The organism is Brevundimonas sp. (genome assembly GCF_035627475.1).
GTDB lineage: Bacteria > Pseudomonadota > Alphaproteobacteria > Caulobacterales > Caulobacteraceae > Brevundimonas.
In genome coordinates this window covers 1-55,360 of record NZ_DASPLR010000029.1, presented here as the reverse complement: position 1 = coordinate 55,360, position 55,360 = coordinate 1, and the positions used below count along the sequence as shown (strand labels likewise).

Annotated in this window: 54 protein-coding genes (1 of these 54 cut by a window edge); 25 read left to right on the top strand and 29 right to left on the bottom strand. The window is 68.9% G+C overall.

What is annotated here, in order from left to right; all coding sequences use genetic code 11:
* Positions 1-2,052, bottom strand: partial view of a TonB-dependent receptor plug domain-containing protein gene (locus VEA62_RS07715; protein WP_324820256.1) — the 5' portion only. Its footprint begins 36 nt before the window's first position; the window shows 2,052 of its 2,088 coding nt (coding positions 1-2,052); it begins with the start codon at positions 2,050-2,052; its stop codon lies beyond the left edge, outside the window.
* Between the two features lie 177 nt (positions 2,053-2,229).
* On the opposite strand from VEA62_RS07715, the gene VEA62_RS07710 reads away from it, so the two are divergent.
* Entirely contained in the window at positions 2,230-3,243 is a 1,014-nt protein-coding gene (locus tag VEA62_RS07710) for a TraB/GumN family protein (protein WP_324820254.1), read from the top strand.
* A gap of 82 nt (positions 3,244-3,325) precedes the next feature.
* Here the strand turns inward: VEA62_RS07710 and tldD are convergent, their stop codons facing one another.
* Genes tldD through VEA62_RS07690 form a run of 4 tightly spaced genes read right to left on the bottom strand, consistent with a single transcriptional unit; the run spans position 3,326 to position 6,530 of the window.
* Entirely contained in the window at positions 3,326-4,756 is a 1,431-nt protein-coding gene (gene tldD / locus VEA62_RS07705) for a metalloprotease TldD (RefSeq protein ID WP_324820252.1), read from the bottom strand.
* A gap of 51 nt (positions 4,757-4,807) precedes the next feature.
* Positions 4,808-5,557: a head GIN domain-containing protein gene (locus VEA62_RS07700; protein WP_324820250.1), complete on the bottom strand. Its 750-nt coding sequence runs from the start codon at positions 5,555-5,557 to the stop codon at positions 4,808-4,810.
* An 11-nt stretch (positions 5,558-5,568) separates the two neighbouring features.
* Complete coding sequence (locus VEA62_RS07695) at positions 5,569-6,141, bottom strand: DUF1700 domain-containing protein (RefSeq protein WP_324820248.1); 573 nt, start codon at positions 6,139-6,141, stop codon at positions 5,569-5,571.
* Entirely contained in the window at positions 6,138-6,530 is a 393-nt protein-coding gene (locus VEA62_RS07690; RefSeq protein ID WP_324820246.1) for a PadR family transcriptional regulator, read from the bottom strand. The genes VEA62_RS07695 and VEA62_RS07690 overlap by 4 nt, the downstream gene beginning before the upstream one ends.
* Positions 6,531-6,771: 241 nt before the next feature.
* On the opposite strand from VEA62_RS07690, the gene coxB reads away from it, so the two are divergent.
* The 12 genes from coxB (at position 6,772) to VEA62_RS07630 (ending at position 17,402) form a co-directional block, all read left to right on the top strand.
* Complete coding sequence (coxB, locus tag VEA62_RS07685; protein ID WP_324820244.1) at positions 6,772-7,797, top strand: cytochrome c oxidase subunit II; 1,026 nt, start codon at positions 6,772-6,774, stop codon at positions 7,795-7,797.
* Positions 7,798-7,821: 24 nt separating this feature from the next.
* Positions 7,822-9,486 carry a cytochrome c oxidase subunit I gene (gene ctaD / locus VEA62_RS07680; protein WP_324820242.1) on the top strand — a complete coding sequence of 555 codons (1,665 nt, stop codon included), beginning with the start codon at positions 7,822-7,824 and terminating at the stop codon, positions 9,484-9,486.
* A 75-nt stretch (positions 9,487-9,561) separates the two neighbouring features.
* Entirely contained in the window at positions 9,562-10,530 is a 969-nt protein-coding gene (locus VEA62_RS07675; protein ID WP_324820240.1) for a heme o synthase, read from the top strand.
* 5 nt (positions 10,531-10,535) lie between these two features.
* Positions 10,536-10,709, top strand: coding sequence for a hypothetical protein (locus tag VEA62_RS07670; RefSeq protein ID WP_324820239.1), 174 nt, complete (start codon positions 10,536-10,538; stop codon positions 10,707-10,709).
* A gap of 10 nt (positions 10,710-10,719) precedes the next feature.
* The gene (locus VEA62_RS07665) at positions 10,720-11,283 is read left to right on the top strand and encodes a cytochrome c oxidase assembly protein (RefSeq protein ID WP_324820237.1); all 564 of its coding nucleotides are present in this window, start codon (positions 10,720-10,722) and stop codon (positions 11,281-11,283) included.
* Between the two features lie 52 nt (positions 11,284-11,335).
* A complete protein-coding gene (locus tag VEA62_RS07660; RefSeq protein WP_324820235.1) occupies positions 11,336-12,244 on the top strand; it encodes a cytochrome c oxidase subunit 3 in 909 nt (302 codons plus the stop codon).
* Entirely contained in the window at positions 12,241-12,633 is a 393-nt protein-coding gene (locus VEA62_RS07655) for a DUF983 domain-containing protein (RefSeq protein WP_324820233.1), read from the top strand. Before VEA62_RS07660 ends, VEA62_RS07655 begins: the two co-directional genes overlap by 4 nt.
* A complete protein-coding gene (locus tag VEA62_RS07650) occupies positions 12,623-13,378 on the top strand; it encodes an SURF1 family protein (RefSeq protein ID WP_324820231.1) in 756 nt (251 codons plus the stop codon). Before VEA62_RS07655 ends, VEA62_RS07650 begins: the two co-directional genes overlap by 11 nt.
* A gap of 50 nt (positions 13,379-13,428) precedes the next feature.
* Positions 13,429-14,643, top strand: coding sequence for a pitrilysin family protein (locus VEA62_RS07645; RefSeq protein WP_324820229.1), 1,215 nt, complete (start codon positions 13,429-13,431; stop codon positions 14,641-14,643).
* 66 nt (positions 14,644-14,709) lie between these two features.
* Positions 14,710-15,300: a GNAT family protein gene (locus VEA62_RS07640; protein ID WP_324820227.1), complete on the top strand. Its 591-nt coding sequence runs from the start codon at positions 14,710-14,712 to the stop codon at positions 15,298-15,300.
* 45 nt (positions 15,301-15,345) lie between these two features.
* On the top strand, positions 15,346-17,013 hold the full coding sequence (locus VEA62_RS07635) for a bifunctional diguanylate cyclase/phosphodiesterase (RefSeq protein WP_324820225.1): 1,668 nt from the start codon (positions 15,346-15,348) through the stop codon (positions 17,011-17,013).
* The gene (locus tag VEA62_RS07630) at positions 17,010-17,402 is read left to right on the top strand and encodes a hypothetical protein (protein ID WP_324820223.1); all 393 of its coding nucleotides are present in this window, start codon (positions 17,010-17,012) and stop codon (positions 17,400-17,402) included. The genes VEA62_RS07635 and VEA62_RS07630 overlap by 4 nt, the downstream gene beginning before the upstream one ends.
* Here the strand turns inward: VEA62_RS07630 and VEA62_RS07625 are convergent.
* Positions 17,399-17,968, bottom strand: a complete 570-nt coding sequence (locus tag VEA62_RS07625; protein ID WP_324820221.1) for a YqgE/AlgH family protein — start codon at positions 17,966-17,968, stop codon at positions 17,399-17,401. The genes VEA62_RS07630 and VEA62_RS07625 overlap by 4 nt on opposite strands.
* Positions 17,969-18,096: 128 nt before the next feature.
* Here VEA62_RS07625 and VEA62_RS07620 point away from each other — a divergent pair, with 128 nt between their 5' ends.
* Both VEA62_RS07620 and VEA62_RS07615 read left to right on the top strand, forming a co-directional pair.
* The gene (locus VEA62_RS07620; protein WP_324820219.1) at positions 18,097-18,582 is read left to right on the top strand and encodes a peroxiredoxin; all 486 of its coding nucleotides are present in this window, start codon (positions 18,097-18,099) and stop codon (positions 18,580-18,582) included.
* A 53-nt stretch (positions 18,583-18,635) separates the two neighbouring features.
* A complete protein-coding gene (locus tag VEA62_RS07615; protein ID WP_324820217.1) occupies positions 18,636-19,043 on the top strand; it encodes a very short patch repair endonuclease in 408 nt (135 codons plus the stop codon).
* Here VEA62_RS07615 and VEA62_RS07610 read toward each other — a convergent pair.
* The 5 genes from VEA62_RS07610 to VEA62_RS07590 all read right to left on the bottom strand — a co-directional run bounded on the left by VEA62_RS07610 (position 19,040) and on the right by VEA62_RS07590 (position 23,774).
* A complete protein-coding gene (locus tag VEA62_RS07610; RefSeq protein WP_324820215.1) occupies positions 19,040-21,025 on the bottom strand; it encodes an ATP-binding protein in 1,986 nt (661 codons plus the stop codon). The two genes, VEA62_RS07615 and VEA62_RS07610, sit on opposite strands and share 4 nt — an antisense overlap.
* A gap of 65 nt (positions 21,026-21,090) precedes the next feature.
* A complete protein-coding gene (locus VEA62_RS07605) occupies positions 21,091-22,128 on the bottom strand; it encodes a quinone-dependent dihydroorotate dehydrogenase (protein WP_324820213.1) in 1,038 nt (345 codons plus the stop codon).
* Positions 22,119-22,475 carry a DUF952 domain-containing protein gene (locus VEA62_RS07600; RefSeq protein WP_324820211.1) on the bottom strand — a complete coding sequence of 119 codons (357 nt, stop codon included), beginning with the start codon at positions 22,473-22,475 and terminating at the stop codon, positions 22,119-22,121. Before VEA62_RS07600 ends, VEA62_RS07605 begins: the two co-directional genes overlap by 10 nt.
* Entirely contained in the window at positions 22,472-22,975 is a 504-nt protein-coding gene (locus VEA62_RS07595) for a SixA phosphatase family protein (RefSeq protein ID WP_324820209.1), read from the bottom strand. The genes VEA62_RS07600 and VEA62_RS07595 overlap by 4 nt, the downstream gene beginning before the upstream one ends.
* A gap of 58 nt (positions 22,976-23,033) precedes the next feature.
* Positions 23,034-23,774 (bottom strand): methyltransferase domain-containing protein, encoded by a 741-nt coding sequence (locus VEA62_RS07590; protein ID WP_324820207.1) that lies wholly within the window; start codon positions 23,772-23,774, stop codon positions 23,034-23,036.
* Between the two features lie 44 nt (positions 23,775-23,818).
* Between VEA62_RS07590 and gloB the strand changes: the two genes are divergently transcribed.
* Positions 23,819-24,547 carry a hydroxyacylglutathione hydrolase gene (gene gloB, locus VEA62_RS07585; RefSeq protein ID WP_324820206.1) on the top strand — a complete coding sequence of 243 codons (729 nt, stop codon included), beginning with the start codon at positions 23,819-23,821 and terminating at the stop codon, positions 24,545-24,547.
* On the opposite strand, the gene VEA62_RS07580 is transcribed toward gloB, so the two are convergent.
* The 7 genes from VEA62_RS07580 to VEA62_RS07550 all read right to left on the bottom strand — a co-directional run bounded on the left by VEA62_RS07580 (position 24,544) and on the right by VEA62_RS07550 (position 29,808).
* Positions 24,544-25,293, bottom strand: coding sequence for a DUF4908 domain-containing protein (locus tag VEA62_RS07580; protein WP_324820204.1), 750 nt, complete (start codon positions 25,291-25,293; stop codon positions 24,544-24,546). The genes gloB and VEA62_RS07580 overlap by 4 nt on opposite strands.
* A gap of 99 nt (positions 25,294-25,392) precedes the next feature.
* A complete protein-coding gene (phbB, locus tag VEA62_RS07575) occupies positions 25,393-26,118 on the bottom strand; it encodes an acetoacetyl-CoA reductase (RefSeq protein ID WP_324820202.1) in 726 nt (241 codons plus the stop codon).
* A gap of 172 nt (positions 26,119-26,290) precedes the next feature.
* On the bottom strand, positions 26,291-27,349 hold the full coding sequence (locus tag VEA62_RS07570) for an NAD(P)-dependent alcohol dehydrogenase (protein WP_324820200.1): 1,059 nt from the start codon (positions 27,347-27,349) through the stop codon (positions 26,291-26,293).
* A 67-nt stretch (positions 27,350-27,416) separates the two neighbouring features.
* On the bottom strand, positions 27,417-27,965 hold the full coding sequence (locus VEA62_RS07565; RefSeq protein ID WP_324820198.1) for a hypothetical protein: 549 nt from the start codon (positions 27,963-27,965) through the stop codon (positions 27,417-27,419).
* Between the two features lie 109 nt (positions 27,966-28,074).
* Positions 28,075-28,446 carry a GFA family protein gene (locus VEA62_RS07560; RefSeq protein WP_324820196.1) on the bottom strand — a complete coding sequence of 124 codons (372 nt, stop codon included), beginning with the start codon at positions 28,444-28,446 and terminating at the stop codon, positions 28,075-28,077.
* Positions 28,443-29,195 carry a DUF72 domain-containing protein gene (locus VEA62_RS07555; protein WP_324820194.1) on the bottom strand — a complete coding sequence of 251 codons (753 nt, stop codon included), beginning with the start codon at positions 29,193-29,195 and terminating at the stop codon, positions 28,443-28,445. Before VEA62_RS07555 ends, VEA62_RS07560 begins: the two co-directional genes overlap by 4 nt.
* A gap of 25 nt (positions 29,196-29,220) precedes the next feature.
* Positions 29,221-29,808, bottom strand: a complete 588-nt coding sequence (locus tag VEA62_RS07550) for a TetR/AcrR family transcriptional regulator (RefSeq protein ID WP_324820192.1) — start codon at positions 29,806-29,808, stop codon at positions 29,221-29,223.
* Between the two features lie 152 nt (positions 29,809-29,960).
* On the opposite strand from VEA62_RS07550, the gene VEA62_RS07545 reads away from it, so the two are divergent.
* Positions 29,961-30,260, top strand: a complete 300-nt coding sequence (locus VEA62_RS07545; protein ID WP_324820190.1) for a CC_3452 family protein — start codon at positions 29,961-29,963, stop codon at positions 30,258-30,260.
* Here the strand turns inward: VEA62_RS07545 and VEA62_RS07540 are convergent.
* The 8 genes from VEA62_RS07540 to VEA62_RS07505 form a co-directional block, all read right to left on the bottom strand.
* The gene (locus tag VEA62_RS07540) at positions 30,257-31,618 is read right to left on the bottom strand and encodes a glutamate--cysteine ligase (RefSeq protein ID WP_324820188.1); all 1,362 of its coding nucleotides are present in this window, start codon (positions 31,616-31,618) and stop codon (positions 30,257-30,259) included. The two genes, VEA62_RS07545 and VEA62_RS07540, sit on opposite strands and share 4 nt — an antisense overlap.
* Positions 31,619-31,672: 54 nt before the next feature.
* Positions 31,673-32,131: an ion channel gene (locus VEA62_RS07535; RefSeq protein WP_324820186.1), complete on the bottom strand. Its 459-nt coding sequence runs from the start codon at positions 32,129-32,131 to the stop codon at positions 31,673-31,675.
* Positions 32,132-32,162: 31 nt separating this feature from the next.
* On the bottom strand, positions 32,163-32,882 hold the full coding sequence (locus VEA62_RS07530) for a 16S rRNA (uracil(1498)-N(3))-methyltransferase (protein ID WP_324820184.1): 720 nt from the start codon (positions 32,880-32,882) through the stop codon (positions 32,163-32,165).
* Positions 32,883-32,898: 16 nt separating this feature from the next.
* Positions 32,899-34,062 carry an acyl-CoA dehydrogenase family protein gene (locus VEA62_RS07525; RefSeq protein ID WP_324820183.1) on the bottom strand — a complete coding sequence of 388 codons (1,164 nt, stop codon included), beginning with the start codon at positions 34,060-34,062 and terminating at the stop codon, positions 32,899-32,901.
* Positions 34,063-34,250: 188 nt separating this feature from the next.
* Positions 34,251-36,035, bottom strand: coding sequence for an acyl-CoA dehydrogenase C-terminal domain-containing protein (locus VEA62_RS07520; RefSeq protein ID WP_324820181.1), 1,785 nt, complete (start codon positions 36,033-36,035; stop codon positions 34,251-34,253).
* A gap of 4 nt (positions 36,036-36,039) precedes the next feature.
* Complete coding sequence (locus VEA62_RS07515; protein WP_324820179.1) at positions 36,040-36,525, bottom strand: MerR family DNA-binding transcriptional regulator; 486 nt, start codon at positions 36,523-36,525, stop codon at positions 36,040-36,042.
* Between the two features lie 174 nt (positions 36,526-36,699).
* Complete coding sequence (locus VEA62_RS07510) at positions 36,700-37,122, bottom strand: DoxX family protein (protein ID WP_324820177.1); 423 nt, start codon at positions 37,120-37,122, stop codon at positions 36,700-36,702.
* Between the two features lie 281 nt (positions 37,123-37,403).
* Positions 37,404-38,819 carry a protein adenylyltransferase SelO gene (locus tag VEA62_RS07505; protein WP_324820175.1) on the bottom strand — a complete coding sequence of 472 codons (1,416 nt, stop codon included), beginning with the start codon at positions 38,817-38,819 and terminating at the stop codon, positions 37,404-37,406.
* A 226-nt stretch (positions 38,820-39,045) separates the two neighbouring features.
* On the opposite strand from VEA62_RS07505, the gene nhaA reads away from it, so the two are divergent.
* From nhaA to VEA62_RS07490, 3 genes are all read left to right on the top strand, one after another.
* On the top strand, positions 39,046-40,257 hold the full coding sequence (gene nhaA, locus VEA62_RS07500; protein WP_324820173.1) for a Na+/H+ antiporter NhaA: 1,212 nt from the start codon (positions 39,046-39,048) through the stop codon (positions 40,255-40,257).
* 233 nt (positions 40,258-40,490) lie between these two features.
* Positions 40,491-43,097 (top strand): TonB-dependent receptor, encoded by a 2,607-nt coding sequence (locus tag VEA62_RS07495; protein ID WP_324820171.1) that lies wholly within the window; start codon positions 40,491-40,493, stop codon positions 43,095-43,097.
* Between the two features lie 147 nt (positions 43,098-43,244).
* Complete coding sequence (locus tag VEA62_RS07490) at positions 43,245-43,775, top strand: hypothetical protein (protein ID WP_324820170.1); 531 nt, start codon at positions 43,245-43,247, stop codon at positions 43,773-43,775.
* A 24-nt stretch (positions 43,776-43,799) separates the two neighbouring features.
* Here VEA62_RS07490 and VEA62_RS07485 read toward each other — a convergent pair whose 3' ends face one another.
* A complete protein-coding gene (locus VEA62_RS07485; protein WP_324820168.1) occupies positions 43,800-46,889 on the bottom strand; it encodes an efflux RND transporter permease subunit in 3,090 nt (1,029 codons plus the stop codon).
* A gap of 8 nt (positions 46,890-46,897) precedes the next feature.
* Positions 46,898-48,046, bottom strand: a complete 1,149-nt coding sequence (locus VEA62_RS07480; protein ID WP_324820305.1) for an efflux RND transporter periplasmic adaptor subunit — start codon at positions 48,044-48,046, stop codon at positions 46,898-46,900.
* 229 nt (positions 48,047-48,275) lie between these two features.
* Between VEA62_RS07480 and lepA the strand changes: the two genes are divergently transcribed.
* Positions 48,276-50,084, top strand: a complete 1,809-nt coding sequence (gene lepA / locus VEA62_RS07475) for a translation elongation factor 4 (protein ID WP_324820166.1) — start codon at positions 48,276-48,278, stop codon at positions 50,082-50,084.
* Between the two features lie 15 nt (positions 50,085-50,099).
* Here the strand turns inward: lepA and VEA62_RS07470 are convergent, their stop codons facing one another.
* On the bottom strand, positions 50,100-50,795 hold the full coding sequence (locus VEA62_RS07470) for a Crp/Fnr family transcriptional regulator (protein WP_324820164.1): 696 nt from the start codon (positions 50,793-50,795) through the stop codon (positions 50,100-50,102).
* Between the two features lie 134 nt (positions 50,796-50,929).
* Here VEA62_RS07470 and VEA62_RS07465 point away from each other — a divergent pair, with 134 nt between their 5' ends.
* The 4 genes from VEA62_RS07465 to VEA62_RS07450 all read left to right on the top strand — a co-directional run bounded on the left by VEA62_RS07465 (position 50,930) and on the right by VEA62_RS07450 (position 54,862).
* On the top strand, positions 50,930-51,745 hold the full coding sequence (locus VEA62_RS07465; RefSeq protein ID WP_324820162.1) for an NYN domain-containing protein: 816 nt from the start codon (positions 50,930-50,932) through the stop codon (positions 51,743-51,745).
* Between the two features lie 160 nt (positions 51,746-51,905).
* The gene (gene dcm / locus VEA62_RS07460; RefSeq protein WP_324820160.1) at positions 51,906-53,108 is read left to right on the top strand and encodes a DNA (cytosine-5-)-methyltransferase; all 1,203 of its coding nucleotides are present in this window, start codon (positions 51,906-51,908) and stop codon (positions 53,106-53,108) included.
* The gene (locus tag VEA62_RS07455; protein WP_324820158.1) at positions 53,101-53,586 is read left to right on the top strand and encodes a very short patch repair endonuclease; all 486 of its coding nucleotides are present in this window, start codon (positions 53,101-53,103) and stop codon (positions 53,584-53,586) included. The genes dcm and VEA62_RS07455 overlap by 8 nt, the downstream gene beginning before the upstream one ends.
* Positions 53,567-54,862: an MvaI/BcnI family restriction endonuclease gene (locus tag VEA62_RS07450; RefSeq protein WP_324820156.1), complete on the top strand. Its 1,296-nt coding sequence runs from the start codon at positions 53,567-53,569 to the stop codon at positions 54,860-54,862. Before VEA62_RS07455 ends, VEA62_RS07450 begins: the two co-directional genes overlap by 20 nt.
* The last annotated feature ends 498 nt before the right edge of the window (positions 54,863-55,360 follow it).

Here is a 55,360-nt window from a genome sequence, read left to right as displayed (position 1 = left end):
CCGCGGGTCGATGTAGCGGTGCTCGACGAAGGCGATGGGGCGGGCCGGGGTGCGGTCGGCATAGACCGTCCGCTCGACGTCGAAGTCGTTCCAGATGTTGACCTGGGCCCGGATGGCCAGGGTCGCGGTCGGCTTGTACTCCGCCCAGGCCTCGAAATAGTCGTGCCCCCGCCAGCCCGAGGTCTGGTCCGGATCGAAGCTCTTCTGGCCGAGGATCGGTATGTAGGTCGCGCCCCACTGCAGCTTCCAGCTGGTGATGTCCTGCTCGAACGAGATCGCCGCCTGGCTGGCGCGAACATTCGAGATCGGCCGTGTTTCGCCCGTGGTGGGATCGGTGACCTCGGTGTGGTTCCAGGTATTGCGGAAGCGGAACATGCCCCCCGACACGCCCAGCCTGTCCGTCGGTACGGCCACGGTCAGGGCCAGCTGGTCGAGGGCGCCGTCGCCGATATTGCCTACCGCCGACAGGCCCTGGTCCAGCGGGATCACGTCGATGGCGTCGGTGATCTCGTCGTGGCGCAGGCCGATGCTGACGATGCCGTCGCCCCAGAAGCGGCGCTCGTAGATCAGTTCGCTGATCCAGCGCTGCTCGGGCTCCAGATCGACGTTGCCGCCGAACACGGTCTCGTCGTCTAGGTCGGCGGAGGCCGCGAAGTCGCCGAAGTCCAGCTGGCCGACCTCGCGCTCGAAGCGCAGGCGGACCTGGTTGTCAGCCATCGGCGTCCAGGTGGCCAGGAACCGGGGCTTGGCGAAGAAGAAGCTCTTCTCCTGCTCTGCGTCGCCCGACTGGCTGATGGTCGAGGTCTCGAGCCGCAGCCCGCCTTCGAGCGTCAGTTCTGGCCGGACCCGCCACGTCCCCTTGCCGAACGCCTCGCCACGCGTCTCCTCGACCTTGACCGAGGCGGAGGGCAGGGGCACCGGGACGCCCCCGACGGTGAAGGCCTGGTCCACCTCGAGCATGTTGTAGGCGACCTCGCCCCCGGTCTCGAAGGTCAGGGCGGCCGACCGCTCGAACCGCACCAGGGCGCGCAGGATGGATTCCGAGGCCTCCCCCTGGGCGGTGAACGCCTGTTCCGGTTCGTCGACCGCGCCGAGCCGCGTCCGCGAGGTCGACAGGGAGTCGAACGAGTTCCACTCGTGAATCAGGCGGGTTTCCAGGTTGAGCCGCGAGCTCAACGGCCGGGTGTAGACGGCCCCCACCTCGCCGCCGTCGCCGTCCTCCTCGTAAAGGCTTTCGCGGCGGACATCGGTGGCGGTCTGCAGGTTGATCGCCTGGAAGTCGTTGACGCCGTAACGGGCGGTCAGGTCGATCTTGCCGCCGAACATGGGGCTCGAATAGTTGCCCCGAATCGACTGTCCGCCGCCCCAGGAATCGTTGAAGTAGTCCTCGCGCCGCGTGACATTCCCGTTGGCGTCGGTGCGGACCACCGGCCCGACGCCGTTGGCGTCGCTGATCGAGACGCCGTCGCTGAGCGTCACGCCCCAGGTGCGTTCGCCCTCGCGGGCCGTGAACTGGTAGGAGCCGTTGAACGCATCGTGGCCGCCCTCGAACAGGAAGCCCTGCAGGGTGAGGATCGACTGGCGGGTGTTCTCCGTCTTCAGGATCACGTTCACCACCACCGAATAGCCCTGCATGTCGATGCCGGGCGCGCCGCCGCGAATCAGCTCGATCCGCTCCACCTGGCCGGCCGGGGTGCGCGACAGCACGTTGGAGCCGGTGTCGTTCTTGGACGCGGGGCGGGCGTTGTTGATCAGGATATTGCCCACCGCGCCCTCGAAGCCGCGGCTGCCAGAGCCGTCGTTGACCGAGAAGCCAGGCACGCGGGACACCATGTCGAGCGCCGTGTTGGGCCGCTGGTCGGCGAAGAAGTCCGGCGTGAAGACCAGCACGCCCTGCTGGGCGGCGTCGATCTGGGGGGCCTGACCGGCCGGGCCGGTGGGAACCGGGGCCTGGGCGACCTGCGGATCGGGACCGTCCGAGGCCGTCTGGGCCGCGGCCACGCCTCCGGTGAGAAGGATGGCGGTCGTGGCCAGAAGGATGGTCTTCGTCATTGCAGGATTCCCCTCGTCGTGTGACGAAGGTGTGGCGGTTTGACGCGACCGGCTCCAGTTACAAGACGGCAAGGTGGATTAAAAAGCGGACAGCATTACAGAGATGTCATGTTGGTGTTCTGATAAAGGCGGATATTGTTCTCTCTATACTGGAAACGGCAGGTAATCGTGAAATCAATGTTAGCGCTATTTTTTGGCCTGACCGTGATCTGGTCGGCCCCACAGGCGGCCCGGGCCCAGACGCCGGACGATCAGGAGGCGGTGGCGGTCGAGGACGTGGTGGTGCTGGCCAGGCGGTCGGGCGCGCCGATGTGGACCGTCACGCGGGGCGACAGCACCCTGATCCTCGTGGGAGCCATCACCGGCATTCCCCGCGACCTCGATTGGCGCCCCGACGATCTGGAGGCGGCCGCGGCCCGGTCGCAGCTGATCCTGACGCCGCAGGTCGGGGAGGCGTCGCTGACGGACCTGTTCCGCGTCATCTGGCGCATGCGAACCATCGCCCGCATGCCGCGGGGCCAGACCACCGCCGACTATCTGGCCCCGGAGTGGCAGGCCCGGCTGGATGCGGTGATGGCGGATGAGCGAAACCAGGGCTGGCGTGAAAAGAGCCTGCTGATCCTCGGCTTCGACCTCATGCAGGACAAGGCGGGCTACACCGGCAGACGGGGCGGCGACGACGCCATGGACGTGATCCGCCGCGCCGCGCGTCGGGCGCGGGTTACGACCCGGCCGGTCGGGACCGTGCGGGGCGACGAGTTGATCGACAGTCTGATCGAGGCCCCCCAGTCGGCCCATGTTCCCTGCGTCGAGCAGGCCATCGCCGCGGCCGAACAGGGACCGGACGCGGCGCTGGAGCGGGCCGAGGACTGGCGCGCCCGGCGCGTCGCCGAGGTCGTCGCCTCGCCCATAGACCGGGCCCTGAACCAGTGCTGGCCCTGGGGCGACCCCGAGATCGCGCCGCAACTGCATCAGCAATGGGCGGCGGCGATCGAGACGGCGCTCATCTCGCCGGGCGTGACCATGGGCGTGGCCCCGCTGCGCCTGCTGGCCGAAGAGGGCGGGGTTCTGGACGGGCTGGAGGCGCGCGGCTTCGAGGTGGAGGGGCCGGAGTGGAGAGCGGATGCCGCCCCCGCCGCCGCGGCAACCGCTCCGGACGGTCCGCAGAATCCGGAAACACCGGCGGGCTGATCCAGTCCCGCCGGGCGGGCGACGACGGACCGTTCGTCAGGCCATGCCGGCGCCCGTCTGCGTCAGTCCCGTTGCGGAGCCGTCAGAGCGCCGTGCCCCCCACCGTCAGCCCGCCGATCTTCAGGCTGGGCTGGCCTATGCCGACGGGGACGCCCTGACCGGCCTTGCCGCAGACCCCCACGCCGGGGTCAAAGGCGAAGTCGTCGCCGATCATCTGCACGTGCTGCAGCGCCGTGGCCCCGTCGCCGATCAGGGTGGCGCCGCGCACCGGAGCGGTGATCCGGCCGTCCTCGATCAGATAGGCCTCGGTGCACTGGAAGACGAATTTGCCGTTGGTGATATCGACCTGCCCGCCGCCGAAATTGGCCGCATAGAGGCCACGCTTCGTCGAGGCGATCATGTCGGCCTGCGAATCCTTGCCGCCCTCCATGAAGGTGTTGGTCATGCGCGGCATAGGCATGTGGGCGAAGGATTGTCTCCGCCCGTTGCCGGTCGCCCGCGCGCCCAGCTGGCGCGCCGACAGCCGGTCGTGCATCAGCCCGACCATGATGCCGTCCTCGATCAGCACGGTGCGCGAGGTCGGCGTGCCCTCGTCGTCGATGCTCAGCGAGCCTCGGCGTCCGGCGATGGAGCCGTCGTCGACGACGGTGACGCCGGGGGCGGCGACGCGCTTGCCCATCATGCCGGTGAACACCGAAGAGCCCTTGCGGTGGAAATCGCCCTCGAAGCCGTGGCCGATGGCCTCGTGCAGCAGCACCCCAGGCCAGCCTGCACCCAGCACGACGTCCATCTCGCCCGCCGGACAGTCGACGGCCTCGAGGTTGACGAGGGCCTGGCGCAGGGCCTCGTCGACCTGCGCCTGCCAGCGTGCGGGCGCGATCCAGGTTTCGAAGCCGGCGCGGCCCCCGGCCCCGGCCGAGGCGCTCTCGCGGCGGCCGTCCTTCTCGACCGTGACCGAGACGTTCAGCCGGACGAGAGGGCGGATGTCCGTGACGCGACGGCCGTCGCCCCGCAGGATCTCGATGTTGCGGCGTTCGCCGACGAGGCTGGCGGAGACCTGGACCACCCGCGGATCTCGGGCGCGGGCCCAGGCGTCGATTTCGGTCAGCAGGGCGATCTTGTCGGAGAAGGCGGGCGAGGCGAGCGGGTCGACGGCGTCGTAGAGTTTCTGATTCGTGGCGCGCGGGGCCTCGGCGGTGAGGCCGGCATGGCCGGCCTTGGCCAAGGCCGCGCTGTCGGCGGCGCGGCGGATGGCGGGGCCGCTGATCTCGTTGGCGTGGGCATAGCCCGCGGTCTCGCCGGCCACCACGCGCAGGCCGAACCCCTCGGCGGCGTCATAGGCCGCGGATTTCAGGCGGCCGTCGTCGAAGACCAGCGATTCCAGTTCGGACCGCTCGAGGAACAGTTCACCGTCGTCGGCCCCGGCCAGGGCGTCCTGAAGAATGGAAAGCGCCTCGTCGGCGGCGACTTCGGCGGAGTCTAGGATGGTGGGCGGCTCGGCGTGCAGGGTCATGCCGCTCAGATAGGGGGTGAGGCCGGCGAAGTCACCGGCCTCACCCGGTCGTCAGCGCTGATAGACGTCGCCCGACCCGGAGATGTTCTGGGTCACGCTGGCCGGACGGCGGGTCAGTTCGACATCGCCCGAGCCTGAGATGGAGATTCGGGCGCCGCCGGTGGGGCCGACGGCCGCTTCGCCGGAACCGGAGATCTCGACGTCGGCGTCACGGGTCTCGAGAGCGGACAGGTCCGCCTCCCCGGAGCCGTGGATGTCGAGCTCGACGGCCTCCGTCCGGCCCGCGGCTGTGACGTCGCCCGAGCCCTGGATGGTGAGCATCATGTCCGGCTGGTCGTAGTTGCGGATCTGGAGGTCGCCGGAGCTGGACAGGCTGAAGTTGCGGACCGATGGGGCGGTGACGGTGATCCTGAGCCGGTCCGTGTTGTGCCAGCCGAACACGACCACTTCGACATTGTCGTCATTGTCGAAGGTCAGCCGGCCATCGCTGAGGCGGAGGCCCTCCACCTGGTTGCGGGGGCCCGTCACGACGACCGAGGCCTCGTCGCCCTGGACGTAGGTGACGTCGGCCGCGACCTCGACGTCGAGGCGGTCGCCGCCCGTCCAGGCGAGGGTGCGGGTGACGCTGGGGCCATCGTCGGCCCGCTCGAAACGGACGGTCTCGTCGTGTCCGTCGTCGCGGAAGGTCCAGCTCCAGCCATGGCGGGCGAGGTCGTTGCCGCCGAGGGCGGCGGCCCCGCCCAGGGAGGCGGCGCAGAGCACCAGGCTCGCGCCGGTGATGATCAGAAGGGTGCGGATCATGCGATCTCTCCTCAGGCCTGGGCTTGGGGTTCAAGGGCCGGCTTGAGCAGCCGGTAGTGAAGGCGGGCGTACCAGACGGTCGCGTTGACCAGCAGGATGGTGACGACCGCGGTGAGCGCTCCGATCGCTGTGGCGCCGGCCATCATGCCCAGGCCGGCCAGAATGGCCGCCAGCGGCCCGCCGGGGAATCCGGCGAACGGGCCAGCCACCATCACCGCGCCACCGCCTATGAACACGCCGATGGCGGCCATGAAGAAGCCGAACAGCGCGCCGACGACGCCCATGGCGATGGGCAGCAGGATCAGGATGTCGATCGCGCCCAGCCCCAGCACCGCGAACACGGCGGCGGCGGCGGCGGACGGGTTCTTCTCCTGGTCCCAGCGACGGGCGCCGGCCTCGGCGCGCAGCTCGCGGGCCAGGCGGTCGGGATCGCCGAGGGCCGCGGCGACTTCCGCCTCGGTCCGTCCGGCGGCGGCTCCGTCCTCGAAATGCATCTCGTAGTCCGAGGCGATCTCGGCGGCGGCGGCGGTCGGCATGCCGACGAGGCCTCGCCTCAACCGGCCCATGAATTCGGCGCGGGTCATTGTTCAGCTCCCCTTTCTGCGGTCTTCGCAGCGTTCTTGCCGACGGGCGGGGCCGGTTTGGCCTCCGCGTCGGCGTTCATGACGTCCTCGACGGCGGTGACGAAGGCGCGCCACTCGGCGGTCTGCGCTTCCAGGGCGCGACGGCCCGCGTCGGTCAGGCGATAGTATTTGCGCGACGGCCCGGAGGACGATTCGACCATATAGGTCTCGACCTGGCCGTCGGACTGCATCCGTCGCATCAGCGGGTAGATCGTCCCCTCGCCCATGTCGATCGCGTCCGACAGGGTCGAGGCGATCTCGTAGGCGTAGCTGTCGTGGCGGTTGAGAAGGGCCAGCACGCACAATGTGAGCACCCCCTTCTTCAGCTGGATTTCAATGGTTTCAGGCACCTCGGCATCTCCTTTGATGTTCAAGGGGTATCGCAAGGTATCTGTTAGTGCAAGGTAGCTGGTGAAACATGACAGCGATTTAATCCGGCGACGGAGACCGGCTGCGGCGTCCAATCGCTTGGCAATCGCCGGGGAGGGCGATATGGACCCCGCCAAGAACCGCCGTGGACCTCCGTCCCGGCGCCTGCTTGCGATTCACTCGCAAGCGATTGCGACAGAACGGTTTATGAGGATGTCTCGCATGGGGATGGGCACGCGGGCCCGGGGTCTGATCGGCGGCGGCATGACCGCGCTGGCCCTGGCTCTTTTCGCCGCCGCACCGGCCGCGGCTCAGGAACTGGTCGGTCAGCCGACCGACGGCGCCGTCGGGCTCCAGCCGGCCGCCTCGCCGCTGAAGGTCGAGGCGCACATGTTCCATGACGCCATCCTGATGCCGATCATCACCTTCATCTGCCTGCTGGTGCTGGGCCTGATCGTGTGGATCGTCATCCGCTACAACAAGAAGTCCAATCCGGTTCCGGCGAAGTGGAGCCACAACACCCTGGTCGAGGTGATCTGGACCGTCGTGCCGGTCCTGATCCTCGTCTTCATCTCGCTGTTCTCGTTCCGCCTGCTGTTCAACTACCACGACATGCCGAAGCCGGACCTGACCGTGAAGGTGACGGGCAACCAGTGGAACTGGGCCTACGAATATCCGGACCAGGCGATCCCGGAATACATCTCCAACATGCTGCCGGAAGAGGAAGTCGCCCAGCGCGGCATGCCCCACAGCCTCTACCGCCTGGCCGCCGATGAGCCGATGGTGGTGCCGGTGGGCGCCACGGTGCGTCTGCTGGTGACCGGCGCCGATGTCATTCACGCGGTCGCCCTGCCGGCCTTCGGCCTGAAGACCGACGCCGTCCCCGGCCGCGTCAACGAAACCTGGTTCAGGGCCGACCGGCCCGGCGTCTACTACGGCCAGTGCTCGGAACTGTGCGGCGTCGACCACGCCTTCATGCCGATCCAGATCAACGTCGTCTCGCGCGCCGAGTTCGCGACCTGGGTCGCGTCCAAGGGCGGTTCGATGACGCCGCGCACCGCGGCGCAAGCCCCGGGCGGCACGGTCGCGCAGATCGCGGCCGGCACCACCGGCGCCGTCGCCACGCGCAACGTCTCCTCCGGACCGATGCGGGCCGCTTCGGACGCCGTGGCCGGCCAGTCGGCCCCCGCTCCGGCCGCCCCGGCCCCCGCCGCCCCCGTCCCCGCCGCCGCTCCGGCCGCCCAGTAACGATACGCGAGAGCCCCAAAGACCATGGCCACCGCAGCCGCGAACCTCGCCCACGACCACGACGGGCATCACGACCACAAGCCGGGTTTCTTCACCCGCTGGTTCCTGTCGACCAACCACAAGGATATCGGGACCCTGTACCTGATCTTCGCCATCATGGCGGGGATCGTCGGGGGCGCCCTGTCCGGCCTGATCCGCTGGGAACTGGCCGAGCCGGGCATGCAGGTGTTCATCGCCGGCGGTCTGGTGGAACAGCTCGGCTTCGTTGAGGCGAGCAAGCACGGCTACAACGTCACCGTCACGGCCCACGCCCTGATCATGATCTTCTTCATGGTCATGCCGGCGATGATCGGCGGCTTCGGCAACTGGTTCGTGCCGATCATGATCGGCGCGCCGGACATGGCCTTCCCGCGCATGAACAACGTGTCGTTCTGGCTGCTGGTGGCCGCCTGGATCCTGCTGTGCACCTCGATGTTCGTCGACGGCGGCCCGGGCAAGGGCTTCGGCGGCGGCTGGACGGCCTATCCGCCGCTGTCGACCATGGGTCACACCGGCCCGGCCTTCGACCTGGCGATCTTCTCGCTGCACGTCGCGGGCGCCAGCTCGATCCTCGGCGCCATCAACTTCATCACCACCATCTTCAACATGCGCGCGCCGGGCATGACCCTGCACCGCATGCCGCTGTTCGCCTGGTCGGTGCTGGTCACCGCCTTCCTGCTGCTGCTGTCGCTGCCGGTTCTGGCCGGCGCCATCACCATGCTGCTGGCCGACCGCAACTTCGGCACCAGCTTCTTCGATCCCGCCGGCGGCGGCGATCCGGTCATGTACCAGCACCTGTTCTGGTTCTTCGGCCACCCCGAGGTGTACATCCTGATCCTGCCGGGCTTCGGCATGATCTCGCACATCGTCTCGACCTTCTCGAAGAAGCCGATCTTCGGCTACCTCGCCATGGCCTACGCCATGGTCGCCATCGGCTTCGTCGGCTTCATCGTGTGGGCCCACCACATGTTCACGGTCGGCATGAGCGTAAACCTGCGGGCCTATTTCGTGGCCGCGACCATGATCATCGCGGTGCCGACGGGGGTGAAGATCTTCAGCTGGATCGCCACCATGTGGGGCGGCTCCATCAGCTTCAAGACGCCCATGCTCTGGGCCATCGGCTTCATCTTCCTGTTCACCGTCGGCGGCGTCACCGGCGTGGTCCTGGCCAACGCCGGCATCGACTACACCCTGCATGACACCTACTACGTCGTGGCGCACTTCCACTACGTGCTGTCGCTCGGCGCCGTCTTCGCCATCTTCGCCGGCTTCTACTACTGGTTCGAGAAGATGTTCGGCGTGAAGTACAACGAGTTCCTCGGCACGCTGCACTTCTGGATCATGTTCGTCGGCGTGAACATCGTGTTCTTCCCGCAGCATTTCCTCGGTCTGCAGGGCATGCCGCGCCGCTATGTCGACTACGCCGACGGCTACGCCTTCTGGAACCAGGTCTCGTCGGTGGGCTATGTGATCACCATCATCGGGGTCGCGGTCTTCCTGATCATGCTGGTCGAGGCCGCGGTGCGCCGGCGCAAGGGCGTCGACAACCCGTGGGGCGAAGGCGCCACCACGCTGGAGTGGACCCTGTCCTCGCCGCCGCCGCACCACCAGTTCAACGAACTGCCGGTGGTCAAGAACGACGAGCACTAGGTCCGGCCAGCCCGGAACTGACACTCGGGGCCGCTCTTTCATCCGAAAGGGCGGCCTCTGGGTTTTTGAAAGCCAATGACCAAGCCCATCGCCGCCCCGACGATCTCAACGGCCCAGCCGGAAGACTTCTTCCAGCTGCTGAAGCCGCGCGTGATGTCGCTGGTGATCTTCACCGCGGTCACGGGGCTGGTGGTCGCGCGCGGCGATATCGGCTGGCTGACGGCGGCCATCGCGGTCCTGTGCATCGCCGTCGGCGCGGGCGCGGCGGGCGCGCTGAACATGGCCCTTGAGGGCGAGACCGACGCCCTGATGCGCCGCACGCGCGGCCGGCCGGTGGCGGCGGGGCGCGTGTCGAGAAGCGACGCCCTGACCTTCGGGGTCGTGCTCTCGATCTTCTCGGTCATGCTGCTGGGCATGGCCGCCAACTGGCTGGCGGGGGGGCTGCTGGGCCTGACCATCGTCTACTACGCCGGCTTCTACACCCTGTTGCTCAAGCGGCGGACGCCGCAGAACATCGTCATCGGCGGGGCCGCCGGCGCCTTTCCGCCCGTGATCGGCTGGGCCGCCGCGACCGGATCGGCGCCGTGGCAGGCCTGGCTGCTGTTCCTGATCATCTTCCTGTGGACCCCGCCGCACAGCTGGGCGCTGGCCCTGTATTCGGCCGGCGACTACGCCAAGGCCGGAATCCCGATGATGCCCGTCGCGCGCGGCGCACGGTCGACCCGGCTGCAGATCCTGCTCTACAGCCTGGTCTTCGTGCCCGTGGCCATCGCCCCCGGGCTGACCGGGCTCGGCGGACCGGTCTATCTGGCGGTGTCTGTGGCCGGCGGGATCGGCTTCCTGTGGCTGGCGGCGCGGCTGTGGCGCTCGCGGGCGGGCGACCAGCCGGACAAGGCCGAGGCCGTGGGGCGAGAGGCCGCATTGTATGATGTCCGGGCGGAGGCCAAACCGGCCCGGAACCTGTTCGCGTTCTCGATCCTGTACCTGATGGCCCTGTTCGCGGCCTTGCTGGTCGAGAGCGCGGCCCCGATAATGAGCCTGTAGCCGCCATGCGCCTGACCCCCGAACAGCTCGCCGCCCGCAAGAGACGCAATCTGGCCCTCGCCGGTGCGCTCGTGGCCTTCATCGTGCTGGTCTTCGCCACGACCGTGCTGAAGCTGCAGGGCAACCGGGACGAGGCGGCCGCCCTCGTCGAGGGGCAGACGACCGGGCAGGGCGGGTGAGGCCGGGGCCGTGAACCGCAAGAACCTCATCGCCATCGCCTGCGTCCTCACCGTCATGGCCATGACGGGCGCGGCCTTCGCCGCCGTGCCCCTGTACCGGATCTTCTGCCAGGTGACGGGCTTCGACGGCACGGTGATGCGGGCCGACCAGGCCCCGGACACGGTGCTGGACGAGACGGTCCTGATCCGCTTCGACACCAACGTGCGCGACCTGCCGATGGTGTTCCGGGCCGAACAGGTCAGCCAGCGGGTGCGCATCGGCGAGACGGGCATGGCCTTCTTCGATGTGACCAACACCTCGGACCAGCCGATCCAGGCGACCGCCGCCTACAACGTCGTGCCGGAACGGGCCGGGCCCTACTTCCAGAAGCTGCAGTGCTTCTGCTTCGACAGCCAGACGATCCAGCCCGGCCAGACGATGAAATTCCCCGTCCAGTATTTCGTCGCGCCCGAAATCGCCACCGATCGGGAAAGCCGCGGGGTGCGCGAGATCACCCTCAGCTACACCTTCTATCCCACCAAGGGCGCCCAAGACTCCGCAAACCCCGCCGCAGCCACTGGCGCGGCCGCATAGCGGACGCTATAGCCTGCCCCACCACGACTCTCGACCGTTGCAAGAGACCCAGATGGCCGACGCCCACGCAGCTCCGCACCACGACTATCACCTGGTGAATCCCAGCCCCTGGCCGCTGGTGTCATCGATCGCCGTCGTCGTCATGATGGTCGGCGCCGTGGTGTGGATGAAGGGCCTCGTTCCGGCCGACTCGGGACCGCTGGCCTCGGCCCTGCTGTCCGACGGCAAGCAGGCGCTGTTCTTCGCCGGCCTGGCGGGCGTACTGGTGTCGATGTTCGGATGGTGGGCCGACGTGATCAAGGAAAGCCGCCAGGGCGATCACACGCCCGTCGTCTCGATCGGCCTGCGCTACGGCATGATCCTGTTCATCGCCTCGGAGGTGATGTTCTTCGCCGCCTTCTTCTGGATGTTCTTCGAGATGGCGGTGTTCAACGAGGCGCGCGCCCACATTCCGGAGGTCGGCGCCTGGGCCGAGACCGCCGCCGCCTGGTCGACCTGGCCGCCGAAGGGCGTCGAGGCGCTCGACGCCTGGCAGCTGCCGCTGCTCAACACCGTCATCCTGCTGCTGTCCGGCACCACGGTGACCTGGGCGCACCACGCCCTGCAGGTCGGTGATCGCAAGGCCACCAAGATCGGCCTCGCCATCACCATCGCCCTCGGCGTGCTGTTCACGGCGATCCAGGCCTATGAATACAACCACATTCTCCACGAGAATCTGTTCTTCAACGAAGAGGCGCTGAACTCGGGCCTCTACGGGTCGATCTTCTTCATGGCGACCGGCTTCCACGGCTTCCACGTGCTGATCGGGACCATCTTCCTCACCGTCTGCCTGCTGCGCATCCTCGCCGGCCAGATGACCCCGGAGAAGCATTTCGGCTTCGAGGCCGCCGCCTGGTACTGGCATTTCGTGGACGTGGTCTGGCTGTTCCTGTTCGCCTTCGTCTACGTCACCTTCGGGTGACGGCAGGGCCCCCAGGCCCCGGAATTCAGCCGGCGCGGATCAACCCGATCCGCGCCGGTCTGCTTTGTCGCTGCCCGAACTGCGGCAAGGGACCGCTGTTCACGGGTTTCCTGAAGGTGGTGGAGCGCTGCGAGGCCTGCGGCTTCGACTTCACCCGGTTGAACACCGGCGACGGCGCGGCCGTCTTCGTGATGCAGGTCGCCGGCGCGCCGGTGGTGTTCGGCGCCCTTTTCATCCAGGTCGCCTATGAGCCGCCGATCTGGGCCATGGTCGCGGTGGCCCTGCCGCTGGTGGCCGGGCTGTCGCTGGGCCTGATGCGGCCCGGCAAGGGCCTCATGATCGCCCTGCAGATGAGGAACAAGGCGGGACAGGCGCGCCATGAACACTGAGACTGCGAAGAGCCGGCTTCCCTGGGGGCTGACGATCGCCTCCGCCGTCGCGCTCGCCGTGCTGATCGCGCTTGGCGCCTGGCAGGTCCAGCGCCTGCAGTGGAAGCAGGGGCTGATCGCGGCCGCCGAGGCCGCCGCGGTTCGCCCGGCCGCCCCTCTCGACCAGGTGATGGCCGGCGGATCTCCGGAGTTCCGGCGCGTGACGGTCGACTGCCCCGGCCTCGCCACCGCCCCCTATGTCGAGCTGCGCAGCATTCATGAGGAAGCCGCGGGCGTGCGCCTGATCTCCGCCTGCCCGGCCCCCGGCGGCCACGAGGTCTTCCTCGTCGACCGCGGCTTCGTGGCGGACGGGATCTCGGCCCGGCCGCCGGTGCTTGCCGGAACGGCGCCGACCCGGATCGAGGCGGTCGTGCGCGCGGCGTCCCGGGCCGGGCCAATGGCCGTGGCGCCGGAAGGCCGGCATTTCTACGCCCGCGACAACGCCGTCATGGCCAATGCCCTCGGCGTCGAGGGCCCGCTCGCGCCCTGGACCCTGTTCGCCGTCACCTCGACCAATCCTGAATGGCAGGCGCTGAAGCCGTCGGCGCCGCCCGCCTCCTTCTCCAACAACCATCTGGCCTATGCGATCACCTGGTTCGGCCTCGCCCTGGCCCTGATCGCCTTCTACGTCGCCCTGCTTCGTCGACGGCCTTCCGCCGCGCCCCGCTCTGCGGACGAGACGACCGGGAAAGAGGACACGCCCTGACCGCCACGCTCCACACCCTGTCCAACGGCGTCCGCGTCGTCTGCGATCCCATGCCCGGCCTGCGCACCCTGGCCCTGACCGTCGCCGTGCGGGGCGGGGCGAAGTGGGAAACCGAAGCGACTTCCGGCTGGTCCCATTGTCTTGAACACCTCGTCTTCAAGGGCGCCGGCGACATGGGCGCGCGCGACATCGTCGAGCGGATCGAGGCCGAGGGCGGTTCGCTGAACGCCTCGACCGGCTACGAGCGCACCAGTTTCGAGGTGCGCGCCCTGCACGGCTCCCTGCCGCTGGCCATGCAGGTGCTGTCCGATCTCGTTTTCCGTCCGACCCTCGATCCGGCCGAGATCGAGCGCGAGAAGGACGTCGTGGCCCAGGAGATCGCAGAGGCCTTCGACACGCCCGACGACCACGTCTTCGAAATGGCCCAGACCCAGGCCTACGCCGGGCAGCCCCTGGGCCGGCCGGTGCTCGGTTCCGTCGCCAGCCTGAAGCCCATCACCCACGCCTTGATCAGCGACTGGCGCGCCAGGCTGTATTCGCCGGACCGGATGGTGGTCGCGGCGTCAGGGGCGGTGGACGAGGCCGAGCTGCTGGCCCTTGCCGAGCGCTGGTTCGGCGGCGAGGCGCCGACGCCCGCCGAGGCTCCGGCCGTTCCGCGGTTCACGGGCGGTCACGCGGCCCTGTCGCGCCGGATCGAGCAGGCCAATATCGTCTTTCAGCTGCCCGCCCCCTCCGCGGTCGACCCGGCCTATGCGGCCGCGCGGCTGATGACCGAGATCCTCGGCGGCGGCATGGCCTCGCGCCTGTTCCAGAGCGCCAGGGAGGAGCGGGGGCTGGCCTACGCCATCGACGCCTGGCACGAGCCCTATGAGGACGCGGGGCTGCTGGGAATCTATGCGGGAGCTTCGGCCGACCGCGCGGTCGAGCTGGCCCGGGTCTGCGCGGCCGAGCTGAAGGCGCTGGCCGATAGCGGGCCGACGGCGGCGGAACTGTCGCGGGCCAAGGCGGTGATGAACGCCGGCCTGTGGATGTCCGACGAGAGCCCGGCCGCGCGGGCCGGGCGGGCGGCGGCGCAGGTGTTGATCTTCGGCGCCCCGATCTCCTCGGAGACCATGGCCGACCGGATGCTGGACCAGACCGCCGACGACGTGCGTGCGGCGGCGGCCGCGTCGCTGTCGTCGGGACGCGCCGCCACGGCGGTGCTGGGCCCGAAGGCGGCGGCCCCGGTCGGGGCGGCCTTCCACGAGGCGCTGTTCGGATCCTGAGCGGACTCCACCGCGCCACGGGCCGGGACGGTTCACCAGAGGCGAACAGTCGGCTAGAACCCATTCATGGCCCTGCTGGACTGGATTAACGAGGCGACCGGTCCGGTCGTGAAGGGCGAAGGCGTGACGCTGCGGGCGCCGCGCGGGTCGGATTACGAGGCCTGGGCCGCCCTGCGCCAGCTGTCCCACGCCTATCTGCAGCCGTGGGAGCCGAGCTGGCCCGAAGACGACCTGACCCGCGCCGCCTTCAAACGCCGCCTGGCGATCTATGCGCGCGAGATGGACGCGGGCAACGCCTGGCCGTTCTTCATCTTCGCCGACGCGGACCAGGCGCTGGTCGGCGCCATCACCCTGTCGAACGTGCGCCGCGGCGTCGCCGAATCCGGAACCCTGGGTTACTGGGTCGGACAGCCTTTCGCCGGCCAGGGCTATGCCACGGCGGCGGTGCGCGGCGTGGTGGCCCATGCCTTCGACGAGCTGAAGTTGCATCGGGTCGAAGCGGCCTGCGTCCCGACGAATGTGGCCTCGCGCCGGGTGCTGGAAAAGGCCGGCTTCGCCCTGGAGGGACGGGCCCGGGCTTATCTCAAAATTAACGGCGCATGGGCAGATCATCTGCTGTTCGGCGTCGTCAACGACGGGGTCGGGCGCAGCGGCTGACCTGGGCTGATCCCTGGCGCCGTCCTGTCGGGATCGTCACGCGTTTTGAACACTCGCTCCAGAAGTCTGGCCTGGGACGCGACGACCGCCATCGAGGCGCTGGCCGCCGCGGACACGGCCCTGTGGATCTGGACCCCGTCCGACGACCAGATGCGTTTCACCGGCGCGACCCGCGCGCTGGGCCTCGGCCCGCTCGCCCCGGAATGCTCGGGCGCCGCCTTCACCGCCGTGGCCGTGCCGCAGGACCGCTCCCTGGCCGAACGCATCCTCAAGCCGCAGGAGGAGGGGACCGAGGTCGCCGTTCGCCTGCGCATGCGCGATTCCGAAACCTGCCTGTGGCGCGGCGTCTGGCTCGAGGACGGCCTGCGCGCCGCCGGGGTGGTGGCGCTGGAGACCAAGTTCGCGGCCTCGCACCGGGATCATCTGACCGGCCTGCTGGATCGCCGCACCTTTCTGACCCGCGCCGGCGAGACCCTGACCCAGCCGGGCGACTATGAGCTGGTCGTGGCCGACGTCGACCGCCTGCGCCGGCTCAACGAGGCGCTCGGCCACGAACGCGCCGACCTGGTTCTGGCGGCGCTGGGCTCGCGCCTGAACGGCGCCTTCGCCCAGGAGGCCAACCCCGCCCGCGTCGGCGAGGACGAGTTCGCCGTCATCGTTCCGCGCGGCTCCGGGGCCGCTTCCGAACGCCTGCGCGAGGCCCTGGAGCAGCCGCTGCGCGTGGCCGGCTTCGACATCTATCCGACCGTCTCCATCGGCGCCGTGGCGGCCGAGGGAGGGCCCGACGCCTCCGATCCCGCCGAACTGCTGCGCCGAGCCGAACTGGCCGTCGAACAGGCCAAGACCGCGGGCCGGGGCGGGGCCGCCGCCTACGGCCGGGCGCTGGAGTCCGACAGCCTGTCCCGGCTGGCCCTCGAGGCCGACCTGCGCAACGCCTTCGTACGCGGCGAGATCGAGCCCTTCTACCAGCCGATCGTCAACCTGAAGACCGGCGCCGTGGCCGGGTTCGAGGCGCTGGCCCGCTGGCGTCACCCGCAGCGCGGTCTGGTCCCCCCCGACGAATTCCTCGGCCTCGCTGACGAGATGGGGCTGATGAACGAACTCGGCCTGCTGATGATGGGCCAGGCCTCGCGCCAGCTGGCCGAGTGGCTGGCCCGACACCCGTCGGCGGGCAAGCTGTTCTGCAGCGTCAACCTGTCGGTGGGCGAGATCGAACGCGCCAACCTCGTCGAGGACGTCGCCCGCATCATCGCCGACGCCGGCCTGCCCAGGGGCGCCCTGAAGCTCGAGGTCACCGAGGGCGACATCATGCGCGACACCTCGCGCGCCGCCGAGACCCTGACCCGGCTGCGCGAGGCCGGCGCCTCGCTGGCGCTGGACGATTTCGGCACCGGCTTCTCGTCCCTGACCTGGCTGGCCAAGCTGCCGTTCGATACGCTGAAGATCGACCGCTATTTCGTGCTGACCATGGACAAGGACGAGGGCTCGGCCAAGATCGTCAAGTCGGTGGTCAACCTCGGCCGCGACCTGTCGCTGGAAGTCGTCGCCGAGGGCGTGGAAAACGCCGGCCTCGCTGCGCTGCTGCTCGACGCCCAGTGCCACTACGGCCAGGGCTTCGGCTACGCTCCGGCGCTGCCGGCCCAGGAGGCCGAGGTCTATCTGAACGAGTCGCTGGCGGACGGCACCGCGCCGCTCAAGGCGCGGTCTGCTTGACGGAGCCGCGAAAGCCCTCCGCCGCCGCGAGGATCGCCACGCTGGTCCTGGCGATCGGTGTGGCCGGCTGGGTCTTCTACGACCGGATCGCCGCACGCAGCCCCGCTCCCGTCGTCGAGGCGGTGCGAAACAGCGATCCAGCCATCGGCGATGCTCCGATCGAGATGACCAACACAGGCCATTTCCTCGATGCCGATGGCTATCAGAGATCCCGGCTCAGACTGTGGTGCGGCGGGGTCGAGGGACGGCCCGGAACGGTCGCGGTCGTCGCTTCACGCGGCAGACGGAATAGTCCCCCGGTCGTGCGTGAACTGGCTCTGAGCTGGTCGGACAGCCTGACCGGCCGCCAGCAGTGGTTGATCTCGGAGTGCCGCCGGCTCAGTCCCTAGGCCCGCCCGCTCTGCCCCGACAGCTGCGCCGGGTCGATGCCCAGCCCCGCCACCGCCCGGGCCCATTTGCCCTCGTAGTCGGGGTCGAAGATGAGGTCGGCGTCGGCGTCGGCGGTGAGCCAGACGTTCTCGCCCAGCTCGTCCTCCAGCTGGCCCTCGCCCCAGCCGGCGTAGCCCAGCAGCAGCACCGAGCGGCGTGGTCCGGCGGCGGGGTCCACCATCGCGGCCAGGGCCTCGCGCGTGCCGGTCATGGCCAGACCCTCGCCGAACGCCAGCGACGCATCCTCGGCCAGCCAGTCGTCGGTGTGCAGCACGAAGCCGCGCTCGCGCTCAACCGGCCCGCCGACAAGGACGGCCCGCTCGGCGGCGAAGTCGGGTGCGGCGGTCTCCAGCTTCGTCAGGACCGCCTTCAGGTTCACCCCCGGCGCCGGCCTGTCGAGCCGCAGTCCCATCGCATGATCCGGCCGATGGGCGCAGACGAGGATGACGGCATGCTCGAAACGGGGATCGCTGATGCCGGGCATGGCCACCAGTAGTCGTCCGGCGAGGGATTGGAATTGGTCCATGACCTCTATCTTGGACCCCCGCGCGGGCGGTGCAAGGCCGCCGGTGCGTGGAAAGGTTGGCGCATGACGCCGCAGGCCCTATCTGGACCGGGAGTTCGACCTTCTCACCCCGCTTTCGGAGCCCTGCCATGACCGTCCAGATCGGCGACCGCATCCCCTCGGCCACCCTGACCCGCGCCACCGACGACGGCCCGAAGCCGGTGTCCACCGACGACATCTTCGCGGGCAAGACCGTCGCCCTGTTCGCCGTTCCGGGCGCCTTCACCCCGACCTGTTCGGCCAAACACCTGCCGGGCTTCAAGGATCACCGCGAGGACCTCGCCGGCAAGGGTGTCGACACCGTCGCCTGCCTGTCCGTCAACGACGCCTTCGTTATGGGCGCCTGGGCCGACAGCCAGGGCATCGGCAAGGACGAGATCCTGATGCTCGGCGACGGCAACGGCGATTTCACGCGGGCTCTGGGCCTGTCGATGGACGCCAAGGGCTACGGCATGGGCGAGCGGTCGCAGCGCTATTCGATGATCGTCAGGGACGGCGTCGTCGAGCAGCTGAACGTCGAGCAGCCGGGCGAGTTCAAGGTCTCGTCGGCCGAGCACATGCTGACGCAGCTTTAGAAGGGCCCTATCGCTCGCCGCACGGCGGCTCGCTGCTTGAGCGCGATTTGCGGATGACCGACGTCTTCACTCCGGAACAGCGCAGCGCCGTGATGCGGCGCGTGAAGAGCCGCGACACCGCCCCCGAACTGGCTGTGCGCCGCATCCTGCGTGCCGCAGGGATCGGCTACCGCCTGGGCGGCGCGGGGCTTCCCGGCCGGCCAGACCTGGTCATGAAGGGGCGGCGCACGGCGCTGTTCGTGCACGGCTGCTTCTGGCACGGGCACGACTGCGCCCGCGGCTCCCGCAAGCCCAAGGCCAACGCCGCCTACTGGAGCGGCAAGATCGACCGCAATCGCGCGCGGGACGCCTCGGCAAGGGACGCGCTGGAGGCCGCCGGCTGGCGGGTGGTCACTGTGTGGGAGTGCGAGATGAAGGCGCCGGACTTCGGCGACCGGCTGGTCGCCGGGCTGCGAGTCTAGGCCGCCGCGGTCTCGGCCGGGGCGCCTTCGTCCGCCTGGGCCATGGTCATCACGTGGTTGATGGCCCCCAGCAGCATCGGCGGCGTGATCGGCTTGGGCACGAAATAGGTCATGCCCGCCTCGGTGCAGGCGGCGATATCCTCGGGTGAGGTGTCGGCGGTCACCGCGATGACCGGCACGAGGGCGTTGAGGCCGCCGCCGGCCCGGATGCGGCGGGTCGTCTCGCGCCCGTCGAGTTCCGGCATCCGTACGTCCATGAAGATGAGGTCGAAGCTGGAGGTCTCGCAGATTTTCAGCGCGGCCATGCCATCGGCGGCCGTGGCGATGTCGCAGCCCAGCGGCTGCAGGATGAGCTGGATGGCGCGGCGGTTGATGTCGTGGTCGTCGACGACCAGCACCCGCATCGGACGCCCCTCGTCCTCCTCGCCGGTCGTCTCGTCGGCGTCGACCGGGGCGGTGGAAGCGGGCGCAGGCTGCGGCGTGGGCTCCGGCGTGGGCTCCGGGGCCGTCCTCCCGGTCAGCGACTGGGCCAGGGGCGCGGGCGAGGCCGGGCTGGACGGCCGGGTCGAGACGCGGGCGGACAGGGCGCGTGCGACGGCGTCGCGGCTTTCCTGATCCAGCGCAGGCGCGACGGTGGCCACTGTCTCCCCGGCTTCGAGCCGAAGGGCGAGGGTGAAGCTGGCGCCCTGTCCCACGGCGCTGCGGGCGGTGAGGCGTCCGCCCATCAGTTCGACAAGCTGGCGGCTGATGGCGAGGCCCAGGCCGGTGCCGCCATGGCGGGCGCTGACCCCGTCGGCGGTCTGGTCGAAGGGGGTGAACAGTCGGGCCACCTGGGCGGGCGACATGCCGGGCCCGGTGTCGGTGACCTCGATCAGCACGGCGTGGCCGCCGGTATCCTCGGCCCAGGCGCGGAAGCGCAGGGTGATGGAGCCTTGGGCCGTGAACTTCATCGCGTTGGAGATCAGGTTGTTCAGCACCTGGCGCAGCCGCATCGGATCACCGCGCACCGCCGTCGGAACCATGGCGGCGCCTTCGATCCGAAGCTTGAGGCCCTTGGCCCGGGCCGGTCCGCGCCACAGCCGGGCCGACTGGTTGAGCAACTCGCGCAGATTGAAGTCGACCGCCTCGACCGTCATGTGGCCGGCTTCGAGCTTGGCGTGGTCCAGCAGATCGTCGAGCAGAGCCTTCATCATGAAGCCGGCGTCGCTGATCAGTCTGGCCTGGGCTCGCGCGGCGCCGTCGGGAGCGCCGCGCTCCAGTTCCGCCGAGCCGGTCAGGATGGCGCTGATCGGCGTGCGCAGGTCGTGCCCCATGGCGGCCAGGAAGGCGCTGCGGCCCTCCATGATGCGCTCGGCGTGGGCCCGCTTCTCCTCAGCCTCGATCCGCGCGGCGGTCTCGGAAATCCGCGCCTGGTTCATGCGCTGCCACGTCGACAGACAGTAGGTGATGAAGACGCCGACGGCGACCGCTGCGGCGGTGATGAAGGCTGGCGAGGCCCCGAACGCGGCCATGAAGAACGGCGTCGATCCGAGATAGAGGAACTGCGGCGTCACGGTCAGGATGAGGACGTTCATCGACCGCGGGGCGTTGATCATCGAATAGATGGCCCCCGCCGACAGCAGCATGGAGGCGCAGATGCCCCCCATCGGGCCGCCGACGAGCCACAGCGGCACAGCCAGACTGCCGAAATAGCCGGCGTTGATCGTCAGCAGGGCGGCGCCGGCGAGGTTCCTCGGGGCACGCAGGTGTTCCGTCCGTCCGCTGTTGATCGGGCCGAAGATCCACAGATCGACCAGCTGGACGGCGAAATAGCCCAACACCCAGACGACGCTGAGCGACCAGCCGAGCAGCGGGCTGAACACCAGGGCGCAGGCCGAGGCCATTCCCATCCGCTGCAGAAGCGCCTTGCGTCGCTGGCGGATGGCGCCGGCCCAGGTCGTGTCGAGGGCGGCGGCAGGCATGTCGGCTTTGGCGATCGCCATGCGGCTCCCCCGGACCGGGCGTGTTCGCCCGCCCGGCATCATGCCCCGGGGGCCCTAACGCTCCGTCAACGCGCGGTCCCCACAGCCTGGCCGACTGTGGAAAACCCGTCCGCCCGCAGCCGGGCGGCGAGGTCGCGCTTGATGCGGCCCACGAGCCCCGGGCCTTCGAAGACCAGGGCGCTGTAGATCTGCACCGCCGACGCTCCGGCGCGGATGCGCGCATAGGCCTCGGCGCCGGAGTCGATGCCGCCGACGGCGATCAGCGGCAGGCGCTTCTGCGAAGCCTCGGCCGCCGCCGCCAGCGCCGCCGAGGCCCGGGCCTTCAGCGGCGCGCCCGAGAGGCCGCCGGCCTCGTCGCGGTGGCGCGATTTCAGCGACGCCGGCCGGTCCAGGGTGGTGTTCGAGACGATCAGGGCGTCGATGCCGTGGTCCAGCGCGGCCTCGACGATCAGGGCGATCTCCGCCGCCGTCAGGTCAGGGGCGATCTTCAGAAAGACCGGCGTCGGATCGTCCTCGCGAGCCTCCGCCAGCCGCCCGAGGAGATCGTCCAGCGCGGCCCGGCCCTGCAGGTCGCGCAGGCCCGGCGTGTTGGGCGACGACACATTGACCGTGACGTAGTCCGCCAGGCCCCTGAGGCGCCTCAGGCCGGCGACATAGTCCGCCGCCTTGTCTTCCGTGTCCTTGTTGGCGCCGAGATTGGCCCCCACCACCGTTCCGGCGGGGCGCCGCGCGAGGCGGGCGGCGAAGGTCTCCAGGCCCTCGTTGTTGAAGCCCATCCGGTTGATGACCGCCCGGTCCTCCGATAGCCGGAACAGGCGGGGCCGCGGATTGCCCGGCTGCGGCCGCGGGGTCACCGAGCCGCACTCCACGAAGCCGAAACCCAGGCGGGAGAGGCCGTGCAGGGCCTCGCCGTTCTTGTCCAGACCGGCGGCCAGTCCGACGGGATTGGACAGGGTCAGCCCTGCGAGGCGGGTCTCCAGCACCGGATCGTCGGCCGGCGCCGGGGGCAGGGGCGCGACCTTGAGCGCCAGGATGGCGAGGCGATGCGCCGTCTCTGGATCGAGGCCGCGCAGCACGGCGCCGCCGATATCGGTCATGGCCATCCGACCGCTCCGTCCTCGAAGACCATGACGCCGTCTTCACGCACCGAAAGGCTCCGCTCGCCCGTAATCGCCGACAGGGGCAGGGGACCGTACAGGTGGGGAAACAAATCGCCCCCGCGCGAAGGCTCCCAGCGCAGCGCCTCGCCCAGCGCCGCCGCGTCGACCGTCAGCAGCACCAGCCCCGACCGGCCCGCGTAGTGGCGGCGCGCCGTCTCGGCCAACTGTTCCTTTGTCGACATATGGATATAGCCGTCGGCGCGGTCGACGGCCGAGCCGCTGAAGACGCCAGGGATCCGCGCCTGCTCCCAGGCTGCGCGGTCGACCAGCTTGAAGACCTCCCCGGTCATCCGGCGGCCACGTCGCGGGGTTGCAGCCAGCCTTCGAACATGCGGCGTCCGGCGGAGTCGACGCCGAAGATCGCCGCCGCCCCCGGCGGGAAGCCCCCGCTCATCCGGTCCAGCACGGAGGGGGAGGCGGCGCCCTCTATCAGGTATTCCACAGCCAGCAGGTGGACACCCGGATTGTGCGCCACGACCATCAGGCAGCCGGCCTCGTCCTCGACGCCCTCGACAAGGCGGCGCAGCGTGTCCGCCCCGCCGTTATAGAGCGCCTCGTCGTCCCGGATCTGGACGTCGCCGAAGGCGTCGTGGAGCAGGTCCCAGGTCTGACGGGTGCGCGTCGCCGGCGAAACCAGCGCCAGATCCGGCCGCACGCCCCGGGCGGCGAGGGCCCGGCCCATGGCGGCGGCGTCGGTCCGGCCGCGCCCCGACAGGGCGCGGTCGCGGTCGCGCCCCGAGCCGGCGGCCCGCTCGGCCTCGCCATGCCGCATCAGGATCAGTCTCTGCATGTCCGCCCTTTAGGGCCTGCCGCCCCGCCTGCAAAGCGGCCTGCGGGCGGCAAGTCGGTCAGTGGGGGAACGGATGCTCGCGCGACACAGGCTGGGGCTGCAGGGCGGGCGCCAGGACGGGCGCGGCCGCCACGGCGCCGCCGGGATGCACCCGCGCATACGCCTGGCGCGTCGCCTCCAGCAGGATGACGCCGGCGGCCCCCGGCAGCAGCCGCCGGCCGATCTGTTCGAACCCCTCTGCGAACGGCAGCAACAGGTTCCACGGCGGCACATAGAGGGTCTGGGACCAGGCGGTGGGCTCCAGTCCGGCGTCGCGGACCAGCCGCTCCAGCTGGCGGCGGGTGAACGGCCGTCCGTATCCGAACGGGGTCGTCTCGACGCGCGACCACAGACCGCCTCGCGCGGCGGCCACCAGGATGATGCGGCCGGCGGGCGACAGCGCACGGACCGCCTCCAGCAGCAGGCCGGCGGCGTCCTCGGCTTCCTCCAGGGCGTGAACCAGCAGGATGCGGTCGAAGGTGCCGGCCGCGAATGGCAGGCGGCGGTCGTCGACCAGCACGGTGCGGTTGCGGCCGACCGACGGCCACAGCTCCACGCCCTGTCCGCCCGGCATGGCCGCGACCACGCGCCGCGCGCCGACGAAGGCGTCCAGCCATGGCGTCGCATAGCCGAGGCCCAGCACGTCGCAGCCGGCCGCCTCCCCCCAGGCCTCGTCCAGGCGCCGCGCCAGCATGCGCCGGGCGAGCGCGCCCGCTGGTTCGCCGTAGAAGGTTCGAAGGTCCTCGATGCTGCGCCGCATGCCGTCACCATAGGCCGGGGAAGGGGCCCCTGCTAGAATGCGGCATGACCCTCGACGTTCGCCTGTTCCCCTGCCTTTCCGACAACTACGGCTTCCTCGCCCGCGACGCCGCCACCGGCGCGGTGGCTACGGTAGACACGCCCGACGCCGACGCCATTCTGGCGGCGCTGGAACAGTCCGGCTGGGGGCGGCTGGACCTGATCCTGAACACCCACTGGCACCCGGATCACACCCAGGGCAACGCCGCTCTCAAGGCGGCCACCGGCTGCGAGATCGTCGGCCCCGAGGAGGTGCGCAGGGCCGCGCCGCTGGACCGGGTCGTGCGCGGCGGCGACGTCGTCAGCCTCGGCGATACGGCGCTGGAGGTGACCGACACGCCCGGCCATACGCTGGGCCACATCGTCTACCGCGATCCCGCCGGAGCCCAGGCCTTCGTCGGCGACACCCTGTTCGCCCTCGGCTGCGGCCGGTTGTTCGAGGGCGCGCCCGGGCAGATGTGGGACAGCCTGCAGACGCTCGCCGCCTGGCCGGACGAGACAACGGTCTGGTGCGCCCACGAATACACCGCCGCCAACGCCCGTTTCGCCCTCAGCCTCGATGACCGGCCCGAGATGGCGGTGCGGGCGGCGGCGATCATGGCGGCGCGGGAGCGGGGGCAGCCGACGGTGCCGACCACGATCGGGGCGGAAAAGGCGTTCAATCCCTTCCTGCGCGCCTCCGACGCCGCCGATTTCGCCGCCCGGCGCGCCGCCAAGGACAGCTTCGCCGGCTAGCCCCTGGGCAGGATGGCCCGGATCACACGGGCCGAGGACGGACGCCCGGCCATGCCCTCGTCCGGATCGACGGTGACGACCAGCCGGCCCCGCGAATAGGTGACGCCGGCGCGCGATCCCTCGACGATGGTGATGCTGCGCAGTTCGTTGATGTACTGCCGGGCCGTCGGCGATCGGGCGATGCGGATGACGGCCTCGGTGGCGACGATCATCGCCTCCACGCACAGCGATTCCGACCGGTCGCCGTCCAGGTTGACCTCGACGAGGCGCCCGCCCACGGCCTGGCTGACCATGTAGCTGCGCTGGGCCATCAGGCGGAACAGCAGGTGCGGACCCAGGACCGGCGGCGTCAGGCTTGAGCCGGCGCCGGTGAAGGAGGCTGGCGAGCCTCCGGGCGCGCGCGAGGTGTAGACCGTCATGCCGCCGCTGGGCGTGACCCTCAGGACCTGGTCGCCGGCGTCGTTGCGGTAGATGACGTCGCCGCGCGGGGCGGCGCTGGGGCGCAGCACCCAGGTTTCGTCGCGGCGGTCGAAACGGAGCAGCGGGTGGCGCCCGGAACGGTCGAGAATGAAGCCCTCGCCCGACTCGGCGACATAGCGACCCACGGGCGGAAGGGACGGCGCGGAAGGACGCCGGTCGCGCAGGGACTGGCTCTGTTCGGCCTGGGCGTTGCCGCGGTTCTGGGCGGCCGCCCCGGACGCGAGAAACAGCAGCGACAGCACCGCCGCCGCGAGGGCGATCGCCATCGCGGTCAAAAGCGGCCGTCCCGCCGTTCTGACCCTCGCCGTCAACTCCATGGCGACTTTCGTGGAATCGTCACGCGGCGGATTTTGGGCGGACAGAGTTTAGCCGACGAGATACTGACCGCCGTTCAGCGACAGGGTGCAGCCTGTGACATATCCGGCACGTTCGCCCGCGAGCCAGGACACCATGTCGGCGATTTCCTCGCCTTTTCCGAGCCTTCCCACCGGGATCTGGGCGATGATCCCGGCCAGCACCTTTTCGTCCATCGCCCCCACCATCTCGGTGTCGATATAGCCGGGCGCGATGCAGTTGACGGTCACGCCCTTGCGGGCGTTCTCCAGCGCCAGCGCCTTGGTGAAGCCGATCATCCCGGCCTTGGCGGCGGAATAGTTGGTCTGGCCGATCTGGCCCTTCTGGCCGTTGATCGAGCTGATGTTGACGATGCGGCCGAAGCCGCGGTCGCGCATGCCGTTGATCACCTGGCGCGTCATGTTGAAGACGCTGTCCATGTTGACGCGGATCACGTCGGACCATTGGTCGGCGCTCATCTTGTGGAAGAAGCCGTCGCGGGTGATGCCGGCGTTGTTGATCAGGATGTCGACCGGCCCCAGTTGCGCCTCGACCTCGGCGACGGCCCTCTGGCAGTCCTCGAATGAGCCGACATTGCCCTTGACCACCATGACGCCCAGTTCCTCGGCGGTGGCGCGGGCGGCCTCCTCGTTGCCGGAGTAGCCGGCGGCGACCGCCATGCCGTCTTCCTTCAGGCGCTGAACGATCGCCTTGCCGATGCCGCGGGTGCCGCCCGTGACCAGAGCCACTCGTGCCATGTCCGTTTCCCTGTCCTGCATGGCCCGCTCTGTCGGAGGGCCTTCATCCACAGGTGTAGCGGTGGGAGGGGCCAGGGGCTAGGGGCCCGGGACTGGCGCAGGGATCGCTTCGGCTCGTTGAGCGTGGCGGCGGTGGCGTTCGCCCCTGGTCCCACGTCTTTGGCCCCCGCCCCTACAGCCGCGCCATGTCGATGACGAACCGGTAGCGCACGTCGGATCGCTCCATCCGGGCGTAGGCCTCGTTGATCTGGTCGGGGGCGATCACCTCGATGTCGCAGGCAAGGCCGTGCTCGGCGCAGAAATCCAGCATCTCCTGGGTCTCGCGGATGCCGCCGATCAGCGAGCCGGCGATGCGACGGCGCCGCCACAGCAGCGGCATCGCATAGACCGGCAGGCCCTCGGTGGTCAGGCCCAGCATGACCATGGTGCCGTCGCGGGCCAGCAGGTTCACATGGCTGGCGATCTCGTGCGTGGCCGAGACGGTGTTGATGATCAGGTCGAAGGTCTCGCCGGCCGCCTTCATCGCCGCCTTGTCCGAGTTGATCAGGAAATGCTTCGCGCCCATCCGCTCGGCGTCGGCCTTCTTGCGGTCCGAGGTCGACAGCACCGTCACCTCCGCGCCCATGGCGTTGGCCAGTTTGACGGCCATGTGGCCCAGCCCGCCCAGCCCGATCACCGCCACCTTCGAGCCGGGACCGACACCCCACTCGCGCAGCGGGCTGTAGGTGGTGATCCCGGCGCACAGCAGCGGCGCGGCGGCGTCCAGCGGGAGGCTGTCGGGGATGCGCAGCACATAGTTCTGATCGACCGTGATCCGGTCGGAATAGCCGCCCTGGGTCATTCCCTGACCGATCTCGGCCCCCTTCGGGTCCGGCGAGCCGTAGGTCTGGGTCATGCCGGGCACGCAGTACTGCTCCTCGCCCTCGAGGCAGGCGGAGCAGGCGCGGCAGCTGTCGACCATGCAGCCGACGCCGACCCGGTCGCCCTCCCTGAAGCGCGTCACGTTCGATCCGACCGCCGTCACCACGCCGGCGATCTCGTGGCCCGGCACGATCGGATAGCGGGTGTTGCCCAGATCGTTCTTCGCCACGTGCAGGTCCGAGTGGCAGACGCCGCAGAATTTGATCTCGATGGCGACGTCGTCCGGTCCCGGATCGCGCCGGTCGAAGCTGTACGGCGACAGCGGCGCGTCGGAGGCGGTGGCGGCGAAGGCGCGGGTGGCGATGGGCATGGGGACTCCGGGGGAGGGCGGTCGGGCGCCTGAAGCTAGGGTCGGCGCCCTCCCGCCACAACCGGCGTCAGTCGCCGATGGATACCTCGCGCCGGGTGTCGTCTCCGTAGCTCAGGCGTCGAATGCGCGCGACCTTCGCAGCACGGTCGAACTCGATCAGTTCGACCCCTCCACCGCCGGCCGCATCGGTGACCAGCCGCACAGGGACGCCGGTGTCGTTGTTGTTCAGCTGGATCGAGGCCGCCCCCGTGCTCGACACGGCCAGCCCCAGCCGGTCGGGCATGGACGCCCCGACCCCGGCTGGCGCGTCGAGCGCGATCGAGGCCTGACCGTTCTGGAAGGTGCCCATACCGCCGCGTTCGGCGCCCGTCTCGTCGTAGATCCACACGGCGGCGGAACGGCCGTGCCGGCGGCCGGTGTCCTCGCCCATCACCACGCGCTCGACACCGCGGGAGTCGACCAGCGCGATGCGCCGGGCCTTGATCTCGTCCTGGACGGGATCGCGCGCCGCCCCGCTCACCAGCACCGCGGCGAGGCCAAGCCCCATGGCTGCGGTGATCACCTGTAACCGGCCGACCTGCTTCTGCAGGCGGACCATCGCTTCATCGCCAGTCATCGCTCTCTCCCTATCGTGCGTGACAAGCTACCTATCAAAGCAAGGATCATCGGGATGCTTAATTCGCCGTAATGCCAAGCTTGCTGCCGAGGCGCGCGGAGTCTTCGGTTCACCAGCCGTGGCGGCCGTCGACGACACGGACCGGTACGGCCTCGAGGTCGAAGTCGTCGAACAGGTGGGCGTTCAGGGTGATCCGCGGTGGCCGGTCCTCGCCTTCGTCCGTCGTCCATGCGCCGGATTCAGCGAACACGGCGCAGCCACAGGCCGTGCAGTGATGGAAGGTCATCATCCGATCGCCCCACTGGTAGGCGGCGAGGATCTCCAGGGTGAGCTCCAGCTCGACGTCCCCCGGCGCATAGTAGGCCGCCAGAGTTCCTCGCTTGGTGCAGGTCGAGCAGTTGCAGTGCGTCACCGTTTCCGGCGCCGGGGCGGCGAACCGCTGGGCGCCGCAATGGCAGCTTCCCTGCACCCGCTCGGTCATGCGTCGAGCTTGGCGATCAGCGCCTGGGCGGCTGCCGGATTGCGCACCTTGGCCCCGGCGATGAAGTAGGCGAACACGTCGCCCCGGCTAGCCCATTCGCGCGCCCGCCCGGCGATGCGGTCCAGCTCGTCCGACGTCATGCCGGCGGCCTCGTCCTCCCGGCTCGACATCAGCCGGGCGTAGGTGAAGTCGGCGGTCGGCTGGTCGATCTTCGGCCACTCCGGCGCCTCGTCGTCCTCGGCGTAGACGATGGCCACGCCGTATTTCGCCGCCAGATCGTAGAACTGCTGGGTGTCGAAGCTGGCGTTGCGCACCTCCAGCGCATGCCGCAGCCGCACCCCGTCCCTCTCCTTCGGCAGCAGCTTCAGGAAGCCCTCGAAATCCTCCGGGTCGAACTTCTTGGTGCCCATGAACTGCCAGTTGATCGGCCCCAGCTTGTCGCCCAGCGCGGTCAGCCCCTGATCGAGGAACCGCCCCATCGACTCGCCCATGTCCGACAGCACCTTGCGGTTGGTGCAGTAGCGGCTGGCCTTGACCGAGAACACGAAACCGTCGGGCGTCTCGTCGCGCCACTTCATCCAGCTGTCCGGCTTGAAGGTCGAATAGTAGGTGCCGTTGATCTCGATGCTGGTCAGCGCCCGCGAGGCGAACTCCAGCTCCTTCTTTTGGCTCAGCTTCTCCGGATAGAAGACGCCCCGCCACGGTTCATAGGTCCAGCCGCCGACGCCGACTTTGATGCTTCCGCCCATGGTCCTCTCCCGTGTCGGACGAGACCTAGGACTGCGGCGCCGACGCCACAAGCATCCGGTAGGCCGCCGTCGCCTGCGCCCGGGCCGTGTCGTCGTCGAGCAGCCGCCGCGAGTGGCCGTAGGCCAGCACTATGCCCTTGAATTGGAACACCAGCACCTCGAGCGTGGCGTCGTCGGCGTTCGGATTCAGCGTCCGGAATTCGCGCTTCAGCACCTTGGCCCAGCGCACCTGGCTGGCCTTGAGGGTGTCGCGCAGCGGCCCGGGCTGGTCGTCCAGCTCGATCGCCGCGGCCTTCAGCGGACACCCGCCAGGGCGGTCCTCGCCGTCGATCCAGTCCAGCTCGCCCTGGAAGATGCGGTCCAGCCGCTCGCGCCCTGCCGGCAGGGGCTCGGCCGGACGCCATACCGCCTCGGTGAAGCGCTCGATCATGGCGTCCACCACCTCGGCCTGCAGGGCCTCCTTGGACTGGAAATGCTTCAGCACCGCGCTCTTCGACAGGCCGGCGGCGCTGGCGACGTCCTGCAGGCTGACGGCGGCCAGGCCGCGCACTGTGACCTGGGTCATGGCCTCGTCGATCAGTCGGGCGTGGGTGGCGGCGCCTTTGGGCGGCATGAAAAAGGTCTCCAGCGGCAAAAGTGGCCGAACGGACACTTTCCTGTTGACTCGAAGTGACCGAGCGGTCACTCATATGTGCACGGTCGGTCACTTTTACACGAACCGGCCGCAATGAACAGCCCCCCAACGACAAGCCCAAGGAGGCTCCAATGCTTCTCATGACCCTGATCTCGGCGACCCTCGCCGTCGCCCAGCCCGCTCCGCTTCTGGACGCCGCCGCCACCCTGGCCGCCCCCGGCGAGGCACGCCGCGTGGTTCTCGACGGCCGGGCCTGGTCCTGCGGCCCCGACGGCGCCTGCGTCGCCCGCGGCTCCGGGGCCTCGCAGCCGGCCCTGCGCGAATGCCGCCGTTTCGTCGCCCGCTTCGGCGCCGTGACCCGCTACGAGCGCGGCGGGATCGCCCTCGCCGGGCCGGAGCTGGCGCAGTGCAACGCGGCGGCGCGTCCCTAGTAGGCGAAGTCCCGGTAAATGCGGCTCACGTCCCCCTGCCAGTCGCCGTGGTACAGCTCCAGCAGGCGATCGGCGGGGGTGATCCCGCTCTCGGCGATGTCTTCCAGCTCCGACAGATAGCCGCGCTCGTCGACCATGCCGCCGGAGAATCGGGCGCGGTTCTTCAGCCCGTGCTTGGCGATGTCGACCAGATCGACGGCCACGTCGCGCACCGACCGCCCCGCGACCTCGGCCTTCAGCCCCAGCCGGGTGACGTCGCGGCGCAGGCGTTCGTGGTCGGCGATGTCCCAGTCCTTGACCAGGTCCCAGGCCGCCGCGAGCGACGGCGCGTCGTACAGCACACCGGCCCACAGCGCCGGCAGGGCGCAGATGCGGCTCCACGGCCCCCCGTCGGCGCCGCGCATCTCCAGATAGGCCTTCAGCCGCACCTCGGGGAACAGGGTCGTCAGGTGGTCGGCCCAGTCCTTCGCCGTCGCGCGGTCTCCCGGAAGAGCTTCCAGCTTCCCGTCCATGAAGGCCCGGAACGACTGGCCGGACAGGTCGACGTAGCGGCCGTCGCGCTTGGCGAAATACATCGGCACGTCCAGCGCATAGTCGGCATAGGCCTCGAAGCCGAAGCCGTCGCGGAAAACGAAGTCCAGCATGCCGGTGCGATCGGGATCGGTGTCGGTCCAGACGTTGGCCCGCGCCGACAGGAAGCCGTTCGGCTTGCCTTCCGTGAACGGCGAGCAGGCGAACAGGGCCGTGGCGATCGGCTGCAGCGCCAGCGAGGTGCGGAACTTGGCCACCATGTCGGCCTCGCCGTCGAAGTCGAGGTTCGCCTGGATGGTGCAGGTGCGCAGCATCATGTCGAGGCCCAGCGATCCCCGCTTCGGCATATAGGCGCGCATGATGTCGTAGCGGCCCTTGGGCATGACCGGCACATCCTCGCGCCGCCACAGCGGATCGAAGCCGGCACCGAGGAAGCCCAGGTTCAACTGGTCGGCGACCTGCTTGACCTCCATCAGGTGCTGGCCGGTCTCGTTGCAGATTTCGTGGATGTCCAGCAGTGGCGCACCGGACAGCTCGAACTGGCCGCCGGGCTCCAGCGAGATCGAGGCGGTGTAGCCCTCGGCGTTCTCGCGCTCCAGGGCGATGACGTGGTCGCCCTCGTACACCTGCCGCCAGCCGAACCGCGTCAGCCCCTCCAGCATCGCCTTGATGCCGTTCGGGCCCTCATAGGCCGGGCGGCGCAGCGTCGACTTGTCGAAGCCGAACTTCTCGTGCTCGGCGCCGATGCGCCACTGGTCCTTGGGCTTGGACCCCTTCGACATGGCGCCGATCAGGTCTTCGCGGGTAAGCGGCGCGGCGTCGGCCATCTGGATCTCTGAGCCCCTCGTGTCGCGGCTAGATGGGGCGAAACACGCCGTTGCTCAAGGTGTGTCGCGATGAACCATCCCGTGTTTCCTCCGCGAGGTGAAGGGCATCATGACGCTGACGAAGAAGGCGACCGACCAGCCGAGCAGGATCGCCCCCGCCACGCCCTCTATCGCGCCCAGCAAACGCCATTGCGGGGCCATCAGGGAGTCGTCGTAGCCGATCGAGCCGTAGCTGATGCTCGAGAAATAGACCGCCTCGCGCAGGTCCGGCACCGCCCCGATCAGCTTGAAGACCGCGGCGTACATCCAGATCTCCGTCCCGTGCACGACGAACAGCCCCAGCACCACGGCGATCGTCAGCAGGGCATGCCGCCACAGCGGGCCCTCGACATAGGACCGGCCGGCCCGGGCCTCATACAGTTCCAGCCCCCGGCCGAGGCTGAGCAGGCCGAAGCCGTGCAGGCCGACGGCGAGCAGGGCCAGCACGGTCGACAGGGCCAGTTCGTTGAACATTCCGCATCCTGCCCCTAAGCCGTCCGCCCCGCTAGCGGTCCCAGTCTCCGACCGCCGCCTGCCACAGCGTCAGCGCCGCCGTCGCCGCCGTATCCGCGCGCAGCACCCGCGGCCCCAGCGACACGGCGGTGGTGAAGGGCAGGGCGCGCAGCCGTTCCCGCTCTTCGGGCGCGAACCCGCCCTCCGGCCCGATCAGGATGGCCCACGGTCCGCCCCCGGCCTCGGCCAGGGCCGCCATCGCCGGCGCGCCCCCCGTCTCGTCGCAGAACATCAGCCGACGCGAGGCGTCCCAGCTCTCCAGCAGCGCGTCCAGCTTCTCCGGCAGGTCGATCGCCGGCACGTCCAGCCGTCCGGTCTGCTCGGCGCTCTCGACGGCGATGGCCTCCAGCCGGTCCATTCGCACCCGGTCGCCCTGCGTCCGCCGCGTCGTCACCAGCCCGATCCGCGCCGCGCCCAGCTCCGTGGCCTTCTCGACGGCGAACTCCAGCGCCGACTTCTTCACCACCGCGATCAGCAGATGCACGTCCGGTACGGTGGTCTGCGCCCGGACCTGTTCCTCCGCCTTCAGCACCACGCCCTTCTTGAGCGTCTCTGCGATCACACACCGCCACTCGCCATCGACGCCGTTGAACACCAGCAGCGCATCCCCCGCCTTCAGCCGCATCACCTGCGTCAGGTAACGAGACTGGTCGAGCGTCGGCAGAACCGCCGCGCCGGCGGACAGGGGCTGGGGAACGTGGAGGCGGATCATGCCTGCCTGTGTGGGCTCAGAGCGTCCGCGCGATCAAGAGCTTCATGATCTCGTTGGTGCCGCCGTAGATCCGCTGCACCCGCGCATCCTTGTACAGCTGGGCGATCGGATATTCGTTCATATAGCCGTAGCCGCCGTGCAGCTGCAGCATCTCGTCGATGACCTCGCCCTGGATGTCGGTGACCCAGTATTTGGCCATCGAGGCCGTCGCCGCGTCCAGCTTGCCTTGCAGATGCAGCCCCAGGCAGTGGTCCACGAACACCTTCGCCACCGTCAGCTTGGTCTTCACCTCGGCCAGTTTGAACTGGGTGTTCTGGAAGTCGATCACCCGCTTGCCGAACGCCTTGCGCTCCTTGACGTAAGCCAGCGTCTCCTGCAGCCCGCGCTCGGCCGCGGCCACCCCCTGGACGGCGATGTTCAGCCGCTCCTGCGGCAGCTGCTGCATCAGCTGGATGAAGCCCTGGCCCTCGCCGCCGCCGATGATGTTCTCGCCCGGGACCTTCACGTCGTTGAAGAACAGCTCGGAGGTGTCGTTCCCCTCCATGCCGATCTTGTGCAGGTTCCGCCCGCGCTCGAAGCCCTCGGCCCCGTCCGTCTCGACCACGATCAGGCTGGTGCCCTTCGCCCCTTCCGACGGGTCGGTCTTGGCCACGACGATGATGAAATTGGCCAGCTGGCCGTTGGTGATGAAAGTCTTGGACCCGTTCACCACATACTGGTTGCCCTGTTTGATGGCGGTGGTCTTGACCCCCTGCAGGTCGGACCCGGCGCCCGGCTCGGTCATGGCGATGGCGCCGACCAGCTCGCCCGACTGCAGCCGCGGCAGCCAGTGCGCCTTCTGCTCGGCCGTGCCGTAGTGCCAGATGTAGGGCATGACGATCGCATTGTGCAGCGAGATGCCGAAGTGATCCGCGCCCTTCCAGCCCAGCTGGCGCATCAGCACCACCTCATGCCGGTAGTCCCCGCCCATGCCGCCGTCCTCTTCGGGCATCGACAGTCCCAGCAGCCCGGCCTCGCCGGACTGCGTCCACAGCTCGCGCGGCACCGACGAGTTGGCGATCCATTCCTGGACCTTCTCCGGCGGCGCATGCTCGTCGATCCATTTGCCGACGGAGTCGGAGAAGAGGACGATCTCCTCTTCCTGCATGAAATCGGGTTCGGGGACGTTGAGGACGTTCATCACAGGTCGTTCCGCTTCACTGAACCCTCTCCCGGCGGGAGAGGGCTTGAGCGCACGACGGCGCCAGCCGTCGTTCTTGCGCGAAAGGGTGAGGGGCTACGGTGTGAAGATGTCCGCCGCCGGACGCCCTCACCCTCCCGCTCGCTGGCGCGAGCGGGCCCCTCCCTCTCCCCTCGGGAGAGGGGTCGTTAAAACGCCTCGGCCGGCATCGCCATCAGCACCTCGGCGCCCGACTTCACCTTGGCCAGATGGGCGCCCGCGTCCGGCAGGATGCGCTCGACGAAATACCGGCCGGTGGCCAGCTTGTTGGCGTAGAACGGGTCGGTCGAACCCGCGTCGATCTGCTTCTGCGCCGCGATGGCCATCTGGGCCCAGACATAGGCCAGCGCCGTCAGGCCGAAGATGTGCAGATAGTCGGTCGAGGCCGCCCCGGCGTTGTCGGGGTTCTGCATGCCGTTCTGCATCAGCCACATGGTGGCCTCCTGCAGCTTCTTCTTGGCGTCGGCCAGGCCGTCGATGAACGGCTTCACCGTCTCGTTCCCGCCGTGCTCGGCGGTGAAGGCGTCGATCTCCGCGAACCAGGTCATGATCGCCCGGCCGCCGTTGGCCGGCAGCTTGCGGCCGACCAGATCCAGGGCCTGGATGCCGTTGGCGCCCTCGTAGATCATGGTGATCCGCGCATCGCGCAGATACTGGCTGGCCGGGAAATGCTCGGTGTAGCCGCTGCCGCCGTGCACCTGCATCGCCAGCGACGCCGCGTGGAAGCCCTTGTCGGTCAGATAGGCTTTCAGCACCGGGGTGATCAGGCCCATGTAGTCGCGGGCCTTCTGGGCCTCGGCCTCGTCGTTGGAATGCTGCAGGTCGGCCTGCAGCGCGGTCCACAGGATGAAGGCCTGGCCGCCTTCGACGAAGGCCCGGGCCTCCATCAGCATGCGCCGCACGTCCGGGTGGACCATGATCGAATCGGCCGGGCCGTCCGGGTTCTTCGGTCCGGTCAGGCTGCGGCCCTGCAGCCGCTCCTTCGCGAACTCCACCGCCGCCTGATACGCCGCCGAGCCGATCGACAGGCCCTGCAGGCCGGTGCCGAGGCGGGCCTCGTTCATCATGACGAACATCGCCGCCATGCCCTTGTTCTCGGTCCCGACCAGCCAGCCCCTGGCGTTCTCATAGGCCATGACGCAGGTGGCGTTGCCATGGATGCCCATCTTGTGCTCGAGGCCGGCGCAGCCGACGCCCGCGTTGCGCTCGCCCAGCGAACCGTCCTCATTGACGAACACCTTGGGCACGACGAACAGGCTGATGCCCTTGATCCCCGCCGGCGCCCCCTCGATCCGGGCCAGCACCAGATGGATGATGTTGTCGGTGAAGTCGTGCTCGCCCGACGAGATCCAGATCTTCTGGCCGGTGATGCTGTAGCTGCCGTCGCCGTTGGGCACGGCCTTGGTGCGGATCAGGCCCAGGTCCGTGCCGCACTGCGGCTCGGTCAGGTTCATGGTTCCGCCCCATTCGCCGGTGGCCATCTTCGGCAGATACATCGCCTTCTGCTCGTCCGAGCCGTTGGCGTTCAGGCCCCAGTAGGCGCCGGCCGTCAGGCCCGGATACATCGAGAAGGCGGCGCTGGCGGCGGCGGTGAACTGGCCGAAGGCCATGGCCACCACCGAGGGCATGCCCTGGCCGCCGTGTTCGGGCAGGGCCGACAGGGCGGGCCAGCCGGCCTCGACCATGGCCTTGTAGGCCTCCTTCCAGCCGGTCGGGCCGGTGACCTTGCCATTATCCCATTTGCAGCCTTCCTGGTCGCCGACCCGGTTCAGCGGGGCGATGACCTCCTCGGCGAATTTCGCGCCTTCCTCGAGGATCTGGCCGACCAGGTCCGACGACACGTCGGCGAAACCCGGCTGGTTGGCGTAGCGGTCGATATCCAGCACCTCGTTCAGAACGAACGTCAGGTCGCGGACAGGCGCCTTGTAGGCCATGGGGTTACGCTCTCGCTTTGAAGGGCTGGACGTTGTGGTCGGGATTGAGGCGCGACTTCAGCAGGTTCGCGTATTCCTCGGCCCCCGGCAGCAGGTCGGGCCGGTGCTCGGCCAGCTTGCGCTCCATCACGGCGCAGGCTTCCTCGGCCGTCTCTATGGCGGCGTCGAGGTCCTCGCGCTGCTGCTTCAGCGCGGCGATCTGGGCCCGGTGGCGGCGCAGGGCCACGGCCATCTGGTGGGCGTTGTGATTGTCGTGGTCGTAGAGATCCAGCATCTCCTGGATCTCCTGAAGCGAGAAGCCGATGCGGCGCCCCCGCAGGATCAGCTTCAGCCGCGCCCGGTCGCGCGCGTCATAGACCCGCGTCTGGCCCTTGCGGGCCGGGGTCAGCAGCCCCTTGTCCTCGTAGAAGCGCAGCGCCCGCGCCGTGGCCCCGAACTCGCGGCACAGCTGGCGGATCGAATAGGTGCGATGATCGTCGGCGGTCGCCATGGCCGCCAGATAAGCCGATCTTTACGTGCACGTAAAGGGAAGGTTTGTGATGACGGAGCAGGCAACAGGCAACAGGCAACAGGAAAAAGTCACGATGCGGGAGGGCGACTGGCTTGCACCGGTTCCAACGGCCACGAACCCTGTTGCCTGTTGCCTGTTGCCTGTTGCCTCGCCTCAGCGCACTTCCCGCGCCCGATGCCACAGCACCGGCGCTGTCATGGCGATCAGCGCCAGGTTGGTCACCGCCAGACCGGCCTCGAGGCCGATGGCGTGCAGGGCGAACATGATCGTCTCCAGCGCCAGCAGGCCGGCGGCCGCGGTCACCAGCAGGGGGCGGCCGTGCTTCCAGGACACCAGCGGCGCCAGCAGCAGGACGGCGAGGGCGATCTCGGCCAGGCCCAGGCCGCGCACCATGTTCTCCGACACCAGCGCCGGCCAGCGCATCAGGTCGACCAGATTGGCCATCGGCTCGCTCAGCTTGGCGTAGCCGGCGGCGATGAAGAACATCGCCAGCCAGCCCTGCAGCGTCCACAGGGTCAGATTGCGATAGCTCGCGGCCAGGCGCGAGCGGGCGGGGGAGAGAGTCTGAGAAGTCATTTTATGGGACGCCCGGGGAGAGGCGCTCTTGTGATTTGTAACAGTGGCGATGTCGGATCGCGCGAACCGTTCCGCAAGGAGGCGAAGCGAGACCGTAACCATCCGTGACCGCCTTCTGCGCGCGCCCCACGGCCAAAGCGTGGCCGTATTCATAAATCTCTGTAATGCGACGCCGGTTTCGGGCGTGTTAAGAGGCGCTCGGCGGGGGCGAGGGGAAGGCGGCACGTCGGCTCCTTTCGGCGGAGCGTCACGTCTACCGCCATCCTGCCGCCACCCTGCTGTCAGCAGCCGGCAAGGCCCCACGCCTCGCGCGCCTCCTTCAGCCGCCCCAGCTTGGCCTCGAACGGTCCCCAGTCGTCGCCGGCGTCGATCGCCGCCCAGATCGCCTCGACCTCGTCGATCAGCATCTCCTCCGGTTCCGCTGCGGCGAACATCGGATGCTCCAGCCGCTCGGGCCGGTCCGGCTCGTGTTCGAACAGGGCGAAGCGGAAGGCGTCGAAGGCCTCGCCCTGATAGAGCCTGCCGCGCGGCCCGCCCAGCGCCCGCGCCGACGAGGCGAAGCCGCCGAACCAGTCGAAGAACAGCGGCTCCCACCGCAGCCCCTCGCCGCCCTCGCGCAGCAGCGCCAGCGCCGTGTCCAGCAGCCGCTGGTCCGCCGCCTCGCCGAGGCTCGAAACCCCCAGCCGGGCCAGAAAGGCCGCGCGCAGCTCGCGGATATACGCCGGCCCGAACCCGTTCAGGGCGTCGGTCAGCGGCTCCGCCTCGGCTACCAGCTTCAGCGCCCCGCCCAGCTGGGTCAGGGCCCAGAACACCGCCTCCGGCTGGCGCGCGAAGGCATAGAGGCCGAACTGGTCGAAATAGGCCGCCGTGAACCCCGGCTCATACCAGGGCAGGAACCGCCACGGGCCGTAGTCGAAGCTCTCGCCTGTGACATTCAGATTGTCGGTGTTCAGCACCCCGTGCACGAACCCCGCCGCGATCCACCGCGCCGCCAGCCGGGCCGAGGCCTCGACCACGGCCCGCAGGAAGCCTGCGACGTCGCCCGTCGCGACCGCCGGGTGGTAGAGCGCCCGCGCGTGCTCGACCAGCGCCTCGATCATGTCCGCCCGACCGATGTAGGCGGCGCGTTGGAACGTCCCGAAGCGGATGTGGCTGTGCGACAGCCGGACCATGACGGCAGAGCGGGTAGGGGAGGGCTCGTCGCCCCGCTCCAGCGCCTCGCCGGTCTCGATCAGAGAAAGGGCGCGGCTGGTCGGAACGCCCAGCGCCTCCAGCATCTCCGCCGCCAGCACCTCGCGCACCCCGCCCTTCAGCGTCAGCCTCCCGTCGCCGCCGCGCGACCAGGGCGTCTGGCCGGACCCCTTGGTCCCAAGGTCCAGCAGCCTGCCGTCCTCGGCCCTCAGCTGGCCCGCAAGGAAGCCCCGCCCGTCGCCGAGGTCGGGGTTGTAGGTTCTGAACTGGTGCCCGTGATACCGCATCGCCACCGGCCCCGGCTGGCCCGGCAGCGGGCCGAACCGTCCGAAATGGGCGACCCATTCCTCGTCCGTCAGCCCGGCCAGGCCCACCGTCGCCGCGGCCCGGTCGTTGCGGACGCGCAGGATCGCCTGCGGAAAGTCCGCCGGCTGCACGGCGTCGCCATAGTCCTCCCCCAGATCGAAGAAGTGCGGCTCGGGACGGTAGGCGGAGGAAACGGGCATGAACCGCAGATGCGGTCTGCAGCCGCGAAGGGCAACCGCGGCGGCTCCCTCGCATGACGGGTTGAACGCTCTGGCCCGGCCCGTATTGTATCGTCAGAGATCAGGCCCTCCCCGTCGTTCGCGGCGCCGCAAGGGCCAGGCCGGCGCCCGCATCGCGGCGCGAACCCGGTCCGGCGCCCGTCGATAACCGGGCGCCACGACAGACCTTTCCAGTCCGGAGGCCGCCGTGGCGCGCAAGATCACTCTCGATTTCCTCAAGACCGAGGCCGCCTCGGGCGCCGTTCTCGGCCTCGCCGCCCTGGCGGCGCTGATCGTCGCCAACTCGCCGTTGTCCGGCGCCTATTTCGCCTGGCTGAAGAGCGAGCACGTGCTTCAGGTCGGGCCGCTGCTGCTTGAGCTGTCGATCTCGGAGTGGATCAAGGAAGGCCTGATGGCGGTCTTCTTCCTGGTTGTCGGCCTGGAGATCAAATACGAGATCCTGCGGGGCGAACTGAGCGATCCCAGGAAGCTGGCCACCCCGGTGCTGGCGGCGCTGGGCGGGATGATGGCGCCGGCCCTGGTCTATCTGGCCGTCTCCGGCGCGACCGGAGGGCCGCACGGAGGCTGGCCGATCCCGCTGGCCACCGACATCGCCTTCGCCCTGGCCGTCTTCGCCGTGGCGGCGCGCAATCTGCCCTCGTCGCTGCGGGTCTTCCTGCTGACCCTGGCGATCGTCGACGACCTCGGCGCCATCGCCCTCATCGCCATGCTGTTCTCCAGCGGCGTGGTCTGGCAGCCGCTGGTCTGGGTGGTCGGCCTGCTGCTGGCCGGCGGCGTCTTCGCCCGCTTCTCGAAGATTCCCGCGCCGTTCTGGGTGCTGGGCTTCGGCCTGATCTGGTATCTGACCGTGCTGTCGGGCCTGTCGACCTCGCTCACGGCCGTGGCCTTCGCCGCCATCGTGCCGGTCAACGACCGCCGATGCGACGGCCAGAGCCCGCTTCAGGAGGCGATGCACGACCTGCACCCCTATGTCGCCTATCTGGTCCTGCCCCTGTTCGCCTTCGCCAAGGCCGGCGTCAGCTTCGCCGGCCTGTCGCTGGAGCAGGCCTTCGCCCCCCTCGTCCTCGGCGTCGCCATGGGCCTGTTCATCGGCAAGCAGCTCGGCGTGCTCGGCGCCGCCTGGCTGGCCTCGGCGCTGAAGATCGGCCACCGCCCGACCGGCGCGACCTGGCTCGAGCTCTATGGCGTCAGCCTGCTCTGCGGCGTCGGCTTCACCATGAGCCTGTTCATCGGCGTCCTGGCCTTCCCCGGCGCCATCGACTCGCCCCAGCAGGTCGAGGTGAAGCTGGGCGTGCTGGGCGGGTCATTCCTGTCGGCTGTCGCCGGCGCCGCGGTGCTGGCCTTTGCTGGACGTCGGCGCAAGGAATTGGTCGTGGACGGCGCCGATACTGCCCAATAGTGGGCGAATATTGACCTAACGTCATCGGTTTCTGTCGCTTTTGCGTCACAGTCAGGCTGGGGCCATGGCTGAAATGGGGCTGGGCGGGCCCCGAATGCTTGTGGCGGAGTCCAGCTTGGATTACCCCGAACACTGGAGTTTCCGCGCTCCGCAAGAAGGGCGCGGGCCAGGGATCAGGAAACGCCGCGGCAACCCGTTCCATGCGGGACCCCGGCCAATGTCGGGGAGCGACCATGCGCCTTACCAACCTTCTTCGCAGCACCGCGTCCGCCGCCGTCGTCGGCGCTGTGGCGTTCGGCTTCGCCGGCGGGGCCGCCGCCCAGGACACCGGGCAGGAGCGGGCCACCACCGTCGACGACATCATCGTCACGGCGCAGAAGCGCGAGCAGAACCTGCAGGACGTGCCGATCGTGGTCACCACCCTGTCCCAGGAGACCCTGCAGGACGCGGGCGTCCGCGACATCAAGGACCTGCAGATCCTGACCCCCGGCCTGACGGTCACCTCGACCTCGTCGGAAGCCTCCACCACCGCGCGTATCCGCGGCGTCGGCACGGTCGGCGACAACCCCGGCCTGGAAAGCTCGGTCGGCGTGGTCATCGACGGCGTCTATCGCTCGCGCAACTCGGTCGGCTTCGGGGACCTGGGCGAACTGTCCCGCATCGAGGTCCTCAAGGGCCCGCAGGGCACCCTGTTCGGCAAGAACACCTCGGCCGGCGTCATCAACATCATCACCGAGGCCCCGTCGTTCACGCCGGGCTTCAACGCCGAGGCCACCATCGGCAACTACGGCGCCATGGCCGTTTCGGGCTCGGTCACCGGCCCGATCAGCGACACCCTGGCCTTCCGCCTGTACGCCGGTCGCCGCCTGCGCGACGGCTTCATGGACATCAACACCGGTGACGGCCCGCGTCAGGAAACGGACGACAACAACCAGGACTTCGGCACCGTTCGCGGCCAGCTGCTGTGGCTGCCCAACGACAACACCTCGCTCCGCCTGATCGCCGACTATTCGTCGCGTGACGAGTACTGCTGCGTCGGCGCCCAGATCCGCACCGGCCCGACCTATCCGTTCGTCGACGGCCTCTCGAACGGGACGGGCCAGCGGCCGCCGGCCGCCGGCTTCGACCTGCTGCCCTTCTCGCGGCAGGGCTTCGCCAACCGGTCGACCGGCCAGGAAGTCGAGGACAAGGGCGTTTCGCTCGAGGCCAACATCGACCTGCCGTCCATGTTCGGCGGCGCGACCCTGACCTCCGTGACCTCGTGGCGTGACTGGTCGTCCAGCCTCGGCCAGGACATCGACTTCACGGGCGCGGACATCGCCTATCGCGTCCAGGACGGCGACTACGGCTACACGGTCGAGAACCTGACCCAGGAAATCCGCCTCGCCGGTCAGACCGACGCCCTCGACTGGCTGGTCGGCTTCTTCGCCACCAAGGAAGACATCGGCCGCACCGACAGCTGGTATTTCGGCGCTGACTACACTCCCTTCCTGTCGTTCCTGCTCAGCGCCCGGCTGAACGCGGCCAACCCCGCCCTGCCGATCAGCCCGAACACCATCGGCTGCTATACGGTGGCGGGCCAGACGCCGGTCGGCTTCGGCACCTGCCTCGGCACCGGCGGCGCCGTCGGCGGCGGCGGACCGGGCTTCACGGTCGGCCAGGGCTTCGAGGACCGCTACGAGCAGGAATCGACCTCGATCGCCCTGTTCACCAACAACACCTGGCACGTCACCGACGCGTTCGATCTGACCGTCGGCCTGCGCTACACGATGGACGACAAGAGCCTGACGGGGCTGCAGACCAACACCAACGGCAACGGCGGAACCTGCGGCGCGGCGCTCGCCAACGCCGGGGCCATCGGCGCGGTGCTGGGCGCCGCCACCCCGACGATCCTCGGGAACTTCTGCCTTCCGTGGTCGAACATCGCGTTCAACAACCGCGCCATCTCCGAGGAATTCGACGACAGCGAAATCAGCGGCACGGTCAAGGCGTCCTACCGCCTCAGCCCGTCGATCCTGACCTATGTCTCGTACGCCCGCGGCTACAAGAGCTTCGGCTACAACCTCGACCGCGTGCAGGCCGGCATCACCCCGACCGCCTCGACCCTGTTCCCGTCGGAAGTCGTGGACAGCTACGAAGCCGGCGTGAAGATGACCCTGCTGGATCGCAGCCTGCTGCTGAACGCCACCTATTTCGACCAGACGTTCGAGGACTTCCAGCTCAACACCTTCCTCGGCACCGCCTTCGTGGTGGAGTCGATCCCCGAGCTGACCTCGCGCGGTGTCGACGCCGACTTCCTGTGGTTCTCGCCGATCGAAGGCCTGAGCTTCCAGGGCGGCGTGACATGGACGGACGCCCAGTACGGCGAGTTCACGGCCGCCGATCTGGCGAACCCGGGCAACTTCCCGCAGCTGTCGCTGCTGCCCGGAGCCGAGGCCTCGTTCGCTCCGGAATGGTCGGGCACGCTGTCGATCAACTTCGACCGCAACATCGGCGAAGACCTGCGCGTCGGCTTCAGCCTCGCCGGCAAATACATGAGCGACTACAACACCGGCTCGGACCTGATCCCCTTCAAGCAGCAGGACGCGTTCACCACCCTGAACGGCCGCTTCCTGATCGGGACCGCGGACGAGCGCTGGACGGCCGAGTTCTGGGTCCAGAACCTGACCGACGAGGAGTACATCCAGGTCGCCTACAACGCCCCGCTGCAAGGCTCGGCGTTCCAGACGACGGTCCAGCCGAACGGCACCTACTACAACCCGGCCCTGGACACCCAGACCTACGACGCCTTCCTGGGCGCGCCGCGGACCTACGGCGCCACCCTGCGCATCAAATACTGATCGCGCCGCCGTCAGGCGGAACGGAACGGGCCGGCCGGGGGAGACCCCGGCCGGCTTTTTCCTGACCGGCGGGTCGGCCCTGGCGTCCCTCCATGGCTGGCCGGGAGGTGGCGGCGGGTCCAGGCTTCACCCGAAACGGAGGACGGATTGCCGGAGATTGATCAGACGACCGCCGCCGCCCTGGGGTGGCCCAAGGCGAAATACGCCTGGATCGAGCGCGAGCGCCGCTGGCTGTGCCGCGCCGTGCCCTTCGACAGGGTGGTGCGCAGCGAGGCGTTCACCGATCTCTATGTCGAGGGGACGCAGCTCCGGCTCCGTGAGGCGGTTCCGCTGGACGGCGGCGCCCCGATGCGCCGGCTGGGCCGCAAGGCCGACGTCAGTGCATCGATCCGCCTGCTGACCTCGATCTATCTCTCGCCCGAGGAGTACCGGCTGCTGTCCTCGCTGCCCGGAAAGGTGCTGCGCAAGACGCGGCACTACCTCGGAAAGGTCGCGGGCGCCGATGTGTCGGTGGACGTGTTCGAGGGCGCCCTCTCCGGCCTCGTCATGGCCGAGGCTGAGTTCGCCGACGCCGACGCCATGGCCGCATGGCCGATGCCGGACTTCGCCTTGCGCGAGGTCACCGACGATATCCGCTACACCGGCGGCAGGCTGGTGACAGACGGGCTGCCGGAATAGCGCCGGCCGTCCGCCTGCCGCCGCCTACTCGGCCGGGGCCGGCTCGCCGCCGCGGTTCGGCTCGTGACGCTGGCTGGCGAACATCTTGCCCATCCGCCGCCTGAAGAAGCCGGAGATGTCGTCGACGATGGTGAAGATCGGCGGGATGAACAGCAGCGACAGGAAGGTCGAGGAGATCAGGCCCCCGACCACGGCGATGGCCATCGGCTGACGGAATTCGACATCCGCCCCCCAGCCCACCGCCACCGGCATCATGCCCGCGCCCATGGCGAAGGTGGTCATCAGGATCGGCCGCGCCCGCTTGTGCGCCGCGTCCATGATGGCCTCGAACCGCGTCATCCCGTCCTTCTCCGCCATGACGATATAGTCGACCAGAAGGATGGAGTTCTTGGCCGCGATGCCCATCAGCATCAGCACCCCGATCAGCGACGAGATCGAGAAGCTGGAGCCGCCGATCATCAGCGCCACGAACGCTCCGCCGATGGCCAGCGGCAGCGAGGCCATGATGGTCACCGGATAGGCGAAGCTGCGGAACAGCAGCACCAGCACGGCGTACATCAGCAGGACCCCGGTGGCGAAGGCGATGGCGAAGCCGGTGATCATCTCCTGGATGAACTCCGCGTCCCCGGCCGGCACCTGGCGGACGCCCGGCGGCAGCTCCTTCACCGAGGGCAGTTTCTGCACCGCCGCGGCGGCCTCGCCGGAACGGATCCCGTCCAGCTCGGCGGTGATCGAGGCGATCCGCGCCCGGTCCTGGCGCAGCACCTGCGACGGGCCGGCGCCGAACTGGATGTCGGCCACGGCGCTGAGCGGCACGGCGCCGCCGGTATTGGTCGGCACGCGCAGGTTCTCGAGCACCGACAGGTCCTCGCGCGCGTCTGACGTCAGCTGCAGCCGGATCGGCACCTGGCGGTCGCCGAGATTGTATTTCGGCAGGTTCTGCGCGATGTCGCCCAGCGTGGCGACGCGAATGGTCTGCGAGATGTCACGGGTCGAGACGCCCATCAGGGCGGCCTGGTCCGGCCGGGGCACGACGAGGATCTCGGGCCGGGCGATCGAGGCCGTGTTGACCACATTGGCGAGGCCGGGAACGGTCCGCATCTCGGCTTCGATCTTGCGGGCCGCGGCCTGCAGGGCCTCCGGATTGTCGCTCAGGATGGCGAAGGTGTAGCTGGTGCCGTCCGACGGTCCGCCGCCCTGGTTGCCGGTCCCCGCCCCGATCCGGGCGCCCGGAATGGATTTCCAGCCGTCGACCATCTTGCGCGCGAATTCCTGCTGGCTCAGCGCACGGTCGCCCTTGTCCACCATGTCGGCGTAGAGATTGGCCTGGTTGACCTCCTGGCCGCCGATCTGGGCGAACACTGAGGTCACTTCCGGCTGCTGCTGCAGGTCGCGGGTCAGCCGCTGCACGATGGCGTCGGTCTGGCGCAGCGTCGCGCCGGGGGGCAGCTCGACCGAGAAGGCCGCGCGGCCCTCGTCGCCCGACGGCGAGAATTCGAACGGCACCCGGGTAGCCAGGAAGCCGCAGGCGAAGAACAGGACGGTGCCGATGCCGAACACCTTCCAGCGGTTGCCCAGCGACCAGCGCAGCGACTTCAGATAGCCGCTCATCCAGAACGGATCGGCGTCCTCATGTTTGGTGTGCTTCAGCAGATAGGCCGCCATCAGGGGCGTAAGCGTCCGGGCCACGACCAGCGAGAACGCCACCGACACGCAGGCGGCGAGGGCGAAGGCCTTGAAGAACTGGCCGATGATGCCCGGCATGAACCCGACCGGCGCGAACACCGCCAGGATGGTGGCGGTGGTGGCGACCACCGCCAGGCCGATTTCGTCGGCCGCCTCCATCGAGGCGTTGTAGGGCGACTTCCCGTCGCGCATGTGCCGGACGATGTTCTCGATCTCGACGATGGCGTCGTCGACGAGGATGCCGATGGTCAGGGACAGGGCCAGCAGGGTGACCACGTTCAGCGACTGGTCCAGCGGCCCGAGGATGGCGAAGGCGGGGATCAGCGACAGCGGCATGGCCGTGGCTGTGATGAAGGTCGCCCGCCAGTCGCGCAGGAAGATGAACACCACCACGACCGCCAGCACCGCGCCCAGCAGCAGCGCCTCCAGCGAGGCGATGTAGCTTTCCTCGATGTATTCGACGCTGGCCGTGACCTGTTCGATGGTCAGTTCGGGATGGGCCTCGTCGATCTCGGCCACGCGTTCGCGTACCCGTTCGGCGACCTTGACCTCGCTGGCCGTGCGCGAGCGCAGGAAGTTGAAGGTGACGGCTTCCTGGCCGTTGTAGCGGGCCAGGCGGCGCGGTTCGCTCCAGTGGTCCTCAACCGTGCCGAGGTCGCCCAGCCGGACCGACCGGTTGCCGCCCATCGGGATCAGGGTCTCGCGCAGTTCCTCGATCGAGCCGGCCGACCCCAGGGTGCGGATCGAGCGCTCGGCGCCCGAAATGGTCACCCGCCCGCCGGGCAGGTCGCTGTTCACCGAGGTCAGGGCCTGGCTGACCGAGGCGGCGGTCAGGCCGTAGGAGGCGAGGCGGTCGGGATCCAGTTCGACGCGGATCTCCCGATCCACGCCGCCCGAGCGGTTGACCTCGCCGACGCCGCTGATCGCCAGCAGCGACCGGCTGACCTCGTTGTCGATGAACCAGCTCAGCTCTTCCGGCGTCATGGTCTGCGCCCGGACCACCCAGGTGATCAGGGCGTCGCCGGTGATGTCGATGCGCTGGACGCTCGGCTCCTGCATGTCCTGCGGCAGGTCGGCCCGAAGTCCGCTCATGGCGTTGCGGACGTCGTTGGTCGCCCGCTCGGTGTCGGTGCCCAGTTCGAACTCGATGGTGGTCACCGACGAGCCGTCGGTGATCTGCGAGTTGATGTGGCGCACGCCCGACAGGCCGGAGAGGGAGTCCTCGATCAGCCGGGTGACCTGCACCTCCATCTCGCTGGGGGCCGCGCCGGGACGGCCCGCGGCGACCAGCACCAGCGGGAAGTCGATGTCCGGATTGTTGTTGATCCGCATCCCCATGAAGCCGTTGACGCCCGCCAGCGTCAGCAGCACGAACATCAGGATGATCGGGATCGGATTCTTGATCGACCAGGATGAGATATTCTTCATGGCCGGGGCTACTTCTTCGCCGCGGCGGCGGGCGCGCGGGTCGCGGGCGCGGCCGCCGGGCGGGCGGCGGCGACGGTGACGCGATCCCCGTCGCCGAGGAAGCCGGCCCCCTCGACCACCACGCGGACGCCGGCCTCGATGCCGCTGACGGCGGCGCGGTCCGTCGTCCGCGACAGGACGACGACCTGCCGGAAGCGGGCGCGGCCATCGGTCCCCAGCACGAACACCCCGGCCCGGTTCTCGCGGTACAGGATGGAGGCCATCGGCACGGTCACGGCCGGCTGGTCGCCGACCTGGATGCGGGCGCGGGCGAACATGCCGGGGCGGAAGCCGCCGCCGGACAGGGCGATGCGCGCCACGCCCAGCCGGGTCTCGGCGTTGACCTCGGGCGTCACGATGCGGACCGTTCCGGTGGTCTCTCCGACCTCGTCGGACGAGACGACCGCGGACTGACCGGCGCGCACCAGGCCCAGTTCCGTCTCGGGCACCTGGGCGTCGAGCTCCAGCCGGCCGTCGCGGACGATGCGGAACAGCTCGGTCCCGGCGGCGACGATCTGGCCACGGGTGACGCTGCGGCTGATCACCAGGCCCGAGACGGGCGCCCGGATGGTGGCCTGGGCCAGGCGGGTGCGGGTCTCCGACAGCGACGCCTGCGCGGCCGCGAGATTGGCTTGGGACGAGCGCTGGTTGGCGAGGGCGGTGTCCAGCCCGGCCTGGCTGAGGAAGCCGCGCTCCTTCAGTTCCTGCGCCCGCGCCAGGGCCGCGTCGTCGCGCGCCGCATTGGCCTGGGCGGTCTGCACCGCCGCCTGCTGCTGGCGCAGCTGGGCCTGCAGCAGGGCGTCGTTGAGCTGGACCAGCGGCTGGCCCTGCCGGACGTAGCGCCCCTCGTCGACGAAGACCCCGGTGGCGGTCAGGCCGCCGGTCTCGGCGCCCACCGGCACCTCTTCCCAGGCCGAGACGGTGCCTGAGGCGGTGACCGTGCGGGGCAGGTTCTGCAGCGCGGCCGTCGCGACCGAGACCGTCAGGCTGCTGCCGCCGGTGGCGCCCGCCCTGGTCTCAGCCTTCTTGGCGCTGTCCTCGCCCCCGCCGCAGGCGGCGAGCGCCATCGTCAGGGCCAGGGTCAGGACCGCCGCGCCGGTCCGGCTGTTCCGCATCATGTTCGCCACGTCTGATCCCCATGCAGCGCGGAGGGGAGCCGCGCGCCTGTGTCGGGCCGCCGGTCGTGGCGATCCTTGTCATCGGCCGTTGAATAGCGGTTTCGCGATCTCTTCTCAAACGCGAATCCGCCGCCTTACGTCGATGTAATCCGCCACAAAATCAGTGGCAGAGCCGCCCGGGACGCCGTCCGCGTTGGCGATCCGGCCCCGCCGTGCTACCGGCGCGGCCATGACGACCCCTCCCATCGAACGCATCCGCAATTTCAGCGTGGTCGCCCACATCGACCACGGCAAATCGACCCTGTCCGACCGCCTGATCCAGCACACGGGCGGGCTGACGGCGCGCGAGATGTCGGCGCAAGTCCTTGATAACATGGACATCGAGAAGGAGCGGGGGATCACCATCAAGGCGCAGACCGTGCGCCTGAACTACAAGGCCAGGGACGGCCTCGACTACGTCCTCAACCTGATGGACACCCCCGGCCACGTCGACTTCGCCTATGAGGTCAGCCGCTCGCTCGCCGCCTGCGAGGGTTCCCTGCTGGTGGTCGACGCCTCCCAGGGCGTGGAAGCCCAGACCCTGGCCAACGTCTATCAGGCCATCGACAACAACCACGAGATCGTCCCCGTCCTCAACAAGATCGACCTGCCCGCCGCCGAGCCCGACCGGGTGCGCGAGCAGATCGAGGACGTCATCGGCCTCGACGCCTCCGACGCCGTCCTGTGCAGCGCCAAGTCCGGCCTCGGCATCGAGGACGTGCTGGAGGCCATCGTCACCCGCCTGCCGCCCCCCAAGGGCGACCCCGCCGCCCCGCTCAAGGCGATGCTGGTCGACGCCTGGTACGACCCCTACCTCGGCGTCGTCCTGCTGGTCCGCGTCTTCGACGGCGTCCTCAAGGCCGGCCAGCGCATCAAGATGATGCAGTCGGGCTCGACCCATCTGGTCGACCGCGTCGGCGTCTTCACGCCCAGGAACACCCCGGTCGACCAGCTGTCGGCAGGCGAGGTCGGCTTCATCACCGCCCAGATCAAGGAGGTCGCCCACGCCGCCGTCGGCGACACCATCACCGACGAGAAACGCCCCACCGCCGAACCCCTCAAGGGCTTCAAACAGGTCCAGTCGGTGGTCTTCTGCGGCCTCTTCCCGGTCGACGCCGCCGATTTCGAGGACCTGCGCGCCGCCATCGGCCGCCTGCGCCTCAACGACGCCAGCTTCACCTATGAGATGGAATCCAGCGCCGCCCTCGGCTTCGGCTTCCGCTGCGGCTTCCTCGGCCTGCTCCACCTCGAGATCATCCAGGAGCGCCTCAGCCGGGAGTTCAACCTCGACCTGATCGCGACCGCCCCCAGCGTGGTCTACAAGATCAGCCTGCGCGACGGCTCGGAGATCGACCTGCACAACCCGGCCGACCTGCCCGACGTGATGCAGATCATGGAAATCCGCGAGCCGTGGATCAAGGCGACCATCCTGACCCCCGACGAATACCTCGGCGGCGTCATCAAGCTGTGCCAGGACCGCCGCGGCTCCCAGGTCGAGCTCAGCTACGTCGGCTCCCGCGCCCTCGTCGTCTACGAACTGCCCCTCAACGAGGTCGTCTTCGACTTCTACGACCGGCTGAAATCCATCTCCAAGGGCTACGCCTCCTTCGACTACGAGCTGACCGACTACAAGCCCGGCGACCTGGTCAAGATGTCGATCCTCGTCAACGCCGAGCCGGTCGACGCCCTCTCCATGCTGGTCCACCGCGCCCGCGCCGAGACCCGCGGCCGCGGCATGGTCGAGAAGATGAAGGAGCTGATCCCGCCCCACCTCTTCCAGATCCCCATCCAGGCGGCCATCGGCGGCAAGATCATCGCCCGCGAAACCGTCCGCGCCCTGCGCAAGGACGTCACCTCGAAATGCTACGGCGGCGACGCCACCCGCAAGAAGAAGCTGCTCGAGAAGCAGAAGGCCGGCAAGAAGCGCATGCGCCAGTTCGGCAAGGTCGAGATCCCGCAGGAAGCCTTCATCGCGGCGCTGAAGATGGATGAGGATTGAGGGGGCCAGGCCCCCCTACGGCATCACCCCCGCCCCCTCGATCCGCCCCCGCTCCATCGCATAGCATTCGCACGCCAGCCGCTCGAGCAGCGGCCGGTCCAGCACCCGCACCACCCCCCGGCTGTAGCGGATCGCGCCGCGGTCCCTCAGCTGGTTGGCCGCCTCGTTGACGGTGGTGCGCTGCGCCCCCAGCAGCCCGGCCAGCTCCTCCTGGGTCAGGCGGACGTCCTCGCCCGGCGTCAGGTCCGAGGCCGCCAGCAGCCAGCGCGCCACCCGCGGCAGGGCCGTGTGCACCGCATTGCAGGCCGCGTGCTGCACCGCCTGCATCTGATAGACGTACGACAGCCGCAGCAGCTGGTTCAGCAGCGGCTCGCTGACCCGGAACCGCTCCATCAGCACCCGCGCCGGCAGGACGTGCACCGTCCCCGGGATCCGCGCCGCCACCTCCCAGCCGCACGGCACGCCGGCCATCACCGGGGCCAGCCCCGACAGCCCCTCGCGCCCGACCACCGCCGTCTCGATGGCCCAGCCGTCGGAGAACCGCACCAGATTGGCCAGCTGGGCGTCGGCGGGGAAATGCACCTCGCTCACCACCCTGTCCTGTTCGATCAGGACCTGGCCGGGCGTCACCTCCATGGGCCGCAGGTGCGGGGACAGCGCCTCCAGATCGGCGGGGTCGAGGCTGTCGAGGAAATGGTTGTCGAAGGCCATGTCGGCGCAACAACGTCCGGCGTCGCCGTTTCGCTGCGTCGGCTGCCCGACACAGGCCGGCCGCCGCGCCCCCTCGCGGTTGACCCGCCCGCGGCGCCGCGCCACACCGGCCCTCATCGAGGAGCACCACGCCCATGGCGACCGACCCATCCAGAGCCGCCGACCGCGCCCCGCGCCTGGCCGTGCTGATCGACGCCGAGAACGCCTCTCCGCGCATCGCCGAGGCCCTGTTCACCGAGATCGCCACCCTCGGCGAGGCCTCCGCCCGGCGCATCTACGGCGACTTCGCCTCCGCCCAGATCCAGGGCTGGACCCGCGTCCTCGCCCGCTTCGCCATCCAGCCCCAGCAGAATTTCGCCAACACCAAGGGCAAGAACTCCGGCGACATCGCCCTCGTCATCGACGCCATGGACCTGCTGCATTCGGGCCGGTTCGACGGCTTCTGCCTCGTCTCCTCCGACGCCGACTTCACCCGTCTGGCCTCGCGCATCCGCGAAGAGGGCGTCGACGTCTACGGCTTCGGCGAGCGCAAGACGCCCGAAAGCTTCCGCCAGGCCTGCACCCGTTTCATCTACACCGAGAACCTGACCGGCCGCGCCGTCTCCGACAATGACGACGAGCCCGCCGCCGCCGCCGCCGCCGGCTCCGCCCGCGGCCGCAAGTCCGACGTCACGGCCGCCCCCGCCGAGCCCGGCGCCACCCCCGCCCCCGGCAAACGCCCCCCGTCCGAGGCCGCCCGCCTCATCGCCAGCGTCATCGCCGACATGGACGACGACGGCGCCGGCTGGGTCAATGCGGGCGGCATCGCCAACCGCCTGCGCAACGCCTACCCGGATTTCGACCAGCGCAGCTACGGCTACGCCAAGCTCTCGGACCTGATCCGGGCGACGGGGCGGTTCGAGGTCGAGACCAGCGCCGGCGGGGCGATGCGGGTGAGGGATCGGGCGTAATCCCCCGCCTTCTCCGTCATCCCCAGGCTTGGCCCGCCAAGGCGCAGACGGTGACGCTCCGGTAGGAAACCGGAAACCTGTTCATGATCAGGTTGTTCCTGACTTGTTCTCCTGGCGGAATCTCTCCAACCTGCCACGCTGAACAAGCGCGGAGTCGGCCGTGTCGGAGTATGCCCTCATGGTGAAACAGGCTGGCCAGGCGACGGCCGACAAGGCAGTCGACCTCGGCTTCATCGAAGGCCCCGTCCGTCCGGCGGCGAAACAACCCGCGCTGAAGCTTATCCGGGGCGACAAGGATTCCGATCCGGCAGACTTCACCTTCATCGACCTGTTCGCCGGCATCGGTGGCCTGCGTCGAGGCTTTGAATCAATCGGTGGCCGCTGCGTCTTCACTTCGGAATGGGACAAGTACAGCCAGAAGACATACCGAGCGAACTTCCCCGACGACGATCACGAGATCAACGGCGACATCACCAAGATCGAGGCGGCGGATATCCCGGCTCACGACGTGCTGCTGGCCGGCTTCCCGTGCCAGCCGTTTTCCATCGCCGGCGTGTCGAAGAAGAACGCCTTGGGCCGGGCGCACGGCTTTGAGGATAAAACCCAGGGCACGCTGTTCTACGACGTCGCACGCATCATCGCCCATCACCGCCCGGCGGCCTTCCTGCTGGAAAACGTCCGCAACCTTGTCAGCCACGACAAGGGCAAGACCTTCCAGACCATCAGGGACGTCCTGACCGAGGAGCTCGGCTACAAGATCGACTTCCGCGTCATCGACGGACGCTACTGGACGCCCCAGCACCGCGAGCGGATTTTCATCATCGGTTTCCGTGAGGATCAGGGCTTCCGCTTCGCCGACATGAACCTGCCGGAGGCCGCTCCGAAGCTCGGGGAGATTCTCCACCGCGAGGGCGACGAGACGGAGATTCCGGATCAGCGCTTCACCTTGGGCAACTCGGGTCGGGTGGCCGAAAAATATACGCTGACCGATCATCTCTGGAACTATCTTCAGCGCTACAAGGAGAAGCACCAGGCCGCCGGCAACGGCTTCGGCTTTGGTCTCGTCGGTCCCGACGACGTCGCCCGCACGCTCTCGGCCCGCTATTACAAGGATGGCTCGGAAATTCTCGTGAAGCAGGAAGAGGGCAAGAATCCCCGTCGCCTGACACCGAGAGAATGCGCCCGCCTGATGGGCTTCGACTCGCCCCGCGGCGCGGAGTTCATCATCCCCGTCTCGGACACCCAGGCCTATCGCCAGTTCGGAAATTCTGTTGTGGTGCCGGCCGTGAAAGCCGTCGCCGAACATATGAAGCCGCACCTCTTCGCCGCGCTCGGAAAACGGCCGAAGGCGGCTGTTGGCTGACGTCGTTGACCCGGCGACCCGCAGCCGGATGATGTCCGGCATCCGGGGCAAGAACACCAAGCCGGAGCTGCTGATCCGCAAGGCCCTGCACGCACGCGGTTTCCGCTACCGGCTGCATTGCAAGGACCTGCCGGGCAACCCGGACCTGTGCCTGCCGAAATACCGCGCGGTGATCTTCGTCCACGGCTGCTTCTGGCACGGCCACGACTGCCACCTGTTCAAATGGCCGAAGACGCGGCCGGAGTTCTGGCGGGAGAAGATCGGGCGGAACAGGGCGGTGGACATACAAGCAGAACGCCGGCTGATTGAAACGGGCTGGCGGGTGGCGGTCGTATGGGAGTGCGCTTTGAAGGGGTCTCGCCGATGGCCGATGGCAAAGGTTATCGCTGCCTGCCAGAGTTGGTTGTTATCGTCGGCGGCCAGACTGGAAATCCCGTCGAACCACGGGGTTGGGGGCAATGAATCTCAAAACAATTGAGAGGGCTATGCTCGCCCAAGGAGTGATCAAGCTCCTGTTCAAGTATCTGTCGCCGAACGATAATTCCAAGAACCAAATCTACCTCGCGGGTAGCTTGGATATTCTGAACATCCTCCCGATGGGGGAAGTCCGCTCTGTCAGCACGCCAAAGGGAAAGCACATCCTGAGCGCGGCGGTGGACCTGCACTGGCTTCGGTTCGAGGGGGATCCGGTCCCCGCTCCTCACGCCCAACTCATTCTGTACCCTCAATATCCTGAGGTCCGGCTTTCTGGCTTCCTGCGCGGAACGAAAGGCGCTCCCAACGAGATAATGGCAACCCGGGACGAGGGCCGGGTACTGTTCCTCGGTGTTGCGTCGTCAGGTCAGATATTCGCTCATGCCGCGAAGGATGCAGCCTTGGTGGCCGAGCTGGCTCGCCTTGCGGACTTGGAGGAGACGGGTGCATTCCGACATTTGCCGATCGGGACCGCAGACACTTCGCGCTATCGTCTCCTTGAACGGTTGGCTGCAATTGCTTCGTCCGGCTGGCTACCGGCACAGCGACTGCAAACGGATGGTCGTATCGGTCCTTGTCTCGGGACCAACTGCGGCGGCTACACCTTGGAAGCCGAGCTGGGCATCGCGCCCAACGGCAGAAGCGAGCCGGATTTTGAAGGGTGGGAACTCAAGAGCCACGCAGTGACGCGCTTCGACAGGCTTGGTGTGGGTCAACTGACTTTGATGACGCCCGAACCGACCGGCGGAATCTACAAACTCGGCGGCGCGGCTTCGTTCGTCCGACGGTTTGGATACGCTGATCAGTCGACCGAAGATCGGCTGAACTTTTCGAGTCCGCACTATGCTTGGACTCGCAACGACCTCACCGGCCTGACTCTCAACCTGCTCGGCTACGACAGGGAAAAAGGGAGGATTGTTGACCCCCATGCCTCTTTTGCGCTGCTCAATGACGAAGGCGAGATTGCTGCGGAGTGGCACTATGCCGGTTTGCTCACCCACTGGAACCGAAAGCACGACAAGGCGGCCTACGTGCCGAGCCTGTGTCAACGGGGCGATCCAGTCCAGTATCGGTACGGTGACCGCGTTCGGCTTGGTACCGGTACTGACTTTGATCGATTCCTTTTGGCCATCTCAACCGGCGCAATCTGGTATGACCCGGGCATCAAGCTTGAGGGTGTCTCAACGCCCAATCCGCGTCTGAAACGGCGGAGTCAGTTTCGTATCCGTTCGGCCAATCTGGCCAGGCTTTATGCCCGGTTCGAAGAGGTCGATCTTTGAAACCAGGTGCGTGCGCGAACCACCCCTCTCCCAAACCGGGAGGGGCCACCCTCCTTCCTTTCGTCATCCTCCGGCAAGCGGCGCAGCCGCGCAGACCGGGGGACCCAGCGGCGCCGAAGGCGATCTGTTCAGGCAGACTGCCAACAGCGGCGCTCCCGACAGGGTCGCGCTCGCGCGCGCCGCTGGGTCCCCCGGTCGCGCCTGCGGCGCGCCGGAGGATGACGAAAGAGGAATTGCTGCGCTGCAAATCCCGCCTCTGTCTCCATAATCCGGACAGCCAACCGGCTGTTTTCCCTGCACATCATCCCCGCGCCAGCGTCACGAACCCGCCGCGGTAAAAACCCGGCGCATACTATTCCCATCCCGTCGATGGGGAGGGCGTCGGATCCACGCTCCTCGACGACGGCGGGCTGTGGTCGAGCGATGAAGCCCGGACGATGGAGAGTCCGGGGGTCCTCGAGGGCAGGGATGGATCCTGCCCGCTTGCTCGCCGCGCGC

Bases quoted from the DNA above. Each gene is read 5' to 3' on its own strand.
- VEA62_RS07710 (WP_324820254.1), top strand. From the start codon at position 2,230: ATGTTAGCGCTATTTTTTGGCCTGACCGTGATCTGGTCGGCCCCACAG.
- tldD (WP_324820252.1), bottom strand. From the start codon at position 4,756: ATGACCCTGCACGCCGAGCCGCCCACCATCCTAGACTCCGCCGAAGTC.
- VEA62_RS07700 (WP_324820250.1), bottom strand. From the start codon at position 5,557: ATGATCCGCACCCTTCTGATCATCACCGGCGCGAGCCTGGTGCTCTGC.
- VEA62_RS07695 (WP_324820248.1), bottom strand. From the start codon at position 6,141: ATGACCCGCGCCGAATTCATGGGCCGGTTGAGGCGAGGCCTCGTCGGC.
- coxB (WP_324820244.1), top strand. From the start codon at position 6,772: ATGGGGATGGGCACGCGGGCCCGGGGTCTGATCGGCGGCGGCATGACC.
- ctaD (WP_324820242.1), top strand. From the start codon at position 7,822: ATGGCCACCGCAGCCGCGAACCTCGCCCACGACCACGACGGGCATCAC.
- VEA62_RS07675 (WP_324820240.1), top strand. From the start codon at position 9,562: ATGACCAAGCCCATCGCCGCCCCGACGATCTCAACGGCCCAGCCGGAA.
- VEA62_RS07670 (WP_324820239.1), top strand. From the start codon at position 10,536: ATGCGCCTGACCCCCGAACAGCTCGCCGCCCGCAAGAGACGCAATCTG.
- VEA62_RS07660 (WP_324820235.1), top strand. From the start codon at position 11,336: ATGGCCGACGCCCACGCAGCTCCGCACCACGACTATCACCTGGTGAAT.
- VEA62_RS07650 (WP_324820231.1), top strand. From the start codon at position 12,623: ATGAACACTGAGACTGCGAAGAGCCGGCTTCCCTGGGGGCTGACGATC.
- VEA62_RS07645 (WP_324820229.1), top strand. From the start codon at position 13,429: ATGCCCGGCCTGCGCACCCTGGCCCTGACCGTCGCCGTGCGGGGCGGG.
- VEA62_RS07640 (WP_324820227.1), top strand. From the start codon at position 14,710: ATGGCCCTGCTGGACTGGATTAACGAGGCGACCGGTCCGGTCGTGAAG.
- VEA62_RS07625 (WP_324820221.1), bottom strand. From the start codon at position 17,968: ATGGACCAATTCCAATCCCTCGCCGGACGACTACTGGTGGCCATGCCC.
- VEA62_RS07620 (WP_324820219.1), top strand. From the start codon at position 18,097: ATGACCGTCCAGATCGGCGACCGCATCCCCTCGGCCACCCTGACCCGC.
- VEA62_RS07615 (WP_324820217.1), top strand. From the start codon at position 18,636: ATGACCGACGTCTTCACTCCGGAACAGCGCAGCGCCGTGATGCGGCGC.
- VEA62_RS07610 (WP_324820215.1), bottom strand. From the start codon at position 21,025: ATGGCGATCGCCAAAGCCGACATGCCTGCCGCCGCCCTCGACACGACC.
- VEA62_RS07605 (WP_324820213.1), bottom strand. From the start codon at position 22,128: ATGGCCATGACCGATATCGGCGGCGCCGTGCTGCGCGGCCTCGATCCA.
- VEA62_RS07600 (WP_324820211.1), bottom strand. From the start codon at position 22,475: ATGACCGGGGAGGTCTTCAAGCTGGTCGACCGCGCAGCCTGGGAGCAG.
- VEA62_RS07595 (WP_324820209.1), bottom strand. From the start codon at position 22,975: ATGCAGAGACTGATCCTGATGCGGCATGGCGAGGCCGAGCGGGCCGCC.
- VEA62_RS07590 (WP_324820207.1), bottom strand. From the start codon at position 23,774: ATGCGGCGCAGCATCGAGGACCTTCGAACCTTCTACGGCGAACCAGCG.
- gloB (WP_324820206.1), top strand. From the start codon at position 23,819: ATGACCCTCGACGTTCGCCTGTTCCCCTGCCTTTCCGACAACTACGGC.
- VEA62_RS07580 (WP_324820204.1), bottom strand. From the start codon at position 25,293: ATGGCGATCGCCCTCGCGGCGGCGGTGCTGTCGCTGCTGTTTCTCGCG.
- phbB (WP_324820202.1), bottom strand. From the start codon at position 26,118: ATGGCACGAGTGGCTCTGGTCACGGGCGGCACCCGCGGCATCGGCAAG.
- VEA62_RS07570 (WP_324820200.1), bottom strand. From the start codon at position 27,349: ATGCCCATCGCCACCCGCGCCTTCGCCGCCACCGCCTCCGACGCGCCG.
- VEA62_RS07565 (WP_324820198.1), bottom strand. From the start codon at position 27,965: ATGACTGGCGATGAAGCGATGGTCCGCCTGCAGAAGCAGGTCGGCCGG.
- VEA62_RS07560 (WP_324820196.1), bottom strand. From the start codon at position 28,446: ATGACCGAGCGGGTGCAGGGAAGCTGCCATTGCGGCGCCCAGCGGTTC.
- VEA62_RS07555 (WP_324820194.1), bottom strand. From the start codon at position 29,195: ATGGGCGGAAGCATCAAAGTCGGCGTCGGCGGCTGGACCTATGAACCG.
- VEA62_RS07550 (WP_324820192.1), bottom strand. From the start codon at position 29,808: ATGCCGCCCAAAGGCGCCGCCACCCACGCCCGACTGATCGACGAGGCC.
- VEA62_RS07545 (WP_324820190.1), top strand. From the start codon at position 29,961: ATGCTTCTCATGACCCTGATCTCGGCGACCCTCGCCGTCGCCCAGCCC.
- VEA62_RS07540 (WP_324820188.1), bottom strand. From the start codon at position 31,618: ATGGCCGACGCCGCGCCGCTTACCCGCGAAGACCTGATCGGCGCCATG.
- VEA62_RS07535 (WP_324820186.1), bottom strand. From the start codon at position 32,131: ATGTTCAACGAACTGGCCCTGTCGACCGTGCTGGCCCTGCTCGCCGTC.
- VEA62_RS07530 (WP_324820184.1), bottom strand. From the start codon at position 32,882: ATGATCCGCCTCCACGTTCCCCAGCCCCTGTCCGCCGGCGCGGCGGTT.
- VEA62_RS07525 (WP_324820183.1), bottom strand. From the start codon at position 34,062: ATGAACGTCCTCAACGTCCCCGAACCCGATTTCATGCAGGAAGAGGAG.
- VEA62_RS07520 (WP_324820181.1), bottom strand. From the start codon at position 36,035: ATGGCCTACAAGGCGCCTGTCCGCGACCTGACGTTCGTTCTGAACGAG.
- VEA62_RS07515 (WP_324820179.1), bottom strand. From the start codon at position 36,525: ATGGCGACCGCCGACGATCATCGCACCTATTCGATCCGCCAGCTGTGC.
- VEA62_RS07510 (WP_324820177.1), bottom strand. From the start codon at position 37,122: ATGACTTCTCAGACTCTCTCCCCCGCCCGCTCGCGCCTGGCCGCGAGC.
- VEA62_RS07505 (WP_324820175.1), bottom strand. From the start codon at position 38,819: ATGCCCGTTTCCTCCGCCTACCGTCCCGAGCCGCACTTCTTCGATCTG.
- VEA62_RS07495 (WP_324820171.1), top strand. From the start codon at position 40,491: ATGCGCCTTACCAACCTTCTTCGCAGCACCGCGTCCGCCGCCGTCGTC.
- VEA62_RS07485 (WP_324820168.1), bottom strand. From the start codon at position 46,889: ATGAAGAATATCTCATCCTGGTCGATCAAGAATCCGATCCCGATCATC.
- VEA62_RS07480 (WP_324820305.1), bottom strand. From the start codon at position 48,046: ATGATGCGGAACAGCCGGACCGGCGCGGCGGTCCTGACCCTGGCCCTG.
- lepA (WP_324820166.1), top strand. From the start codon at position 48,276: ATGACGACCCCTCCCATCGAACGCATCCGCAATTTCAGCGTGGTCGCC.
- VEA62_RS07470 (WP_324820164.1), bottom strand. From the start codon at position 50,795: ATGGCCTTCGACAACCATTTCCTCGACAGCCTCGACCCCGCCGATCTG.
- VEA62_RS07465 (WP_324820162.1), top strand. From the start codon at position 50,930: ATGGCGACCGACCCATCCAGAGCCGCCGACCGCGCCCCGCGCCTGGCC.
- VEA62_RS07450 (WP_324820156.1), top strand. From the start codon at position 53,567: ATGAATCTCAAAACAATTGAGAGGGCTATGCTCGCCCAAGGAGTGATC.